This is a genomic window from Streptomyces sp. NPDC057428 (genome assembly GCF_042803195.1).
Taxonomy (GTDB): Bacteria; Actinomycetota; Actinomycetes; order Streptomycetales; family Streptomycetaceae; genus Streptomyces.
Window position 1 is genome coordinate 115344 of record NZ_JBHVCT010000005.1, and the last position, 44167, is coordinate 159510.

Annotated in this window: 39 protein-coding genes and 1 pseudogene (1 of these 40 running past the window's edge); 24 read left to right on the forward strand and 16 right to left on the reverse strand. The window is 69.3% G+C overall.

Annotated features, from left to right (window positions below):
- From ACFU5K_RS03615 to ACFU5K_RS03635, 5 genes and pseudogenes are all read left to right on the forward strand, one after another.
- Window positions 1-723, forward strand: the 3' portion of a protein-coding gene (locus ACFU5K_RS03615; RefSeq protein WP_384056265.1) for an ABC transporter permease. It extends 159 nt beyond the left edge of the window; 723 of the gene's 882 nt are visible here — the last part of the coding sequence; its start codon lies off the left edge, out of view; the stop codon is at window positions 721-723.
- Between the two features lie 18 nt (window positions 724-741).
- Window positions 742-1716 carry an ATP-binding cassette domain-containing protein gene (locus ACFU5K_RS03620; protein ID WP_384056363.1) on the forward strand — a complete coding sequence of 325 codons (975 nt, stop codon included), beginning with the start codon at window positions 742-744 and terminating at the stop codon, window positions 1714-1716.
- A gap of 143 nt (window positions 1717-1859) precedes the next feature.
- Window positions 1860-2183, forward strand: a pseudogene (locus ACFU5K_RS03625) (cupin domain-containing protein); the annotation flags it as partial.
- Between the two features lie 67 nt (window positions 2184-2250).
- Complete coding sequence (locus tag ACFU5K_RS03630) at window positions 2251-2994, forward strand: 3-oxoacyl-ACP reductase family protein (RefSeq protein WP_384056268.1); 744 nt, start codon at window positions 2251-2253, stop codon at window positions 2992-2994.
- A 129-nt stretch (window positions 2995-3123) separates the two neighbouring features.
- Complete coding sequence (locus tag ACFU5K_RS03635) at window positions 3124-3816, forward strand: DUF1707 domain-containing protein (protein WP_384056366.1); 693 nt, start codon at window positions 3124-3126, stop codon at window positions 3814-3816.
- A 115-nt stretch (window positions 3817-3931) separates the two neighbouring features.
- Here the strand turns inward: ACFU5K_RS03635 and ACFU5K_RS03640 are convergent, their stop codons facing one another.
- Complete coding sequence (locus tag ACFU5K_RS03640; RefSeq protein ID WP_384056271.1) at window positions 3932-5194, reverse strand: SGNH/GDSL hydrolase family protein; 1263 nt, start codon at window positions 5192-5194, stop codon at window positions 3932-3934.
- Between the two features lie 177 nt (window positions 5195-5371).
- Between ACFU5K_RS03640 and ACFU5K_RS03645 the strand changes: the two genes are divergently transcribed.
- Window positions 5372-6799, forward strand: a complete 1428-nt coding sequence (locus ACFU5K_RS03645) for a DUF445 domain-containing protein (RefSeq protein ID WP_384056274.1) — start codon at window positions 5372-5374, stop codon at window positions 6797-6799.
- A gap of 150 nt (window positions 6800-6949) precedes the next feature.
- On the opposite strand, the gene ACFU5K_RS03650 is transcribed toward ACFU5K_RS03645, so the two are convergent.
- Window positions 6950-7252, reverse strand: coding sequence for a hypothetical protein (locus ACFU5K_RS03650; protein ID WP_384056276.1), 303 nt, complete (start codon window positions 7250-7252; stop codon window positions 6950-6952).
- Window positions 7253-7417: 165 nt separating this feature from the next.
- Window positions 7418-8866: an argininosuccinate synthase gene (argG, locus tag ACFU5K_RS03655; RefSeq protein WP_384056279.1), complete on the reverse strand. Its 1449-nt coding sequence runs from the start codon at window positions 8864-8866 to the stop codon at window positions 7418-7420.
- A 148-nt stretch (window positions 8867-9014) separates the two neighbouring features.
- Here argG and ACFU5K_RS03660 point away from each other — a divergent pair, with 148 nt between their 5' ends.
- From ACFU5K_RS03660 to ACFU5K_RS03670, 3 genes are read left to right on the forward strand one after another with little or no spacing between them, the layout of a single operon-like run.
- Complete coding sequence (locus tag ACFU5K_RS03660) at window positions 9015-10478, forward strand: MFS transporter (RefSeq protein ID WP_384056282.1); 1464 nt, start codon at window positions 9015-9017, stop codon at window positions 10476-10478.
- Window positions 10475-11047, forward strand: coding sequence for a TetR family transcriptional regulator (locus tag ACFU5K_RS03665; protein WP_384056284.1), 573 nt, complete (start codon window positions 10475-10477; stop codon window positions 11045-11047). The genes ACFU5K_RS03660 and ACFU5K_RS03665 overlap by 4 nt, the downstream gene beginning before the upstream one ends.
- Before the next feature lie 46 nt (window positions 11048-11093).
- Window positions 11094-11624 (forward strand): hypothetical protein, encoded by a 531-nt coding sequence (locus tag ACFU5K_RS03670; protein ID WP_384056287.1) that lies wholly within the window; start codon window positions 11094-11096, stop codon window positions 11622-11624.
- A 68-nt stretch (window positions 11625-11692) separates the two neighbouring features.
- Here ACFU5K_RS03670 and ACFU5K_RS03675 read toward each other — a convergent pair whose 3' ends face one another.
- Together ACFU5K_RS03675 and ACFU5K_RS03680 are read right to left on the reverse strand one after the other, a co-directional pair.
- The gene (locus ACFU5K_RS03675; RefSeq protein WP_384056289.1) at window positions 11693-12472 is read right to left on the reverse strand and encodes a DeoR/GlpR family DNA-binding transcription regulator; all 780 of its coding nucleotides are present in this window, start codon (window positions 12470-12472) and stop codon (window positions 11693-11695) included.
- A gap of 26 nt (window positions 12473-12498) precedes the next feature.
- Window positions 12499-13341 carry a ketose-bisphosphate aldolase gene (locus tag ACFU5K_RS03680; RefSeq protein ID WP_384056292.1) on the reverse strand — a complete coding sequence of 281 codons (843 nt, stop codon included), beginning with the start codon at window positions 13339-13341 and terminating at the stop codon, window positions 12499-12501.
- Window positions 13342-13769: 428 nt separating this feature from the next.
- On the opposite strand from ACFU5K_RS03680, the gene ACFU5K_RS03685 reads away from it, so the two are divergent.
- On the forward strand, window positions 13770-14765 hold the full coding sequence (locus ACFU5K_RS03685; protein WP_384056295.1) for a Ku protein: 996 nt from the start codon (window positions 13770-13772) through the stop codon (window positions 14763-14765).
- A gap of 40 nt (window positions 14766-14805) precedes the next feature.
- Here ACFU5K_RS03685 and ligD read toward each other — a convergent pair whose 3' ends face one another.
- On the reverse strand, window positions 14806-15777 hold the full coding sequence (ligD, locus tag ACFU5K_RS03690; protein WP_384056298.1) for a non-homologous end-joining DNA ligase: 972 nt from the start codon (window positions 15775-15777) through the stop codon (window positions 14806-14808).
- Between the two features lie 419 nt (window positions 15778-16196).
- On the opposite strand from ligD, the gene ACFU5K_RS03695 reads away from it, so the two are divergent.
- Window positions 16197-17009: a hypothetical protein gene (locus tag ACFU5K_RS03695; RefSeq protein ID WP_384056301.1), complete on the forward strand. Its 813-nt coding sequence runs from the start codon at window positions 16197-16199 to the stop codon at window positions 17007-17009.
- 89 nt (window positions 17010-17098) lie between these two features.
- On the opposite strand, the gene ACFU5K_RS03700 is transcribed toward ACFU5K_RS03695, so the two are convergent.
- From ACFU5K_RS03700 to ACFU5K_RS03710, 3 genes are all read right to left on the reverse strand, one after another.
- On the reverse strand, window positions 17099-18265 hold the full coding sequence (locus ACFU5K_RS03700; protein ID WP_384056304.1) for a MarR family transcriptional regulator: 1167 nt from the start codon (window positions 18263-18265) through the stop codon (window positions 17099-17101).
- A gap of 448 nt (window positions 18266-18713) precedes the next feature.
- Window positions 18714-20921, reverse strand: coding sequence for a HelD family protein (locus ACFU5K_RS03705; protein WP_384056369.1), 2208 nt, complete (start codon window positions 20919-20921; stop codon window positions 18714-18716).
- Window positions 20922-21182: 261 nt separating this feature from the next.
- Window positions 21183-21767: a DinB family protein gene (locus tag ACFU5K_RS03710; protein ID WP_384056306.1), complete on the reverse strand. Its 585-nt coding sequence runs from the start codon at window positions 21765-21767 to the stop codon at window positions 21183-21185.
- Between the two features lie 118 nt (window positions 21768-21885).
- On the opposite strand from ACFU5K_RS03710, the gene ACFU5K_RS03715 reads away from it, so the two are divergent.
- A complete protein-coding gene (locus tag ACFU5K_RS03715; RefSeq protein ID WP_384056309.1) occupies window positions 21886-22866 on the forward strand; it encodes an SDR family oxidoreductase in 981 nt (326 codons plus the stop codon).
- Window positions 22867-22884: 18 nt separating this feature from the next.
- Here ACFU5K_RS03715 and ACFU5K_RS03720 read toward each other — a convergent pair whose 3' ends face one another.
- Window positions 22885-23403, reverse strand: coding sequence for an ATP-binding protein (locus ACFU5K_RS03720; RefSeq protein WP_384056312.1), 519 nt, complete (start codon window positions 23401-23403; stop codon window positions 22885-22887).
- Between the two features lie 156 nt (window positions 23404-23559).
- On the opposite strand from ACFU5K_RS03720, the gene ACFU5K_RS03725 reads away from it, so the two are divergent.
- Both ACFU5K_RS03725 and ACFU5K_RS03730 read left to right on the forward strand, forming a co-directional pair.
- Window positions 23560-24423: a helix-turn-helix domain-containing protein gene (locus ACFU5K_RS03725; RefSeq protein ID WP_384056315.1), complete on the forward strand. Its 864-nt coding sequence runs from the start codon at window positions 23560-23562 to the stop codon at window positions 24421-24423.
- Entirely contained in the window at window positions 24420-24611 is a 192-nt protein-coding gene (locus ACFU5K_RS03730; protein WP_384056317.1) for a DUF397 domain-containing protein, read from the forward strand. Before ACFU5K_RS03725 ends, ACFU5K_RS03730 begins: the two co-directional genes overlap by 4 nt.
- A 115-nt stretch (window positions 24612-24726) precedes the next feature.
- Here ACFU5K_RS03730 and ACFU5K_RS03735 read toward each other — a convergent pair whose 3' ends face one another.
- Window positions 24727-25536: a hypothetical protein gene (locus tag ACFU5K_RS03735; RefSeq protein WP_384056320.1), complete on the reverse strand. Its 810-nt coding sequence runs from the start codon at window positions 25534-25536 to the stop codon at window positions 24727-24729.
- Between the two features lie 216 nt (window positions 25537-25752).
- Between ACFU5K_RS03735 and ACFU5K_RS03740 the strand changes: the two genes are divergently transcribed.
- The 5 genes from ACFU5K_RS03740 to ACFU5K_RS03760 all read left to right on the forward strand — a co-directional run bounded on the left by ACFU5K_RS03740 (window position 25753) and on the right by ACFU5K_RS03760 (window position 32099).
- Window positions 25753-26436 carry a hypothetical protein gene (locus ACFU5K_RS03740; RefSeq protein ID WP_384056323.1) on the forward strand — a complete coding sequence of 228 codons (684 nt, stop codon included), beginning with the start codon at window positions 25753-25755 and terminating at the stop codon, window positions 26434-26436.
- A 93-nt stretch (window positions 26437-26529) separates the two neighbouring features.
- Window positions 26530-27954, forward strand: a complete 1425-nt coding sequence (locus ACFU5K_RS03745) for a transcriptional regulator (RefSeq protein ID WP_384056326.1) — start codon at window positions 26530-26532, stop codon at window positions 27952-27954.
- A gap of 2 nt (window positions 27955-27956) precedes the next feature.
- Window positions 27957-29783, forward strand: coding sequence for a DEAD/DEAH box helicase (locus tag ACFU5K_RS03750; RefSeq protein WP_384056329.1), 1827 nt, complete (start codon window positions 27957-27959; stop codon window positions 29781-29783).
- 151 nt (window positions 29784-29934) lie between these two features.
- Window positions 29935-30537: a protein NO VEIN domain-containing protein gene (locus ACFU5K_RS03755; protein WP_384056372.1), complete on the forward strand. Its 603-nt coding sequence runs from the start codon at window positions 29935-29937 to the stop codon at window positions 30535-30537.
- A 353-nt stretch (window positions 30538-30890) separates the two neighbouring features.
- On the forward strand, window positions 30891-32099 hold the full coding sequence (locus ACFU5K_RS03760) for a DNA cytosine methyltransferase (RefSeq protein WP_384056332.1): 1209 nt from the start codon (window positions 30891-30893) through the stop codon (window positions 32097-32099).
- A 21-nt stretch (window positions 32100-32120) separates the two neighbouring features.
- Here ACFU5K_RS03760 and ACFU5K_RS03765 read toward each other — a convergent pair whose 3' ends face one another.
- The 3 genes from ACFU5K_RS03765 to ACFU5K_RS03775 are packed head-to-tail and all read right to left on the reverse strand — an operon-like array spanning window position 32121 to window position 37127.
- Window positions 32121-32579 (reverse strand): very short patch repair endonuclease, encoded by a 459-nt coding sequence (locus tag ACFU5K_RS03765; RefSeq protein WP_384056335.1) that lies wholly within the window; start codon window positions 32577-32579, stop codon window positions 32121-32123.
- A gap of 29 nt (window positions 32580-32608) precedes the next feature.
- Window positions 32609-35539: a Z1 domain-containing protein gene (locus ACFU5K_RS03770; RefSeq protein WP_384056338.1), complete on the reverse strand. Its 2931-nt coding sequence runs from the start codon at window positions 35537-35539 to the stop codon at window positions 32609-32611.
- 58 nt (window positions 35540-35597) lie between these two features.
- Window positions 35598-37127 carry an ATP-binding protein gene (locus tag ACFU5K_RS03775; RefSeq protein ID WP_384056341.1) on the reverse strand — a complete coding sequence of 510 codons (1530 nt, stop codon included), beginning with the start codon at window positions 37125-37127 and terminating at the stop codon, window positions 35598-35600.
- 969 nt (window positions 37128-38096) lie between these two features.
- Between ACFU5K_RS03775 and ACFU5K_RS03780 the strand changes: the two genes are divergently transcribed.
- Both ACFU5K_RS03780 and ACFU5K_RS03785 read left to right on the forward strand, forming a co-directional pair.
- Window positions 38097-39410 (forward strand): PP2C family protein-serine/threonine phosphatase, encoded by a 1314-nt coding sequence (locus tag ACFU5K_RS03780; protein WP_384056344.1) that lies wholly within the window; start codon window positions 38097-38099, stop codon window positions 39408-39410.
- The gene (locus ACFU5K_RS03785; protein ID WP_384056374.1) at window positions 39377-39670 is read left to right on the forward strand and encodes an ATP-binding protein; all 294 of its coding nucleotides are present in this window, start codon (window positions 39377-39379) and stop codon (window positions 39668-39670) included. The genes ACFU5K_RS03780 and ACFU5K_RS03785 overlap by 34 nt, the downstream gene beginning before the upstream one ends.
- A gap of 49 nt (window positions 39671-39719) precedes the next feature.
- Here ACFU5K_RS03785 and ACFU5K_RS03790 read toward each other — a convergent pair whose 3' ends face one another.
- Window positions 39720-40727: an SEC-C domain-containing protein gene (locus tag ACFU5K_RS03790; RefSeq protein WP_384056347.1), complete on the reverse strand. Its 1008-nt coding sequence runs from the start codon at window positions 40725-40727 to the stop codon at window positions 39720-39722.
- Between the two features lie 127 nt (window positions 40728-40854).
- Window positions 40855-42252, reverse strand: a complete 1398-nt coding sequence (locus ACFU5K_RS03795) for an MFS transporter (RefSeq protein ID WP_384056349.1) — start codon at window positions 42250-42252, stop codon at window positions 40855-40857.
- 123 nt (window positions 42253-42375) lie between these two features.
- On the opposite strand from ACFU5K_RS03795, the gene ACFU5K_RS03800 reads away from it, so the two are divergent.
- The 3 genes from ACFU5K_RS03800 (at window position 42376) to ACFU5K_RS03810 (ending at window position 44138) form a co-directional block, all read left to right on the forward strand.
- A complete protein-coding gene (locus ACFU5K_RS03800) occupies window positions 42376-42909 on the forward strand; it encodes a winged helix-turn-helix transcriptional regulator (RefSeq protein ID WP_384056352.1) in 534 nt (177 codons plus the stop codon).
- Window positions 42910-42952: 43 nt separating this feature from the next.
- A complete protein-coding gene (locus ACFU5K_RS03805; RefSeq protein ID WP_384056355.1) occupies window positions 42953-43285 on the forward strand; it encodes a DUF6412 domain-containing protein in 333 nt (110 codons plus the stop codon).
- Window positions 43286-43367: 82 nt separating this feature from the next.
- On the forward strand, window positions 43368-44138 hold the full coding sequence (locus tag ACFU5K_RS03810; RefSeq protein WP_384056357.1) for a YidC/Oxa1 family membrane protein insertase: 771 nt from the start codon (window positions 43368-43370) through the stop codon (window positions 44136-44138).
- Window positions 44139-44167 lie beyond the last annotated feature (29 nt).

The following is a 44167-nucleotide window of genomic DNA, read 5'->3' on the forward strand; positions in this document are numbered from 1 at the left end:
ATGACGACGGTCGGGAACTTCCTGATGACCGGGTTCGACTTCGTCACGATCATGCTGATGTTCTCGCACGTGGACGCGCTGGGCGGCTACACGCTGCCGGAGATCGCCTTGCTGTACGGGGTGTCGGCGACCGCGTTCGGGCTGTGCGATCTCCTGCTGGGTTCCGTGGACCGGCTGGGGCAGCGGGTGCGCGACGGGACGCTCGACACGCTGCTGGTGCGGCCGGTTCCGGTGCTGGCGCAGGTGGCGGCGGACCGGTTCGCGCTGCGCAGGCTGGGCCGGATCTCGCAGGCGCTGCTGGTGCTGGGGTACGCCCTGGTGACGCTGGACATCGTGTGGACTCCGCTGAAGGTGGTCCTGCTGCCGGTGATGGTGCTCAGCGGGGCGGCGATCTTCGGGGCCGTGTTCGTGGCGGGTGCGGCGTTCCAGTTCCACGCCCAGGACGCCTCGGAGGTGCAGAACGCCTTCACGTACGGCGGGACGACGCTGCTGCAGTATCCGCCGTCGGTCTTCGCGCGGGACCTGGTGCGCGGGGTGACGTTCATCGTGCCGCTGGCGTTCGTGAGCTGGCTGCCCGCGCTGTACGTGCTGGGCCGGGACTACCCGCTGGACCTGCCCCGGTGGGTGGCCTTCCTGCCGCCGGTGGTCGCGGGCGGCTCCTGGGTGCTCGCGGGTCTGGTGTGGCGAGTGGGGCTGCGGTCGTACCGCAGCACGGGAAGCTGAGGAGTGGACGTGGACGACATGGACTTCATCGAACTCGACGGTGTCGAGAAGGTCTTCGACGTACGGCGGAAGACGGGCTTCCTGCGCCGTGAACGGCGTGAGGTGCGGGCGGTGGACGGGATCAGCTTCCGGGTGCCGCGCGGTGAGATGGTCGGCTACATCGGCCCGAACGGGGCGGGCAAGTCGACGACGATCAAGATGCTGACGGGCATCCTGACGCCGAGTGGCGGCAGGCTGCGGGTCGCGGGGATCGACCCTTCCAAGGAACGTACGAAGCTGGCGCACCGCATCGGTGTGGTGTTCGGGCAGCGCACGACCCTCTGGTGGGACCTGCCGCTGCGCGACTCGTACCGGCTGATGCACCGGATGTACCGGATCCCGGACCGCCGTTTCCGGGAGAACCTGGACCGCTGTGTCGAACTCCTCGACCTGGGCGAGCTGCTGGAGGTGCCGGTGCGGCAGCTGTCGTTGGGGCAGCGCATGCGGGGCGACATCGCGGCGGCGCTGCTGCACGATCCGGAGGTGCTGTACCTCGACGAGCCGACGATCGGGCTCGACGTGGTGTCGAAGGCCAAGGTGCGTGGCTTCCTGCGGGACCTGAACGCGGAGCGCGCCACGACCGTGCTCCTGACGACGCATGATCTGACCGACATCGAACAGCTCTGCAAGCGGGTGATGGTGATCGACCACGGCCGCCTGGTGTACGACGGTGCGCTCGCCGGGCTGCACGAGGTCGGTGAGAGCGAGCGGACGCTGGTCGTGGACCTGGAACGTGAACTCCCCCCGATCGAGCTGGCCTCGGAGCCCTCGGTGCGGGTGGTGAAGGTGGAGGGTCCCCGGCAGTGGCTCGCGTTCCCGGCCGCCGCGTCGGCGGCGCCGCTGGTGGCGCGTATCGCGGCGGACTATCCGCTGGTCGACCTGTCGGTACGCGAGCCGGACATCGAGTCCGTCATCGCGAAGATGTACGTGTCGGACTCTGCTCCTGGGCGGTGAGTGAGTTGGCCGGTTCTCGGCAGAGGCCGGCAATAGATGTCGCGTATTGACCTGGTTCAAGCGGCCTGCCTCATCTTCGAATGTGTCCGGATCTCGATCCTCCCCAAACCATTCACTTGACGAGTCAATCAAAAGTGGATTGAATGTTCAACGCCTCAAGCGGTTACGAGAGCGGCGCACTGCATGTACGTGCCGACGAGGGGCCGGTCAAGTGGGTGGCCGGTGATGAGTACACGATCAAGGTAAGCACCAAAGACACTGATGGATCGCTGGGCTTTGTGGTTGCCACGGTCCCTCCGGGGAACGGGCCCATCGCCCATCTTCACGAGCGCAGCGACGAGTCCTTCTACATCCTGAAGGGCGAGTTGGAATTCCTGAACGGCGACAAAACCTTCATGGCATCGGAAGGTGATTTCGTCTTCGTGCCGCGAGGGATTCGACACCGGTTCAGGAACGTCGGTACCGAGGACGTGAAGATGGAATTCTTCTTCGGACTCGCCTCGGCGTTGCCATTCGTGAGGGAGCTGACAGAAAGTGACTCTGCATCTCAAGGGGAAAGTTGCCCTGGTGACGGGTGGGTCTCGCGGAATCGGAGAATCAATCGTCAAGAGACTTGCTGCGGATGGCGCGCGCGTGGCGTTCACCTACGTGAGTTCCGAGCGTCGCGCGCAGGGTGTCGTAGAGGCAGTGAAGTCCGCGGGAGGTACAGCGATTGCGTTGAAAGCGGACAGCGGGAAGCCTGAGGAGGTCCTGGCTTCCATCGGCGCTGCCGTCGAAGAGTTCGGAAGCCTTGACGTTCTTGTCAACAACGCGTTCTCCGGCATCATCGGGTCGTTTGACACGTATTCGCTGGAAGATTTCGACACCATGGTCGGGGTGAACCTTCGCGGGCTTTTCGTGGCCACTCAGGGTGCCGTGGCGCATCTCGGCCAGGGGGGTAAGATCATCAACATCGGGAGCATCATGGCGGATCGGCAGCCGCCTGGTGCCCTGGGAGTCGCGGTTTACAACATGTGCAAGTCCGCCGTAGCCGGATTCACCAGAGGTCTGGCGCGCGAACCGGGCGCACGGGGAATCACGGTCAACACCGTGCAGCCCGGCTCCATCCTGACGGATGCCGTAAGCCAGGACGCTGCGGAACACTGGCTGCCACTCACCCCGGTCGGACGCAACGGGGTGCCGGACGATGTCGCCGGTCTCGTGGCCTTTCTGGCGAGTGAGCAGGCCGACTTCGTGAGCGGTGCGACCTTGAACGTCGACGGCGGATTCGCTTCCTGATTCGACCGCACACCGGGAGGCAGCGCGTCCGACGGGGCGCGTCGACCCGCCTTGAATGGCGGAACAGCCGGTAGGCCCGCCCGGTCGTTGCTCTATAGGGTGCGCGGTATGACAAGCGAAAACTCCGACATGCGTGCCTCCGACGCGGAACGTGAGCGGGTCGCGGAGACCCTCCGGGAGGCCGTGGCCGAGGGCCGGCTGGAGATGGACGAGTTCGAGCAGCGGCTCGACGCCACCTACCGGGCGCGCACCCACGGGGAGTTGGAGCCGCTCGTCCGGGATCTTCCGGTGCCGGGTGCCCCCGTCCGGCCGGTGACCGGGCCGGTCGCCGCGCGGACGGGGCAGGGCACCGACTGGCCTGCGCGGATCGGCGGGCGTGCGACGTCCTCGGGGGCCTTCGCCTTCTGGGGCGGCTTCAGCCGCAAGGGCCGGTGGACGGTGGGCCGGCTGTTCACCTCGTTCGCGATGTGGGGCGGCGGCGAGATCGATCTGCGGGAGGCCCACTTCGCGGAGCGCGATGTCGTGATCCGCTGTTTCACCGTCATGGGAGGTATCCAGGTGACGGTCCCGCCGGACCTCGACGTCCAGGTGAGCGGCCTCGGCATCATGGGCGGTTTCGGTGAGCACTCCAAGATCGAGGAGGAGGACCCGGCCCCGGACTCCCCGCGGGTGAGGATCACCGGGTTCGCGCTGATGGGCGGCGTGGGTGTGGAGCGCAAGCGGAGCAAGGCGGAGAAGCGGCGGTTGCAGGAGCTGGAGCAGGAGCGGCTGATGCGCCTTCGGAAGCCGGACACGGGGGACGGGCGCAAGGAGCTGGGCTGAGCCCCGCCGTCCGTGCCGGGGCCCGTCCGCTGGACCCGGGGCCCGTGTCCCGCCATCTTGCCGCAGCCCGTTCGCAGGATCCGGCAGGGCGTGCCGCGCCGGGCCTCCCGCCCCGTCAGAGCATGTCGCTCTTCGGCGTCCCGTCGACCTCGTCGAGGTCGACGGCGTGGGCCAGCGCGCGGTAGCCGGCGTCGTCGAAGTGCAGATGGTCGCCGGAGTCGTAGGCGGGCAGGATCCGGTTCGGGGCGTACGGGTCGCGTACCGCCCGGTCGAAGTCGACGAAGGCGTCGAAGATGCCGCCGGACCGGATCTCCTCGTTGACCGCCAGGCGTACGGCGTTGCGCTCGGGTGTCCAGCTGGCGTAACCCTGGAAGGGGGTCAGCGTCACCCCGACGACCCGCAGTCCCCGGTCGCGCGCCCGCTCGGCGAGTGCGCGGAGCCCGGCGGTGATGCGGCGGGCGTCCACTTCCTGGGGAGCCTGCTGCACGTCGTTGATTCCCAGCGCGATGACGACGGTCTTCGCTCCGGCGACGGAGAGCGCGTCGCGCTCGAAGCGTCGCGTCGCGCTCTGCCCGCCCAGCTTCTTCACGCCATGGGAGCTGAGCGGGCTGTCACGCAGGACGCGGTTGCCGGCGATGCCCTGGTTGGCCACGCCGTAGCGGTGCCGCAGCCGGTCGGAGAGCACGTCCGGCCAGCGGCTGTTGGCATCGGTGGTGGAGCCGCTGCCCGCGGTGAGCGAGTCGCCGATCACGACGATCGCGCCGGGTGAGGCGTTGTTGTGGACGTCGACGGCCGTCAGGTAGCGCCACCGGGTCGTGCTCCAGGTGCCGTGCCCGTCGGCCAGGTACGACGTCTGGTGTGTGTTGGGGTGCTGGGTGACGGGCCCGGCCGCGTACGGGGTGCGCAGCGTGACGACGAGATCGGCGTCGGGGGCGACGGGGACGACGACCGGGTCGCTGACGACCTGTCCGCCCTTGGCGACGGTGACGGTGGGCCGGCCGCGGAAGGTCACCCGTCGGGTGTTGACGGTCGCCTGGTCGACGACGAGCGGGGAGGCGCCGAAGAGGTTGGACAGGGTGATGCGTGCCGCGTCGCCGCCGATGCTGGTGTGCACGGTGTTCCGGATGGTGCGGCCGGGGTAGCCGTGGGTGGAGTTCGGCTCGGCGCTGACGGGTGCTCCGGTCCAGGTGGCGACCCAGGTGCCGGTGGTGTTCGCCGGGGCGGCCTGGTTGCGGGACGCCGCGTGCGACTCGGATCCGGTGAACGGTGCCGTCCGCTGCGCCGCCACGAGCGACGTACCGAACGCCACGGCTGCGGCGAGGGCGGCGGTGCCTGCCACGAGGGCGATGAGCAGGGTGTACCCCTGGCGCCTGGGCATCTGCGGTGCTTCTCCTTGCGGTGTGCTGCCCGGCGCAGAGTCCTGCGTTCGGGATGGTGTTCGAGTTGTTCTCATGTTGCGGCGACCCCCGGGGAACTCGTCATGCGGCCCGGGAGTAGGTGGGGTAGGGACAATGCGTACGGCACGGCGTGACGCGTACGCGGACGGGTGGAGCGCATGGAACAGGACGCGGGGCAGGGAACGGGATCCGGGCCGGGCGGCCACGGCCCCGGGCGGCCGGGGAGCGCGCCGCCGGGCATCGAGGCCGGGCGGCGGGGGGCGGATCCTGGTGGTGCGCCGCCCGCGGCGCCCGGTGTCCGGCCGTCCGGGCTGCCGTTGGGCGGGTTCGCGTACACGGCCGCCGACGAGGAGAAACAGCGCGGCGTGCGCCGCATGAAGACCACCGCCACGGGACTGCTCCTCCTGGTCGCGCTCGTGTACGTCCTCGCCACGTGGGCGGAGAACTCGGGAGTGGGGGGCTGGCCGGGCTACGTCGCAGCGGCTGCCGAGGCTGGAATGGTGGGTGCGCTTGCGGACTGGTTCGCCGTCACGGCGCTCTTCCGGCGCCCGCTCGGCCTGCCCATCCCCCACACTGCCATCATTCCTACCAAGAAGGATCAGTTGGGGGAGTCACTCGGTTCCTTCGTGGGCGAGAATTTTCTCTCCGGAGACGTCGTTCGTGACCGAATTCACGCTCTGGGGGTCGGTGCGCGCCTCGGGACGTGGCTCGCCGAGCCCGCTCACGCCGACCGGGTCACGGCCGAGCTCGCCACGGCGCTGCGGGGCGCGCTGACGGTGCTTCGGGACTCCGACGTGCAGGCGGTCGTCGGGGAGGCGATCACCCGGCGGGCGGAGGCCGCGGAAGTCGGCCCGGGCATGGGCAAGATGCTGGAGAGGATCGTCGCGGACGGCGGGCACCGCAAGGTCGTCGACCTCGTCTGCGTACGGGCGCACGACTGGCTGGTGCTGCACGGCGACTCCGTGATGGACGCGGTGCAGGGCGGGGCGCCCGGCTGGACCCCGCGCTTCGTCGACAAGCGGGTGGGGGAGCGGGTCTACAAGGAGCTGCTGCGCTTCGTCACGGAGATGCGGGACATGCCCAGGCATCCGGCGCGCGGCTCGATCGACAGGTTCCTGACGGACTTCGCCGCCGACCTCCAGACGGACAGCGACACCCGCGCCCGGGTCGACCGTCTGAAGTCGGAGATCCTGGGGCGCGGTGAGGTGCAGGACGTCATCGCGTCCGCCTGGTCGTCCGTGCGCTCGATGATCCTCGCGGCCGCCGAGGACGAGCGCAGTGAACTGCGGCTGCGGGCCAGGGCCTCGCTGATGTCCCTCGGCGCGCGACTGTCCACGGACGAGAGGCTGCAGGCCAAGCTGGGGGGGTGGCTGGAGGACGCGGCGGCGTACGTCGTCACGACGTACCGCACCGAGATCACCTCGCTCATCAGCGACACCGTCGCCGGCTGGGACGCCCACCAGACGTCGAAGAAGATCGAGGCGAACATCGGCCGCGACCTGCAGTTCATCCGGATCAACGGCACCGTGGTCGGCGCGCTGGCCGGGCTGGCGATCTATTCCGTGTCACAGGCGCTGGGGGGCTGACCGGGGGCGTGCCCGTCCTGTCGTACGGACACGCCCCCGGGTCACGCGGGGAGTTGCTGTTCAGTACGCACCCGGCGGCGTCCGTGTTCAATCCCCTGGCACGGATTTTCTGTGCGCCCGGGTGATTTCTTCGCGGTGCCGTGTGCTGTCTCAGGCGTTGCGCCGGGTGACCGCCCAGGACGCGGCGGCGATGCCGCCCGCCACGGTGAACACGGCGGGCCAGGCGCCGACCTTCTTGGCCAGCGGGTGCGAGCCGGCGAACGCGGCGACGTAGGCGACGGTCAGGGCGGTGGCCGCGCGGGGCCCGGCCTGCCTGTTCCAGCCGTACGCCGCCACCGAGCCGGCGGCGGCCAGGGCGACGCCGCCCAGCTGGCGCTTCCGGGTCCATCGGGCGATTCCGTACCCGCCGACGAGACCGCTCGCCGCCACTGCCGCTGTCGGGACCTTCGCCATTGCCGCCACCTTCGATCTCGCGGGTGCCGGCCTGCTGCCGGCATGTGCCGAGGACCCGAGAATAGTTCTCGGGTCCTCGGTGCACTGCGGCCGGGCCGGTCTGCGGGCGGGTGATCGCGCCGGTGTCCGGCCGGCCGGTGGGTGCCCGGTGCCCGGGCCGCCCGGTCAGTCGGTGCCGAACTCCATCGCGGCGCGGTCGAGCAGCTCGTCGTCGCCCGAGACCTCGCCGCGCGAGGCGATCGCCTGGGCGCCGCCCTCCGGCATGGCTCCGATGAGTCCGGTCGCCGCGGCCTGGGCCGCGCCGATCAGCGCCGGCTGCGAGGTGCCCACGAGGCCGAGGCTCGCGAACTGCTCCAGCCGGGCGCGCGAGTCGGCGATGTCGAGGTTGCGCATGGTGAGCTGGCCGATCCGGTCCACGGGGCCGAACGCCGAGTCCTCGGTGCGCTCCATCGACAGCTTGTCCGGGTGGTAGCTGAAGGCCGGTCCCGTGGTGTCGAGGATCGAGTAGTCCTCACCGCGCCGCAGCCGCAGGGTCACCTCGCCGGTGACGGCGGAGCCGACCCAGCGCTGAAGGGATTCACGGACCATGAGGGCCTGCGGGTCCAGCCAGCGGCCCTCGTACATCAGCCGGCCGAGGCGCCGTCCCTCGTTGTGGTAGTGGGCGAGGGTGTCCTCGTTGTGGATGGCGTTGACGAGGCGCTCGTAGGCGGCGTGCAGGAGTGCCAGGCCCGGGGCCTCGTAGACGCCGCGGCTCTTCGCCTCGATGATGCGGTTCTCGATCTGGTCCGACATGCCCAGGCCGTGGCGGCCGCCGATGGCGTTCGCCTCCATCACCAGGTCGACGGCGGTGGCGAAGGGCTTGCCGTTGATCGTCACCGGCCGGCCCTGGTCGAAGCCGATCGTGACGTCCTCGGGGGCGATCTCGACCGAGGGGTCCCAGAAGCGGACGCCCATGATCGGGTCGACGGTCTCGACCCCGGTGTCGAGGTGCTCCAGCGTCTTCGCCTCGTGGGTGGCGCCCCAGATGTTGGCGTCCGTGGAGTACGCCTTCTCCGTGCTGTCGCGGTAGGGCAGGCCGTGGGCGACGAGCCACTCGGACATCTCCTTGCGTCCGCCGAGCTCGGTGACGAAGTCGGCGTCGAGCCAGGGCTTGTAGATGCGCAGGTGGGGGTTGGCCAGCAGGCCGTAGCGGTAGAACCGCTCGATGTCGTTGCCCTTGAACGTGGAGCCGTCGCCCCAGATCTGTACGTCGTCCTCGAGCATCGCCCGGACCAGCAGGGTCCCGGTGACGGCCCTGCCCAGCGGCGTCGTGTTGAAGTAGGCGCGGCCGCCGGAGCGGATGTGGAACGCGCCGCAGGCGAGCGCTGCCAGGCCCTCCTCGACCAGTGCCGCCCGGCAGTCGACCAGGCGCGCGATCTCGGCGCCGTAGGCCTTCGCGCGGCCCGGCACCGACGCGATGTCGGGCTCGTCGTACTGGCCGATGTCGGCGGTGTAGGTGCACGGGACGGCACCCTTGTCGCGCATCCACGCGACGGCGACGGACGTGTCGAGGCCGCCCGAGAAAGCGATGCCGACGCGGTCACCGGTGGGCAGGGAGGTGAGAACCTTAGACATGGGAAGAGTATGCATGCTCGTGCATGTATATGCAAGTGCCGTAAGGGGTCGCCCGGGCCCGGTCCGGCCGGCTGTCGCCAGGGGGGTGCACAAGCGTTTACCCTGAGGGGTGAACGCTTGTGCACCCCCCTCTGCTTACGGAGATCCGATGACCGAACCCGCATCCGCGCCCGCCCCGGACCACCCCCGCTTCGCCGTCGGCATCCTGGCCTTCTGCGGCGTCGTGGTCGCCATCATGCAGACGATCGTCGTGCCGCTGCTCCCGCACATACCGGGGCTCACCGGCGCGACCCCGGCGGCCGCGAGCTGGCTCGTCACCGTGACCCTCCTGACCGGCGCGGTGTTCACCCCGGTGCTGGGCAGGATCGGCGACATGTACGGCAAGCGCCGCGTCCTCGTCGCGTCGCTGGTTGTCCTCGTCGTCGGTTCCGTGCTGTGCGCGGTCAGCTCCCACATCGGCCTGCTGATCGCCGGGCGCGCGCTCCAGGGCGCGGCCATCGCCGTCGTGCCCCTGGGCATCAGTATCCTGCGCGACGAACTCCCGCCTGAGCGGGTGCTGTCGGCCGTGGCGCTGATGAGTTCGACCCTGGGCATCGGTGCGGCCGTGGGGCTGCCCGTCGCAGCGGTTGTCATCGAGAACTTCGAATGGCACACGATGTTCTGGGTCTCCGGCGTGATCGGACTCATAGACATCGCCCTGGTGCTCCGCTTCGTACCGGAGTCCCCCTTGCGCTCCCGTGGCCGGTTCGACGTGCTCGGCGCGCTCGGACTGACCGCCGCCCTGGTCTGCCTGCTGCTGGCCGTCACCCAGGGAGGCGGCTGGGGCTGGACGTCGGTCCGGACCCTGGGCCTGCTCGCCGCCGCGGTCGTGATCGCCCTTGTCTGGGGGGTCCACGAGCTCCGGGTGCGCACTCCCATGGTCGACCTGCGGGTGTCGGCCCGGCCCGCCGTGCTCCTCACCAACGTGGCCGCGCTGCTGATCGGCTTCGCCTTCTACGCCAACTCGCTGGTCACCGCCCAGATGGTGCAGGAGCCGAAGGCCACCGGCTACGGCCTCGGCGCCTCGCTCGTCGTCAGCGGACTGTGCCTGCTGCCCGGCGGTGTGACGATGGTGGCGCTCTCGCCGGTATCGGCGCGCATCTCGGCGAAGCACGGCCCGAGGACGAGCCTGGCGCTGGCCGCCGGGATCATCGCCGTCGGCTATGTGGTGCGGTACTTCACCAGTCACAGCCTCGGGCTGATCATCGCGGGCGCCACGGTCGTGGCGGCCGGTACGGCGATCGCGTACTCCGCGCTCCCGGCGCTTGTCATGCGCGGTGTCCCCGTGAGCGAGACGGGCGCGGCCAACGGCCTGAACACCCTCATGCGGTCGATCGGCCAGGCCTTCTGCAGTGCCACGGTTGCGGCGGTGCTGGCCAACCTGACGTTTCTGGCAGGAGGCCGCGAGGCCCCGACTCTCGGGGCCTACCAGATGGTCTTCCTCATCGCGGGCGGCGCCGCACTGCTGGCGCTCGGCGTGACACTGTGCCTGCCCGGCGGCAGCGGTAAGGTTGGAGGTAAACGCAGGAGCAGCGGCCGTACGCGGACGATGCCTATCCAGGAGGGCGCATGACCGCCCGAGTCACCGCACCGACCGCGCCGGACGCGGCCGCCACGGGCAAGGACGCGATCCTGCTCGCCGCGCGCCGCGCGTTCACCCAGCGGCCGTACGCCGAGGTGACCCTCCGGGGCATCGCCGCCGATGCGGGGGTGAGCGCGTCCCTCCTGGTGAAGCACTTCGGCCGCAAGGAGGAACTCTTCAACACGGTCGCCGACTTCGGTCCCGCCGCCGAGGAGCTCTTCGACGCCCCGCTCGACGGGCTCGGCCGCCACATGGTGCTGATGCTCGTCCGTCGGCGCAGGGAGCAGAAGGGGGACCCGCTCCTGCGGGTCGTCTTCTCCCTCGGCAACCACGACGAGCGCTCCCTGCTCCGTGTGCGTTTCCACGAGCAGGTGACCGAACGCCTGACGGCGCGGCTCCCAGGCCGTGAGCGGGCCCTGCGCGCCGAACTGATCGCCGGCCACCTCATCGGTCTGGGTGCCACCCTCAGCCTGCACCGGGAGGGCGCGGGCGCGCGGGCGACGCCGGAGCACCTCGCGGACCTCTACGCCCCCGCGCTGCAGAGCCTGGTGGAGGGCTGACCGGCCCGGAGCGATAGGGTCCTGACCAATCGACGAGGGGGGCCTCATGCCGATCCGTACCGGCCTGCGTTCCGCGACAGCGGCTGTGATCCTGGGAGTGAGCCTGGTGGGCTGCGGCGCGGCCACCACCACCGACGGGCCGGGTGGCGACGTCCCGTACGTGGATCCGTCCGCCGCGGTCGCGGCGAAGGCGGCCGCCGACGAAGCGTCACCGAAGCCCGTCCCGACCGGGGCGGCACAGGCCGTCGAGACGGGTCCCGCCGGGCCCGCACTGGTGCGGGACGCGTTCGCCGGACTCCAGGCGACCCTGATGGACGGCTGCACGCCCGGTGACGGCAACTGTGCCTACTTCCTGGGCCGGGTCAACGAGGAGCTGGGGGGACTGGACGAGTCGATGAAGGCCGACAAGCAGGGCCCCGAGCACTTCAGGGAGCCCATCGCCTGGATCGGCACGCTGCGCACGACGCTGCACGGCGACTTCTCCACAGCCAACCTGGAGAAGCACCGCGGCCTGCTGCTCGGCACAAGGGGCCGGGTCAACACCTGGATGCAGGGCCACCCGGAGGACTACCGCTGAAGCCCGGGAGAGCCCGCGCCGGACCCTCGCGTGAGGCCCGACGGCCCGGCCGACGGGACACCCGCGGGTCACACCCGCAGGACCTCGATGCCCAGGCCGGTGAACTCCTCGACGACGTCCGCCGGTGCGTCGCGGTCCGTGACCAGGACCGACACCGCGCCGGTTTCGCACACCTGGGCGAAGGCCCGGCGTCCGAGTTTCGACGAGTCGGCCACCACGATCACCGTGCCGGCGCACTCGGCGAGTGCCCGGTTGGCCCCGGCCTCGGACTCGTCGTGGGTGGCCGCGCCGAAGCGCGGGTGCATGGCGTCCACGCCGAGGATCGTGTAGTCGAGTGCGAGGGTGCGCAGGACGGAGTCGACCAGGGGGCCGACGAGTTCGTACGAGTTCGGCCGGGCCACCCCGCCGGTGACGACGATCTTGACCTGGGGACGGACCGCGAGCTCGTTGGCGATGTTGATCGCGTTGGTCACCACGGTCAACGCCGTGCCGCCGCCCGCGGGTTCGGGCCGTACGGCCAGCTCCCTGGCCACCTCGGAGGTCGTCGTACCGCCGTTGATGCCCACGGTGGAGCCGGACGGGACGAGTTCGGCGGCGGCCTTCGCGATGCGCTGCTTCTCGTCGGCCCTGCGGGCGGCCTTGTAGCGCAGCGGCAGGTCGTAGGCGACGGTGCTCACCACCGCGCCGCCCCGGGTGCGGGTCAGCAGGTTCTGCCGGGCCAGTTCGTCCAGGTCGCGGCGGACGGTGGCGGGGGAGCAGTCGAGCTGTTCGGCGGCTTCGAGTACGTCGAGGTGGCCCTGGTCGCCGAGGATCTCCAGCAGCCGGGTCCATCGTGTGTGCGCCGCCACCTGGTCCTCCTTGCTCGGAGCGAACCCTATCGCCCGGGGCGTGCCAGGAGCGCAAGCAGGCGGGCCACCTCCGCGGCGACGGCGTCGCGGGCCGGGCCGAGGTAGGCGCGGGGGTCGGCGGCGTCCGCGTGGGTGTCCAGATAGCCGCGGACGGCGCGCGTGAACAGCTTGTTCAGGTGGGTGGAGATGTTCACCTTCGTCATGCCCGCGACGATCGCCTCGGCGAGGCCCTCGTCACCGACACCCGAGGAGCCGTGCAGGACGAGCGGGACGCCCACCGCGTCGCGCAGTCGGGTGATGAGCGCGAAGTCGAGGGCGGCGTCGCGGGTCAGCATCGCGTGGGAACTGCCGACGGCCACGGCCAGGGCGTCGACACCCGTGGCCTCGACGAATGCGCGGGCCTCGTCCGGATCCGTGCGCACACCGGGGGCGTGTGCCCCGTCCTTGCCGCCGATCTCGCCCAGTTCCGCTTCCACCCACACCCCCTGGCCGTGGCAGTAGTCGGTGATCTCCCGGGTCGCGGCCACGTTGTCGTCGTAGGGCAGCTTCGACGCGTCGAACATGACCGAGGTGAAGCCGAGCCGGACGGCCTCGCGCACCAGCCCGGCCGACTCGGCGTGGTCGAGGTGCACGGCCACCGGCACGTCTGCGGCCCGCGCGACGGCGAGCGAGGCGAGCCCGATCGCTTCGAGGGTGCCGTGATAGCGGGCGGTGTTCTCGCTGACCTGCAGGATCACCGGCAGCCCGGCCGTCTCCGCCCCGCGCGCGATGGCCTGCGCGTGTTCGATCTGCACCACGTTGAACGCCCCGATGCCGGCCGCACCGGTGCGGGCGCCGTGGGTGATGTCACCGGTGGATGTGAGCGGCATGGGCTTCCTTCGCGAGGGCGGATGCGTGAAACCAGGCGAGAAATGCTCGAAGTTGCTCATTTATAGCGCGTATCAAGCAGATATGAAACAGGGGTTGTTTCTGAGTGCCCTGTTTCGTGGCGCCATCGCGGATGTGCGGCGGGAGGCCCACGAGGAGGCGTGCCAGGCGTAGTTGAACGACGCGGCCGGCCCCGCCGCCGGGTGACCCCGCTCCGCGGCGGGCCGGTGGTCCGCCCAGCTCTCCGGTCCGGTGGCCGGCGCGCTCCGCCGCCGACCGGTGATCCACATGCGGTCCGGGACCGGGGGCGCGAGTATCGGTTTACGGGCGGTGGCCCGGCTGCGCCCAGGCCCTCTCGGGCCGGTTCTCCCTTCCGGGCGCTCCGGTCCGCCTCCCGGCCAAGCCACCAGGGGGGTCTGGAGGTAACCGGATGCCGCGGCCCCTGTGGACCGGAGCGATCAGCTTCGGCCTGGTCACCATCCCGATCAAGGTGGTGTCCGCCACCGAGAACCACTCGATCTCCTTCCACCAGTACCACCGGGAGGACATGGGGCGGATCCGTACTCGCAAGGTGTGCGAGCTCGACGGCGAGGTCCTCACGCAGGAGGAGATCGGCAAGGGCTACGAGATCGCCAAGGACCGGACCGTGCCCGTCACGGACGAGGAACTCGACCGGATGCCGCTGCCGACGGCGAAGGCCATCGACATCGTGGCGTTCGTCGACGCCGACAGCATCGACCCCGTGCGGATCGGCGACAGCTACTACCTCGCGGTCGACGGCCAGGTCGCGGCGAAGCCGTACACCCTGCTGCGCAAGGCGCTGGAGCGCAGCGACAAGGTCGCCGTGGCGAAGTTCGCCTGGCACAACCGCGAGCGGCTGGGGCTCCTGCGGGTACGGGATGACGCCATCGTCCTGCATTCCATGCGGTGGCCGGACGAGATCCGCAGCCCCGAATCCCTGGCCCCCCGGGAGACGGAGCTGGACGAGGACGAGATCGAACGGGCCGTGCAGCTCACCGACAGCATGGCCCTGGACGGCATCTCCGGCTTCCGCGACCGCTACCGGGAGGCCCTGGAAGAGCTGATCGCGGCCAAGTCGGAGGGCAAGCCCCTTCCGGCCGAGCCAGGCGGCGAGGGCGAGGAGGAGCCGGGGAAGGTCATGGACCTCATGGCCGCGCTCAACGCCTCGGTGAAGGCGGCGAAGGAGACGCGGGGCGAGGACGCCACCGTGCACGAGATGACGCCCGGCAAACCCCGGGCCCGGAAGAAGGCCGCGTCGGGGTCCCCGAAGGCGGCCGCCGGGAAGACGTCCGCCCGCAAGACCACTGCCAAGAAGACCACTGCCAAGAAGACCGCTTCCGGGAGGGCCACGGCCAAGAAGCAGCCGGCCAGGAAGACGGCCGCGAGGAAGCGGACGGCCTCCTGACCCGTTCCCGCGGACCTGCCTGCTGAGGGAATCCGCCGGGTTACGGCCCTCCTCGGCCGACGTCGTCCGGCGCGAGGTCCGGACGCAGCCGGTGCCAGGAGGGATGGCGCAGCCGCCCCGCCTTGGTACGGGTCGAGTAGCCCACCTCGCCGACCAGCCGGGGCAGCACCCACCGGGCGCCGGCGACCCGCGGATTCTCGTCGAAGGGGCACGTGTCGACGGCGGCCACGTCGAGCAGTCCCGCGAGCCGGGTCCGCTCGGCGTCGCTCCACCCCGTGCCGACGCTGCCGGCGTACCGGAGCCCGTCCGCGTGCCGCTCGCCGACCAGCAGCGCGCCGGGCAGACCGCCGAGCCGGCCTCGTCCCGGCACCCAGCCGCCGACGATCACGTCGACCGTGCGGACGTGCCGGATCTTGATCCAGGTGCGGGCGCGGACCCCGGGCTCGTACACCGACGTGAGGCGCTTGGCGATGACGCCTTCGAGTCCGGCCTTCCGCGTCATGGCCAGTGCGCTCTCGCCGTGCCCGACGACGACCGCGGGCGTCGACCAGTGGGGCCCGTCGAGCCTCAGAGCCTCCAGCGTCGCCCGCCGCTCGGCGTAGGGCCGGGCCGTCAGGCTCGTCCCGTCCAGGAACACCACGTCGAACAGCACCAGGTGCGCGGGGACCAGCTGGGCCATGCGGGCGGCCTTCTGCGGGGACCCCGAGAGCCCCATCCGCGACTGCAGCCGCTCGAAGTCGCCGCGCCCCTGACTGTCCAGGGCGACGATCTCGCCGTCCAGCACCGCCGGTACGCCGCCGAGCGCGGCCCCGAGCGCGGCCAGATCCGGATAGGCCGGGGTGATGTCGGCGCCCGACCTGGCCAGCAGCCGGAGCGTTCCGTCCCCCTCCGCGTAGGCCATGGCGCGCTGGCCGTCCTGCTTGACCTCGTACGCCCACTGGTCGTCGGAGGCTGCGGACGGCAGACGGCCCGGGGTGGCGAGCATCGGGGCGATACGGGGCAAGGAGGGCATTGCAGCACCTTCTCAGCCCCACCCGGGCGGGGCCGGTGATCAGGGCCGGTGAGCCGACATCCTGTGCCCGAAGCGGTCGGGTGGCGATGAGCCTCGCCGATCGCCACTTGAGCCATGAAGGAGGGCCGTCCGGCGCTGCGCCCCGAGGCCGCACGGCCCTCCAATGGGTGCCGCATGCCCCGGCGGTGATTACCGTCGGCCCGGCCTGCGCACCGGAGCCGGCGCAACGCCCTGGCGGCGATGCGACGGGCATATGCGACACGGGGAGTGACGGGCACGCTGGATCATCCGTTGCGTGATGGGTGTTCATACCCCTATGTGGTGAGTGCGCACTCACTGACGGTCATGTCCGGTGGGCGCGCCGCGCTGAGGCACCTGCGCCCGCAGAGTGCCCTGCGCCTACCTGAAAGGAAATGAGTGTGAGCACTCACTTCGGTGCGACCCGAGGCCGTGCCCTCGCGGTCGCAGCCCTGGCCGCGATCGTCTCCTCGGTGATTACCGGGCCTACGGCCGCAGCCGCGGACGGGGACGACGGACGCGAGGGAAACGACGGGAGCCACGCGCGCTACTCGGACTACTGGGGCGTGATCGCCCGTAACACCATCGGCTCTCCCGTCGCCGAGCTGCGGAACGGCCCGTTCGGCTCGTTCGGCGTCACGGGTCCCTCGGCCGCGCCGCCCTACGGGCGGGGCAGTCTCGGCATCGAGGTGGCGGACAACGCCACCACGCTCAGCCCGCCCAGCGAGAAGGTCGACTTCGGCAACGAGGTCGACTTCTTCGGGGACCCGGTGCAGGGCCTGCGGCAGGTCGGGTTCCACGTCTTCCAGACCGGGGAGAACGTGGACTACGGGGGCCCCGGGAACATGCCGAACATCAGGTTCGAGATCGATCCGAACCTGGCCACGGCTCCGGGCGACAACTACTCCTCGCTGGTGTGGGTACCGGATGCCTCGCCGGTGACGAACCGCTGGAGCGGCTTCATCGACGCCACCTCGTCCGGCTACTGGTACCTCACGGGCAACGAGGCCCCTGCCTGCAACCAGGCTGCTCAGTGCTCCCTCCAGCAGATGCAGGCAGCGCTCAACGACGGCGGCGCCGGAGCGACCATCCTCACGGCCGCGGTGGGCAAGGGCCGTGACAACATGTGGATCGGCGCGGTCGACGGCCTCCGCATCAACCGGAACGTCTATGACTTCGAGGTCGGGGGCGTCAGGACATATCGAGCCCGCTGACGCGGCCGGTCGAGCCCTGGACCGGCCGCCGGCCTCCAGGGCTCGGGTCGCACACCGCGTCGCCCTGCGACGCGGTAGAACGCCTCTGCTCAGGGGGACTTGAGCAGGACGCGAAGGTCGGCGGCGAAGGCGCGCACGTCCCGCTCGCTCGGCAGGCCGAGCGCAGGCTCGGGCGCCGCTCCTCCTGCTGCTGCTCCTCCCTGAGCGGAGGTGCGACAGGGGCGGCAGAGGCCGTCGGGGAGTGCTTCCGGGCGGCCCGGTGCGGCGCACTTGGCGCATTCGACCAGCACGGGGCGCACAGGCGCGCCGGGTGCGGCCGGATCCGGGGCGGCGGACACGTGCGGCGGGATCTTGTCGGTGAGGCGGCGGCGTACGAAGCCCACGGGCGAGTCCACCTGGGGCGGGAGCCCTGCGGTGAGGGCCTGAGTGAGGTAGTCGGTGTTCACACCGCGCGCGAGCCACCCGGCAGCCAGGCCCTCCAGGACCGCGCAGTCGGCGGCGGACAGGGGCAGCCGTGAGTCGATGCGACCGAGGTTCGCCAGCGCGAGGTAGGCCGTGGAATGCCCACCGGAGGCGGGAGTCCGCTGCTGCGGCGGCGCGGGAGGGACAGGCACGGCGGCGGGGGAGGCCAGGCCTGGCGCCGGAAGGTCAGGCGTGAGTGATGAGGCGCGCGAGGACGGCGTGCTCGGCGGGGCGCAGGCGGTCGTCACGGCTGCCTCCTGCGGAGGATCCGAGAAGCCGGAAGCCCTGGTGGGGGCGGGCCCGGCGGGGACGGCAGTGGCATCGGGAGCGTCCGGACCGGAGGGGGCATCGGCTCGCGGGACGTCTTCGCCTTCGACGGGCTCGCCGAGCGGCTCGCTGACGAGGCCTCCGACGAAGTCCCGGACTCCGGTGACGACGGTCTTGATGACGCCCGGAAGGCTCTCGACAGCGGTGGCCCACCACTCGTTGGTGCGTGCGGTGCGCGACCAGAACGTCCTGAACACCCAGCGGAACTGGCCCATCACGCTCACCAGGCACCGCACGCGGCGCAGATGACCCGCGGCGGCCACGTACCTCAAGGCGGAGCCCACGGCCTGCTGGCCGTAGAGCGGCAGCTGCTTGGCGAGGCTCTTGACGTCCATCGCGGCGCCGTCGGGGAGCCGGTCGATGAAACCGGCGACGTAGCGCTCACGGTCGGGCAGCAGCGCGAAGTCGGCTGTGCGGCTGGGAGGTTGTCCGGGTGCCGCGCGCTTGCCGTAGCCGGGCTTGGCCATCGGGTACGGCTTCGAGGATGCAGGGGGACGCAGGGCGGAGCTACTGTGCTGGGTAACCACGGGATCGCTTTCGGAGATCTTGCGGTGAGACCCCGGCCTGGTGCGACCAACACCGTGTCGGGGTCGTTTGGTTCTCGCACCGTAGGCAGTCGCGACGCTCCGCCGCAAGTTGCTCACGATTAGTCATACTTGCTGGCCGTGACGGGTCAGGGAGGTCGGGGAGGTTTTCCTGAACCTTCTTTTCCCCCCGGATAAAGAAGGCGCTCGAATCCCGGATCCCGCATCCCGACGCCCGGGTCCCGAAGCTCAAGCTCCGGGCGAACCAGGCGTTCCGAGTCCCCCGAACGTGGTTCCCCGAACGTGTGAAGTGGACGCCCGGAGCTCGGGACCCGGGATACGGGTGCCGAGACACGAGCGCCGGGGCTGGACATGAGAGCCGACCGCCCTGTCAGCGCAGCGAGCCGGGCAGCTCCTCCCGGTGGACGATGCCGAGGCGCTGCGTCGCGCGGGTCAGCGCCACGTACAGATCGCTGGTCCCGAAACGTCCCGGCTCCACGACCAGGACGTTGTCGAACTCCAGGCCCTTCGCCTCGCGGGGGCCGAGCAGCACCACGGGGTGGGTGAGGTCGGGTTCCGCGCCGGCCGTGACGCCGTCGAGCGGCGCCGCGATCTCCTCGTGCAGCGCACGCGGCGCGATCACCGCGAGCCGCCCCTCCTCGGGCGTCAGTTCGGCGACGGCACGCGCCACCGCACCGGCCAGATCGGCTCCGGACTCGCGCGTCCACGGCTGCTCACCCGTCGAACGCACCGATCCCGGCGGTTCGAACGAGGGGTCCTCGGCCCGGACGACCTTGGCCGCCAGGTCCATGACCTCCGCGGGCGTACGGTAGTTGACCCGCAGCCGCACATGGTCGAAGCGGTCGCCGACGTACGGTTCCAGGATCTTCTCCCAGGACCCGACACCCGCCTCCTCGGACGTCTGCGCGGGGTCGCCGACGAGCGTCAGCGAGCGGGTGGGAGAGCGGCGCATCAGCAGCCGCCACGCCATCGGTGACAGCTCCTGCGCCTCGTCCACGATGATGTGACCGAAGGCCCAGGTCCGGTCGGCGGCTGCGCGTTCGGCCGCGCTCCGGTGATCGGCCTCCTCCTGCCGCTCGGCCATCCGCTCGGCGTCGATGATGTCGTGGGCGGCCAGGCGCTCGGACTCCTCGTCCTCGAACTCGAAGGACTCCGATCCCCGGGACAGCTCCAGGACGCCCTGTGCGTAGGCCACGCGCTCCTGGCGCTCCGCCTCCTGGGCGGCCCGCGCGGCGCTGTCGTCGGACCCGAGCAGTTCGGCCGCCTCGTCGAGGAGCGGCACGTCGGCCGGCGTCCACTCGCCGCCGGGAGAACGCCGGATGGCGTCGGCCTCCCCTTCCGCCACGTACACGGGCTCGGCGAGATAGTCGGCGAGGAACTCCTCGGGGGTGAGCATCGGCCAGAGCTCGGCGACGGCGGCATGCACCTGCTCACTCGCGGCGACGGCCTTGCCGAGCTGGGCGATGTCGTCCGCGCCGAGGAAGTTGGGACCGCCGTACGGGTCCGCTCCGATGCGCTCCGTGAGCTGGGCGGTGAGGGCGTCGATGATCTGGAACGCGAAGTACGGGCGGGCGAGGTTGTGCGGCAGCAGGGTGTCGCGGGCGACCTGCCGGGCCTCGTAGGCGATCTCCCAGTCCAGGACGAGGTCACCGTCGTCGTGCGGTACGACGATCGGGGCGCCGGGCTCGGGCAGCACCTGCCGGTCGCGTACGGCCAGGGCCAGCGCCTCCGCCATCCCGGCCCCTCCCTTGACGGCCGCCGCCCGCGGGGTGTCCGTGCCCCGGGCGTGTACGCCGGGGAAGAGTTCGGCCTGCGTGGCGAGCATGACGCCGGTCTCACCGAGTGCGGGCAGCACTTCACCGATGTAGCGCAGGAACGCCGGGTTCGGGCCCACGACCAGCACCGCGCGCTTGGCCAGGAGTTCACGGTGCTCGTACAGCAGGAAGGCGGCACGGTGCAGGGCGACCGCCGTCTTGCCGGTACCGGGACCGCCCTCGACGACGAGGACTCCCCGGTGCGGGGCACGGATGATGCGGTCCTGCTCGGCCTGGATGGTCCGCACGATGTCGCCCATGCGGCCCGTACGGGCGGAGCTGAGCGCGGCGAGCAGCACGGCGTCACCGGTCGGGTCCTCGAAGCCGCTGCGCTCGTCGTCCCCGAGGTCGAGGATCTCGTCGTGCAGCTCGGTCACCGTGCGGCCCTCGCTGGTGATGTGCCGGCGCCGGCGCAGCCCCATCGGCGTATGTCCGGTGGCGAGATAGAAAGGCCGGGCGACGGGCGCGCGCCAATCGATCAGAAGGGGGGTGTGCTCGGTGTCGTCCTCGCGAATTCCGATACGGCCGATATGGTGCGCGGCTCCGTCGAGAAGATCGATGCGCCCGAAGCACAGGGAACCGTCCACCGCGTTGAGGGCGGCCAGAAGGCCTGAGCGCTCGGAGACGAGCACGTCCCGCTCCAGGCGGGCCTGCAGGCCGTTCCCGACCGGGGTCAGCGCCTCCTCGACGCCCTGCGCGGTGTCCCCGCGAAGCGCGTCGACACGGTCGTAGAGCCGGTCGACGAATTCCTGCTCCTTCTGCAATTCGACGTTTTCGCGAGTTGACAAAACCGCTCCCTGCCGGATAAGGTGATTCTCGTGGCCCCCGGTGTGGGGCCTTTTCTGTGGGCGCACAGAAACATCCAATATACGTGAGGAAATCCCCGTCCGGCAATTGCGGAGCGGGGATTTCGTGCGTACCGGGGAAAGCGGGACCGGCGGGGACCGCCCACGAGTGTCCGCCGAGCGGGCGGGCGGGCCCGTCTGGCTGACGCGCTCGAACATCGAGCTACGTGGGACAGCCTTCTATGCCTTGCCTGATGCGGCCGATCTGGCGGCCTGCTCGATCTTCGCGCAGTAAGCGGTACGGGCGTCCTCGTCGATCTGTGTCTCGTGTTCGGGGCGCATCCCGGTTCGGCCGTCGACGCCTTCGCGCAGGATGTCGGCGTGCCCGGCATGCCGGTTGGTATCGCCGAGGACGTGGACCAGGATGGCAAACAGGTTCGTGTCGCGATAGGGCTCCGGCCACCACGGGACGTGGCCGGGTGCGTCGAGGGCAAGCTCGTCGATCGTCGCGTCCGAGTGTGCCCACGTGCGCCGGTAGGACTCGACGATCTGATCGCGCGCCTCGTCCTCAGCCGCCCACAGATCGCTGCCGTCGTGGTCCTGCCACCGGGGCAGCGGTTCCGGGGACGGCCGGTCGAAGACCTCGCCGAAATACCTGGCCTCGACACTGGCCACGTGTTTGACCAGGCCGAGGAGGTTGGTCCCGGTCACCGTCAAAGGTCGGCGGGCGTCGTATTCGGACAAGCCGTCGAGTTTCCAGAGCAGCGCCTCGCGGTCCCGCCGCAGTCTCCCGTGCAGGTTACTCTTCGCGAATTCATCGATCATGCGGCATGAGCCTGCCATGGGCCTACCTACTCGTGGTGGGAGCTCGCGGAACTTGCCACGTGAGGAAACCTCTAAAAGGTGACACGGTCTGTCGGGTTTTCCATGAACGATGGATGGCATGACGAACGAGAACACCACCCGGAACACTCCGAACATTCCGCAGGCCGCTGCCCCGGCGGGTCCACTCGCGGGGCGGGTCGCGCTCGTGGCGGGTGCTACGCGCGGGGCGGGACGGGCCCAGGCCGTGGAGCTGGGCAGGGCCGGTGCGACCGTGTACGTAACCGGCCGTACCACCCGGGCCCGGGCCAGCGAGGTCGGCCGGACCACCGAGACCATCGAGGAGACCGCCGAGCTGGTCACAGCAGCGGGCGGCGTCGGGATCGCGGTTCCTACCGACCATCTCGACGAAGCCCAGGTACGTGCCCTCGTCGAGCGGATCGACCGGGAGCACGGGCGGCTCGACATCCTCGTCAACGATCTGTGGGGCGGTGAGCACCTTCTGGCCACCTCGGTGTTCGGGAAGAAGAGCTGGGAGACACCGCTCGCTGACGGCCTGCGCATCCTGGAACTCGGTGCGCGATCGCACGTGATCACGGCGGCGCTGATGCTTCCGCTGCTGATCCGCTCCGACGCGCCGCTGCACGTGGAGGTCACCGATGGCACCGCGCACTCCAATCGCCGCTACCGGGAGAACATGTACTACGACCTGGCGAAGAACGCCCCGATCCGCCTCGCGTTCGGGCTGGGACAGGAGTTGGCCGAGTACGGGGGCGCGGCGGTCGCGGTCTCGCCGGGCTTCCTGCGCTCGGAGCAGATGCTTTCCCACTTCGGTGTGAGTGAGGAGAACTGGCGTGACGCGATTGCGCAGGAGCCCGCGTTCGCGATCGCGGAGTCCCCGCGATACCTGGCCCGGACGCTCGTGGCGCTGGCCACCGACCCCGACCGCGCGAAGCGGTGGAACGGCAAGTCCACGTCCAGCGGGGAACTCGCCAGGGTGTACGGGGTGACGGACGTGGACGGCAGCCGGCCGGACGCCTGGGCGTACTTCGAGGAGGTCTTCTACGGCGGCAAGGAAGGATCCGCCGAGGACTACCGCTGAGGCTCAGCCTCCCAGGGCTCAGCCTCCCAAGGCCTCGGCTTCCGCTCCTGAGCCGGAGGGCTCTCCGTGCCGGGGCGTACCTGGTCTCGTGGGGAGTGCGCATTCCGCCCAGACCGTCTTGCCAGGACCGAGGCGGTCGCGGACACCCCAGCGGGCGGCGAGGGCGTCGACGAGGACCAGGCCACGGCCGTGGTCCTCGTCGAGGGCCGGCGGGACGTGGGCCGGCCGGAGGTCATGGGCAGGCCGGGAGGGATGGGTGTCGGACACCTCGACCCGGATGACGCCCCTGCCGTCGTCGTGTGCGAGGAACAGGGCGAAGTCCCTGCCGGGGACGAGACCGTGCAGCACGGCGTTTGCAGCGAGCTCAGCGACGATGATCGTGACCGTGTCGTGGTGCTCCGAACCGCGCGGATACCCCCACTCGACGAGCTGAAGTGCGGCGAGCAGGCGCGCGAGGCGTGCCCCGCGCCGGGTGGCGGAGAAGCGCTGGGCGAACACACGTGGGGTGACGGGCGCTTGGGTGTGAGGGGCTGGCATGCGACCAGCCTGCGGAGATGTGAGCCCCGGCGGCAGGCACGGCACCGATACAGATCGGCTTGTACTGGTTCACGCGCTGGACTGGGCGAGTCACGTTGCGTAACCATGGGTCCGGTCGAGCATGGCTCAGTGCGGCACGGGGAGATGCGGGCGCGAATGGTGACGGACAACGGCGGTGTCAGGGGCGGGGGCGGCGCGGGCTGCGGCGAGCCCGAGTTGTCCGACAGCCTCAGAACGTTCGGGGCGGTGCTCAAGGCCCTGCGCGACGAAGCCCGCCTGACACAGGAGCAGTTCGCGCCTCTGGTGCAGTACTCGGCGGCGTACATCGCCAAGATCGAGCAGGGCAAGCGCTACCCGCCGCGGGACTTGCTGGACCGCTCGGAGGAGGTGCTGGGGGCCACGGCGGCACGGGTGCTGACGGCGGCGGCGAAGAGCCTGACGCGGAAGGTGGGGCTGGCTTCGTGGTTCTTGCAGTGGGCGTCCATCGAAGAGGACACGACATCGCTCTATGCCTACGAGTGCCGCGTCATCCCCGGCCTGCTGCAGCCTGAGCCCTACATCCAGGCCCTCTTCGAGCGCCACCTGCCCCCACTCACCCAGGAGCAGTGCGAACGTCAGGTATCGGCTCGACTGGCGCGCCAGCAGCTCCTCATCGAGCGCCCGAACACCACGTTCAGTTTCATCATCGAACAAGCGCTACTGGAGCGGCGCTTGGGTGGTGTGGGCGTGACGAACAGCCTTCTCGATCACCTGCTCCTCGTGGGACGGTACCGCAACGTTGAACTCCAGGTGATGCCACTGGTCCAGGAGGACCACGCGGGCTTCGAAGGCGAGATGTACCTTGCAGAAACAGCCGATCACCGATGGGCTGGCTACGTCGAAGGACACGGCACTAGCATGCTCATCAGCGATCCGGAAGCCGCAAGTTACATGCTGCAGCGCTATGGCAAGATGCGCTCGCAGGCGCTGAGCCATCAGGCCACGACAAGCCTGTTGCAGCGGATGCGAGGAGGGCGATGAGCACCGTGGAACCGGCCTGGTTCAAAAGTAGCTACAGCGGAGGCGGCGGCGACAACTGCGTCGAGATCGCAGTGCGTCCCGAGGCCGTACTGATCCGGGACTCGAAGGACACGCAGAGGCACGGGCTGACGATCTCTTTGCGTGCTTGGTCAGCTTTCACGGCGCTCGCTGCCGGCTCGCGCGTCTGAAGGCAGACAGGTGCGCAGGTTCACCCGGTGGTCTATGAGCTCCGTTGATACGAGTGCAGCCGGGCTCGGCGCCTCGGCAGTCAACGCAGACTTCGATCCCGGCTCCCCTTCCCGGTTAGCCCTCGGCGTGCATCGCCGCAGCGAGCATGAACGTGACATCGTCGTGCCGGCCGGCATCGTTTAGTGCTGCCGCGATGTTCAAGACGGCCTGTCTGTCCGGCCGTTCTGCGGCATTGATGAGTATTGCCTCAACGGCATCGTGCAGCCCGGCCGCGCGACAGGAGCCGACGGCCACAACGATTTCCGCGGCCGAATAGGACGCGCCCGCCTGCCATAGCAGGAAGCCAGCGTCCCGCTTCTGGCCATCGGCAAGGTACCGGGCCACCACGCCAGTCTCGGACCAGGTGAGCTCTGCCGCATCTGCGGGGTGCCGGTCCCCCTCCCTGCGGGGGACCGGCACCCCGGGGCCCTCCCGGGGGATCGGAAATCCGTGCCGGGCACGTTGGCGAAGACGCCGCGCCCGCACCAGGTCGGATTCCTTGACACTGCGCGAAGCCGGCTGCTCGGGTTCCGACTGGGTGCTTGCGGTTGCGGCCGGATAACCCACGGAGCAGCAGGCGCAGTGCTTCATCTTGGCGTGCATGCGGAGATCAAGAAGGGACGCCAGGGTGTGCGGCAGTTGGAGCCTGCCCGAGGTCTCCCTTTCCACGGCAGCGTAGAAGCCGCGGAGAAGCGATTCCTCGGGGATGCGGCCAGCGTTCAGGTGGTTGGAGAGGGTGGTCGGCTCCTGGTGAGCGTCCCTGGCGATGTCGGCCTGCGTCCGAGTGCTGCACTCCCGGATCTCGCGCAGCGCTGTCACTAACGCCCTGTGCGCGGCAGTGATGCCGGGCGGCAGCTCTTTCCATGTCCTCGGCTTCGGCGTCACGCACTGCTTCCGTTCGTCGTCAGGGCGGCGTTGATCACCAATTGTGTACGACAGGGACAGATTTCAGCAGCGTATGCATGTTTTCCATAAGCCCTCGAAAGCTTGCAGAACCTGGCGTGATGGGTCGTCAAGCAGCCAGAGTGGCGGAGTCAGCGAGGGGTGCCAGAGGACTGGCGTCCGGGACTGCCGTGTATCTGACATAGCTGGGGGCTGTGGATGACTTTGCCGTCGTGGGAGAACAAGAAGCTCGGCACGATGAAGAGGGCCGCGCTGTGGCTGCTTACTGTTGTGCAGGAGGGTGGCACCTTCACCAAGGAGGAGGTCCAGGCCGCCTTCCCTGGCATCAGCCAGGCCGATCGCAGGGTGCGTGACCTGCGCGACCACGGGTGGAAGATCGATACCCACCGGGAGGACGCGAGCCTGAGCCAGCACCAGCTGCGTTTCGTCGCGGCGGGGCAGCCCGTCTGGGAGCCGGGCAAGGCCACCAAGAGCGGCTCGGTCATCACGGAGACTCAGCGGCGGACGACTCTGACCCGTGACGGCAACCGCTGCCGGTCGTGCGGGATCACGCCTGGGCAGACCTACTCCGGAACTTTCGAGACCGCGCAGATCGACATTGCCCGTCGGAAGGTGAAGCTGCCCGACGGCACTGCGCCGGTGCAGCTCATCGCAGAATGCAATCGCTGCCGCGTGGGCGGCCGCACCCTGGAAGCAGATCTCGCCGACGTGCTCGAGCGCGTCCAGAAGCTCGGCGGGCTGCAGTTGCAGACTCTCAAGGACTGGGTCTCGGCTGACGAGCGAGAGTTCAGCGTCGTGGAGCGGGTGTGGGCGGACTTCCGCACGCTGCCGGCGGAGGCGCGTGACAAGGTCCGCGAGTCCCTTGGTCTGCCCCCCGCCTGAAGTTCCATCCATACAGCCATGGTGGGGCTGCTGCCGGCAGCAGCCCCACCATGGGCCCAGTCAGACCCTTCGCCAGCCAGAGGAGAACGAGCTGTGATCAAGAACGACGGAGACTTCGGCTTGCCGCCGTACGCCGCCAAGAACCGCGATGTCGTGGAGCAGCGTCTCAGCGACGTATCTGCAGGCACCGGACTTCAGGAGACCCTCACGATCGAGTGGCGTACGAAGCCGCAGGTAGTACAGGTCATCGACATGCCGGTGAACTCGCTTTACTACAACCCGGGGACTCACCGGATCAGGGCACAGCGCAGCTACGACCCCCAGCTTGACCGCCGGCTTGATGAGGACCCCTGGAGTGAAGACAGCCAGAAGTACCTTCAGCACCTGCTCCAAGCGGAACCTTCTGATCCGTCCAAGAGAGACAAGGATTTCGACGCGCTGAAGCAGAGCCTTGCTGACTTCAAGCAGAACGAGCCGGGGCTCATTACCCGCGAGGGCATCCTGGTCAACGGCAACACCAGGGCGGCAGCCCTGCGCGAGCTGGGTGTCGAGAACATCCGAGTGGCTGTACTGCCGGACTCCTGCACCTGGGCAGACATCAACAGGGTCGAACTCTCCCTTCAGCTCCGCCATGACACCCGGCGGCCCTATTCGTACATCAACAGGCTCCTTACGATCGATGAGCAGGTGGAGTCGGGCCGCCCGCTCAAGGAGGTCGCTAGGGACTTCCGTATCAGGGAATCAACAGCAGAACAGGACCTCTGGGTGCTTGCCTGCCTCCGGGATCTGAGCGACAGGTCTTCGGCCGGCGACGTGCAGTTGCGGCTACTGGACTTCGAGGACGCGCAGGAGAGGCTGCGGGAGGTACACCGCGCCTACGCCAAGGAATCAAAGGCTGATGCGCAGAAGGCCGAGCTGCTCAAGGAGAACCGTCTAGCCGCCATCGTGATGAACTTCTCCAAGACTGACGTCCGTCTCATTGAAGCCGACTTCCGGGGACGCTACTTGGAGCATCGGCTGCCAGACGAACTGAAGGCGCCTCCTGCTGCGGGCCCCGCGCGAATGATCCCCGGTATCAACCGTGCGGTTAAGGCAGAGGTGCCCCAGGTGGCAGCGGCTCGTTCCTTCACTGACTCGGTGCTCCGAGCGAAGGCGGTAGTCCGGGCCAAGGAGAAGGTGCCTTCCGCCCAACTGGACGCGGCCACCTCTGTCTTCGAAGCGGCGCACAAGGCTGTCGAGGATGCACTTGAGCCTGCCGGCAAGGACGCTCGTGTCCGCAAGCGCAAGCAGGCCGCCCCCGACCGCCTCAACGATGCCTGCCAGGACATCGAACAGTGCATTACTGACATGGTGCTGGCGAGTGCTTCCCGCAGCTTGGACGAGGAGGTACTGGACGAGGCGGTCCTGAAGTTGAAGGCCACCCTGAAGAAGCTGGCCCAGGCCACCACGCAAACCATCGAAGTGCCTGGCGAGGGCGTCGAGTGGCTGCGTGACGCGGTGCGGCAGGGACAGGCGTGACCATGACGACTGCAGAATCGTCCTTGCATATCGGCTTTGACGTCACGCGGACCAAAGCCGTGCTGCGTGCGAGCGAGCAGTGCCGCAGCGACCTGAACCGGCTTGCAGCCAGATTCCCCGGCGGACTGCGCGATCGTCTTGCCCTTGAGCTGACTCTCGATGATTTCCTGGTAGGCATCGACGTCCTCGCTGACTGGCCGCACCCCGAGTCCGTTGTCTGGGCCGATGAGTTGAGTGCCCTGGTCGGAGAGGTACTGGATGATGCCTATCAAGCTGAGCAGCAACTTCAGACACCTCGCTCGGACACGGAGTGGGGTGCCGGCGGCGCTGTGGAGTCGGCGCTGGGGCCGACGTGGCGTGCCGACCTCACGGAGTTTCAGCGCCGGGACATCGGTCAGCTCTTGTCGCTGCAGCACGGGGCCAATTTCAGCGTTCCTGGGGCTGGAAAGACCCGGGTCGGGCTGGCGGTATACGCAGCGATGCGTGAACGTGGCGTAGTCCGCCGGCTGTTGGTTGTCAGCCCGAAGTCGGCCTACGAGGCGTGGCTGACTGAGGGCGAGCTGTGCTTCAAGGAGCCCCCGCGGACCGCTGTCATGGGGAAGACCCCCGAAGGAAGTGCCGAGATCCTGGTCGTCAATTACGAGCGTCTCGACAGGTCGCTGGCCTCGCTGGCAACCTGGCTGCGGGGTGCGCCTTCCATGATCATTCTCGATGAGGCGCATCGGATGAAGCTCGGGGCTCAGGGAAAGTACGGAAGTGCCTGCATGGCGCTTGGGCCGCTGACCCGGCGACGTCTCATCCTCACGGGAACTCCGGCTCCGAACGGGGCCCGTGATCTGGAGAACCTGCTGTCGTTTGTCTGGCCGGGGCATGGCCGGAGAGTGGTCACACAAGCTGTCGCAGGTGGTGATCTAGCCCACGCAAGCTCGGTACTGAGGCCGTTGTTCACGCGGACGACCAAGAAGGAGCTGGGGCTGCCCCCCTTCGAGACGCGTATCCGGCGCCTGAAGATGCCGGAGCTGCATCGTGAGGTGTACGACGCCTTGGTGGGGCGATTCACGACGAGGGCGGAGGCGTCGCGTGATGACTTCGACGCCCTGGGCAAGGCGATGCTTCGCCTTCTCATGGCAGCCACCAGTCCGGCATTGCTCATTGAGGGCGGAAGCCGGTATGAGCCGCTGACTTACCAGGTCCCCCCGCTGGAAGTGCCCCAGGGCGAATCGCTGTATGCCCTCATGGGGAACCTTCCGGCGCACGAACTTTCTCCCAAGTACAAGGAGGCCCTGAATATCGTTGCGAAGAATGCCGCGATGGGGCGGAAGACCCTGGTCTGGACGACCTTCGTGCGCAGTATCACGACGATGGAGAGCCTGTTCGAGGCATATCAGCCCGCCGTGGTGCACGGTGGCACTCCCGACCGGGAGGAGCAGATCAGGCGCTTCCGCGAGGATCCTGACTGCCACGTCCTCCTTTCCAACCCCGCCACTCTCGGGGAGGGGATCAGCCTCCACCATGTCTGCCACGACGCTGTGTACGTGGATCGTGACTTCATGGCTGGCCGGTTCCTCCAGAGTCTGGACCGCATTCACCGGCTCGGACTGGCGCCTGATACTGAGACACGCGTCACTGTGCTCGCGGTCGAGGGCACGATTGATGAAGTGGTGGCGATGAGGCTTGAGGAGAAGCTCGAATTCATGGGGCGGATCCTCGATGACCCCTCTGTGCAGCAGTTGGGCGACCTTGAGGATGAGCCGTCCGGAGCGGCAGGCATGGATATGGCGGATGTTCGCGCGTTGCTGAATCACGTCGATGCAGTCGCTGGCCACTGAGTCAACGCGCCGCGCTGCGCTGCGCTGGCTCAGTGAGTTGCGGGTGGCTGAGGTTCCGCGGGTACGGGTGCTCTTTGCGAACCATCCGCGGTATGCGGATCTCACGCCAGCGCAGTACGCCGAAGGCCTTTCGTGGCTCAGGCGTATGGGCATGGTGACTGCGGCGGGGCGGCCTGTGGTCGACGGAAGCGATGGCGAGTCTCGGGATGACGTAACAGCCGGCGCAGTTCCTCGCGTGCTGTGGAACCAGGCTGCTGAAGATGCGAAGAGGATCGTCGGAGCGGCTGGCGAGCAGGCGCTGCTTCGGCTCTTGCGGCAGGGCGGAGTGCCGCACGTCAGGCACGTGGCTGTGGAGTCAGACGCTTACGGATACGACATAGAGGCTGCCTGGTCCGTGTCTGAGCGCGCGCACATCGAGGTCAAGGCCACCACAGACCCGACGCGTCTGGTGGTTCACCTGACGCGTCATGAATACGAGGTTATGACGGCCGATGCCGATTGGTGTCTGGCCGCAGTTCTAGTCGGCCGTGATGGGAACGCGGCGAGCGTCGCCACCGTGGACCGAGGGTGGCTCCACTCGGCTGTTCCCGCAGACCAGGGGAGGGGTGGCCGCTGGGAGTCTGCGCGCTTGACGGTTCCGGCTTCCGCCCTCACACCAGGCCTGGCTACCGAGGAGTGGGTGTTGCTGCCAGAAGAGCTGTTGCCGGGTTGTCCCGTCTGGGCGTTCCAGCTGTCACCGCTGGTGTCTCGCTGAGTCGGCACCTGACGGCCGCTGCCGGGCTGCCAGATGACTCCAGAACAGAAAAATGGATTGCTTGTTCGAATACACTGATGATCGGCCGGTCTCCTGTGTCTGCTGTGCCGCCGTGCGTTGATGCTTTGCCCAGGCGCGGTGCTGCGGGCCGGTGTCCCCTTGGGCCGACGCTCTGGCGTTCGGCCCGGGTAGGCTCTGCGCCTATCGCGTGTCAACTCTGAACCGAAGCGGTTGCTTGCGGGCCGGTGCTTGGCCCGCCTGTGGGTTCGGCTCGACGGGACCTGCTTTCCGCCAACCAACCGTACGAAGAGGAGCCTGAGCCGATGGGCCTCGAGCCCCACCAGGAGGACCCGATGGGTCCCAGCTATGACGTGTTGACCTCAATCGAGATCTGCGCGGGGGCCGGAGGGCAGGCTATCGGCCTTCATCAGGCCGGTTTCAAGCACCTGGCGCTTGTAGAAATCGACCCGCATGCTGCGGAGACTCTTCGGGGAAACATTGGCAGCCTGGAGGAGTGGAGCTGGGAAAGGAAGTACTGCGACGTCATTTCTGGCGACGTAAACGATTTCTCCCCGATTCCCCGCGATGAGCGTCGCAAATCTGACGTGAGAAAAGTTCAAGAATACCTCGGAAAGCCGCTCGCTCGAGGGGATCTCGACCTTCTTGCTGGTGGCGTTCCATGCCCTCCCTTCTCGCACGCTGGCAAGCAGTTGGGGAAGGATGATGAGCGTGATCTTTTCCCTCGGATTCTTGAGCTGGCTGATGAGCTTCACCCTAAAGCGGTGATGATTGAGAACGTTCGCGGAATTAAAGACGCGAAATTCGAAGAGTATCGCACTTACATTAAGGCGCGTCTTGAAGGCGGCCTGGCCAGGCATCCAGTGACGGGCATCGAAGAAGACTTCGCCGGGCTTGGCTACACGGTCTGCGAGTGGGAAGTGCTCGAGGCCAGTGACTTCGGCGTGCCTCAGCTGCGTCCGAGGGCTGTCCTTGTGGCCATCCGCAAGGACGTGCTGGGAAACACCAAATTTGTGTGGCCCACCGCTACGGAGAGTCCCAGGAGTGTCTTCATGGCACTTGAGGAGTCCATGAATCTCAGGTATGCGCCGTATCTGAAAATGGGTGGAGATGTGGCACGCCTGGCGGAACAGCGGCTTAGCCAGTGGAAGGAGAAGGCGCAAAAGGCCGAGAGCAAGAAAGACGCTGGTGTTGCGCCCACGCTGGTTGGTGGTTCGAAGAAGCACGGCGGTGCGGACCTCGGGCCGAGCCGGGCGAAGGCCGCCTGGGCGCTGCTGGGGGTCTCGGGGGTTGGTGTTGCCAACTCGCATGACGAGAGCGTGAAGAAGAAGAGCCAGGACAGGGACCTTTTCCGGGACACCGGGCCCATGCTCACGGTCGAGCAGGCCGCGATTATTCAGGGGTTCCCGAGCGACTGGAAGTTTTCTGGTGGCAAGACGGCACAGTACCGGCAGGTCGGCAACGCGTTCCCGCCGCCCGTCGCCGCCGCAGTGGGCAAGGCTATCGCCGAGGTGCTGCGGGCTGCCCAGGAGCGCGACCGCTGAAGGTCTGACCCGAAGGCCGTTCTACTTGTTCAGGCGGCGTCGGCGCTCGCGGACAGTGCCGACGATCGTGAGAGCGCACGCGCCTGAGTCCTGGTGCTCCCAGAAGCGCAGGACTAGCCAGCCCGCCTCGGCCAGGTGCTTGTCGGTATCGCGGTCCCGAGCCATATTCCGGGCCACTTTGTCTGACCAGTAGCCGGGGTTGGTCTTGGGAGCGACGTAGTGCTCGGGGCAGCCGTGCCAATAACAGCCGTCGATGAATACGGCCACCTTCGCCGGACGGAAGACCAGGTCTGCCGTCCGGCGAAGTTCCGGCAACGGTCTGGCAGCGACTCGGTACCGCAGGCCGTTTGCGTGTACGAGCCGCCGGATGAGCCGCTCCGGCCGCGTATCGCGGCTGCGAATTGCCTGCATGTTCCTCCTGCGTGCGGCAGAGGAGGCCCACGAACCGTCTGGCGGGGACCAGTCTGTGGGATCAGACAACGGGAGTCACTCCAGAGCGAGAATTATTGTCATGGCACATCAATAGTCGCTTCGCCGCGGCGGGACGAGTCGACCGCGCGGAAGCGAACGTACGGTACCGACTTCCCTGCGGCGCTGGCAGCCGGGATGAATGCCACTGCCAGCACCAGCTTGGCCGGATCGATACTGCGGTCAGTTACAAGACCTGCCGGATTGCCGAGATCAGGGTCGACTACGGGGTACAGCAGTACTGCTCCGCGGCGCGGCTGATAGAGCTGAGACGAGAACGGGTCGTCATCGCTCAGCGGGCGAAGGCCGGCGATACGCTCAGCGGACTGGCGGTGGGCCACACCTGAGATGCGGTTGAACACGCCGCGTGAGTTCCGCTGGCGCTGTACCAGGGTGACGGGCTGGCTGCCGAGGATGCTGGCTTCGACGCTTGTCGGTCCGGAGGTCTGGGGAAGGATCAACATCCAGTCGTCGGTAGCACAGCCAGCGTCGCTGGAGTCCTTGAGATAGGCCAGGTTAGGAGCGAAGAGGTCTGGCCGACCCCATGCAAGGCTGCTCATGATGCCGAGCAACTGGGCGTGGCTGAGGACCGACGTCTTGGCTGGGTAGCGGGTGTATCCGCCCCGGTCGTCGTCGGAGAGCGTGACGAACACGGAGATGTCCTGGCTCAATTTCTCAAGCGCAGGCAGCCAGACTTCCGCGTTGTGCCGCAGGTCCGCCGCACCGGTCGGGTACGCCGTCGGCTCCACCCACTGCCCCGGCGAGCGGATCTCCACCAGCTCCGCGTTGAACATCTTGTTCCGGGCAGCCGGCTTGAGCCAGGACAGGTGCTGGGAGACCAGCGGCGGGATCTGGGCTGGGGTGACCTGGGGCTTGCCGTCCACCAGAGTCGCGTAGCGGGTGAGCTGGGCGCGGAAGGTCTCCTCGTCGCGGCAGATCGCCTCGAAGGCTTCGTAGAGGTCGACGGTCTTCCCCTTGCCCATCGGTTCCTCGCGGCCGATGTACAGGCGGACCAGGTCCCGGTAGCCGGGGCGGAAGCCGAACCAGCGGCCCATCTGCATCATGGTGTCGGCCTGTTGGGTGGTACGGCGGTAGTACGTGACCGTGAGGCCCTCCACCGTGAAGCCGCGGGCGAGTTTTGTGCCGCCGACCAGGATCTTCCACACGTGCGGCGTGCGGTCGAAGTCGAGCTCGGGCTGCTCGTAGTCGCGGTCGGTGGCGCCGTTGACGATGATCACCGGTTCGCCGCCCGAGTTGATCAACTGGCGGGCGCGGGAGACGTAGGGCTTCAGTTCGTCGTACGAGGAGGGGGTGGGCAGGTCCTCGGTCGCATTCCTCCGGAAGTCCGCGTCCAGAAGTGTCGCGAGACGGCTGTGGCCTTCCTGCCCCGTGTAGGCGGACCGGTGCCACATCGAGTTGATGCGCAGGGCGAGCGCCGCGTGCTCCCGCTGCTGTACGGACTCGTGGACGAGCATCGTGTGGTGGCGGAACGGCTCTTCGGGCAGGCCGCGATCCGCTCGGTAGAGCTTCAGGGCTCCGGTGAGTACGAAGGCGTCCAGTGCCTCCTGAAGGCGGTCACCGGTGCTGTCGTAGATGCCACGTACGTGCGTTTCCTCGGCGGTGCCCTCGGAATCCAGGTCGTGGAAGTCCTGCACACCCATGTAACCGGTGGGGCGGGGCAGCGACACCAGGAAGTCGCGAGGGAAGATGTCCTCCTCGTCGCCGGGATCGACGAACACGTTGGCGAACGGCGTCGCGGTGTAGCCGACGTACTGGGCTCTGGGCAGGAGGCCGAGGAGCTGGGAGATCTGGCCGTTGATCGCCTTGCGGTCGACCTTGCCACCCTCCCACGTCTTGGGGTTCGTCGTGTTCACCGATGCCTGGTCCGACTCGTCGTCGATGATCAGTGCCGGGATCTCGGCGAGGATCGGTCCGATCTTCTTCAGATCCTTGATGAGCTTGTCCAGGACGAACTTGTTCTTTTTGACGACCATCACGCGCGCAGCGGCATGATGCAGGTTGTCCGGGTCGTACAGCGGCTGCGTGCGGACCTGCTTCTCGAACTCCAGGGCGCGGATGCCACTCTGGAGGCCCAGGTAGTCCGTGCCGCGTGTGGTGAATCGCTCGATGTCGAAGAAGCCGAGCGTCGAGGGTCGTGCGCCATGGCTGACGAACTTCGACGGCCAGTCCTCGTCGTCCTGGTAGTCGACACCGATCAGCGCGTCTGTGTCCGACGGGTCCACGCCGCGCAGGATGTTCTCCTGGCCGATCAGTTCCATGTCCAGGCGGCGCTGGGTCTGGTCACGCAGGAGGTTCAGGGTGCCGCCGAGGACGATGACCAGACGGTAGCCCGCGTCGATGGCCTTGGCCGTGACCCCCGTGAAGTTGGCGGTCTTGCCCGACTGGACGTAGCCGACGACCAGTCCCCGGGCCCCGTAGGCCTCCGTACGGGTGGGATCGGAGAGACGCTCGACCACCGCGTGGCTGGCCTCGTCCAGGCTCGAGACAGCCTCGTCCGACCAGCCCTTGCGGCGCAGCATCTGCTCGTAGGAGTTCCAGTAGAACGACCGGGCGGCGGCCGTGTCCCTGGAGTACCAGGACGTGAACTCCTTGCTGATGACAGTGGCCCCGGGCTCCTTGAACACCGGCACAGCCTCGTCCAGGGCCTTGCGCAGGTCCGCGCCGAAGCCGAGGCGGTCGTACGTGGCCGTCCGCCGGGCGTCCGTCCGCGGCGGCGCATCCGACCAGTCCGCCCGTTCCGTCAGGTCCCAGCCGGTCAGGGTGCGGTGCCACAGGACGATGAGTTCGTCGCCCGGGCCGGCCGCGACGATGCGGTCGCGGAAGTGGCCGAGGTCGGTGTCGGCGGGCTCCTCGGCCTCCGAGAGTACGAAGGCCAGCTTCGCGAATGCCTTCGGTCCGCGGCGCATGGCCCCCAGGACGTCGCCGTGCAGGTTGAACAGGTGGTCGGTCATGGAGAAACGGCTTTCTCGGAGACGTCGGAGGCGTGGCAGGAGTGGGAAGCGGCAGGGGTCAGCGGGTCATTTCGCAGCGGGCCGCTGTCACGAGGACGCTGTTCCACAGGGCGATCTTGTCGGCCCGCGTGGCCCGGACCCGTGACTTCCGGAAGATCTCCTCGACCATGAGATAAAGCATGCTCTTCACGACCGGAGCGTCGTTGAGGCCACCTCTGCGCCCGCCGTTGAAGGCCGATCGGTACGTCTTGTTCAGTCTGACCTCACGTGCGTCGCGGTCGAGTTCGAAGAACAGGTCCTGGCCCAGGGACGCCCAGCGGAAGGTGATCGGTTCCTCTCCCTCCAGCTCCGGCAGCTCGTCCCGCAGGGTCCGCCGTAGTTTCGGTTCGAGCCCCTTGCCGGCTGGAATGACAGCGTCGCGTGTCACCTCGGTGACCCGCTTGGCGGCATCCCGGTACGTCGTCAGCGCCTCCTGGACGTACTCGGCGAAAGTGTGCCCGGACGTGTCCGTCGCCTGTTCGAGCCCTCGGGCGAAGGCGGGGGTGACCGTCACGCCGTCCTTCTTGACCGTGAGGCTGAAGACGTCGTTCGCCTCCGCCGGCAGGTCGATGGCGATACGGGCCAGCGCCAGATGTCCCTCGGCGCTGCGGGTGCTGTTCCAGCCACCGGCCTGAACGAGCCTGTTGTTGCGGTAGATGTAGAAGCCCTGCCGCTCGGCGAGCGGTCCGATCCCGCGGAAACTGACCAGCGGGGATTTCGGCTGCCAGATGTGCGCGGTCAGCGCCACCTCGCCGACCCCTTCGACGGGAGCGGTGTACGTGCGCGGGTAACCGGCCCGGCCCGGGACGCGGTAGCCGAAGGGGTCGATCGGCTCGACGCCGCGGTGGTCCAGCTCCTCCTTGGTCGCCACGTCCTCGACCACGATGTCTACGTTGAACGCGCCGTCGGCCAGGAAGCGGTGCAGGTGAAGTCCCAGGTGGGTCTCCAGCTTCTCGATCGCGTCGTCGAGATAGCGGTCGGCCTGCCCGGCGGTGACCGTGTCGAAAGCCCGGACCTTGTCCCAGCGGACGATGGTGCCGTGCCATTCGATCAGTCCGTCGTACCGGTCGACCAGGTCCTGGCAGTAGCCGGGATCCACGATGTCGCAGGTGAAGTCGGCCTGGGCGCGCGCCGTCAGCCACCGGCGGCCGGTCGCGGCGCTGCGCTTGGTGCGGCTGATGACCGTGAGCGAATCGGCGTGGGAGAGGGACGCGGCCTTGAGGCCCGCGCCGAAGTGGCCGAGCGCGTCCTGCCCGTACTCCTGCCGGCCGCCCACCGTCATGGCGGTGTCGAGCGACTCGTCGTTCATGCCCTGCCCGTCGTCGACGACCAGGAGGCTGACCAGACGGTCTTCGTCGCGCAGGAAACTGATGACGACGTTGCGCGCACCCGCGTCGATGGAGTTGTCGACGAGGTCGGCGATCGCCGCTTCGAAGCCGTACCCCTGGTGCGACAGCGATGCGACGTAACGAGGCGCCGGCGGAAGGCGCTTGCTTCCGGTCGTCGGGATCTCGTACTGCCATTCCGAGGACGGTTGATAGGGCGGCATGAGGGCTTCCTCGCACAGACGGAGCGGGGCCTGCGTGGGGGTGGATGGCCCGGAGCTGAAAAGTTGAATGTGATCGTATTGCAAAGGTGAGACATAGGGGAATCCCCGGTGAATCCGGCCAACGGCTGATACCCGGCTACCGGGCCGTCCGCCGCGCAACCCGCCCCCACCCCCGTCCCGTACCCCCGCCAGGCCGAAACTGGCAGAGGGCAACCAGGGCGAAGCGGGCCGCGCGCCGGGAGGCGCAGCCGCCCGCGATCCGACCCGTCCTCCGGTAGCGGACGCCGGGGAGGGGGCTGATGCTGGTTCGGTACGGGTCGTCGAGTGCGGAGGTCCGTCCCGGGCTCCGCGAGGGGGCTAAGGAGCTTGCTTCATGACTGATGCGCCCCTGATGGTGGTGGACGGCGCCGGATTGGTCACCGGGTGGAGCCGGGCGGCCGAGCGGCGCTTCGGCCCCGCGACCGCCGACGCGCTCGGGCTGCACGTCATGGACGTACTGGCCAAGGACACCGTTCGCGCGGCCGGTGAGGGCGACGCTTCTTCCGGGCTGCGGCTGGAGCCCCTCGCCGGATCGGACTGGGCCTTCTGGGAGGCCGCACGGGGTGAGGACGGCGGCGCGGCCGGCGACGCGGTCGGGACGGCACTGCTGGACGTGGTGTTCGCCCAGGCACGGGGACGGTTCCACGTACTCGACCCCGACCTCGACGTCCTTCGGGTCAGCGACCCCGCAGCCGAGGCGGAGGACACCGTACGGCTGCGCGGGCGGCCGTTTCGCGCCGTGTGCGACTTCGAGGAACCGGACCGGGTCGAGGCTTTCGTGCGAGAGGTCATACGCACCGGCGTACCCGGTGTCGAGCAGCCGTTCCGGGCCCGGCCCGACGTGGTGGTGGGCGGATCGCGCACCCTCGCCCTGACGGCGTTCCGGCTCCAGGAAGGGCGCGGGAGGCGGCAGGGGGCCCGCCTGGCAGGGTGCTGGGGGCCGCCGTCGCCGTGGCCGACGTCAGCGACCGGGTGCGGCGCCGGGAGCGGGACGCGGCTCTCGTCGCGGTCCGCGACTCCGTGGGCCGCACGCTCGACGTCGAGGCCACCTGTCGCGACCTCGTCAACGCGCTGGTCCCCGGCTACGCGGATGTGGGCGTGGTCGAGGTCGTCGACGACGTCCTGCGCGGGGAGACGCCGCAGTCCGGGCCGCTCGATCCCGACGTGCTGCTCAGACGCGCCGCCTACAGGGGCTACAACGAGGCCGCCCACCCGATCGGCGACATCCGCGCGGTGCCGTACGGCACGCCCTACCAGCGGGCCGTCTCCGACCTGCGGGCCCGGGTCCTTCCCCTGGACGACCTCACCTGGGCCGACGCCGACCCCGCACGGGCGGGTTCCATCCGCCGCTTCCGGGCCCACACCCTCCTCGTGGCGCCGCTGACGGTGCACGGAGCGGTGCTGGGGCTGCTGACGCTCTACCGGTGCGGGGACTCCGAGCCGTTCACCGAGGAGGACCTGCCCGCGGCCCTCGCGATGGCGTCCCGTGCCGCCCTCGGCATCGACAACGCCCGCAGGTACGTGCACGAGTACACCATCGCCAGCGCCCTCCAGCGCAGGCTGCTGCCCCAGAGCCCGGCGCCCCAGCCCGCCGTCGAGAGCGACCACCTGCTGCTGTCCGGCGGGGGAGCCGGCAACTGGTTCGACACGATCGCCCTGTCCGGGGCACGCACGGCCCTCGTCATCGGGGAGGTGGGCGATCGCGGGATCTACGCGGCGACCACCATGGGGCAGTTGCGTACGGTCGTCCACGCCCTCGCGGCACTGGACCTGGAGCCCGACGAGCTCCTGGCGCGGCTGTACGACACCGCGGCACGGCTGGCCGAGGAACGCACCCACCTGCCGCAGAGCGACCCGCTCCACCGTGAACCGCTGGCCGCGACCTGCGCGTACGCCGTGTACGACCCGTTCACCGAGAAGTGCACCGTGGCGTCCGCAGGCCACCCCGCGCCACTCGTCGTCGAACCGGACGGTGCGGCCTTCGTGGTGGGCCTGCCCGTGGGGCCCCCGCTCGGGACCGCGGACCGGACCTGTGCGACGCCGTCACCCGCGCCTTGCCGGACAGCGTCGACCTCCGGGGCGCCGCGCTGCTCCTGGCCCGGACCCACGCCATGCCCGCGGAGCGGTACGCCGCCTGGGAACTGCCCTACGACAAGACCGCCCCCGCGACCGCGCGGCGCCTCGCGTCCAAGACGCTCACCGACTGGCACATCGAGGACGAGACCGGGGACGCGACCGAACTGATCGTCAGCGAACTCGTGACCAACGCCGTGCGGTACGGCAGCCCGCCGGTGGTCCTGCGGCTGATCCTCGACCGGGGACTGATCTGCGAGATCCGGGACGGCAGCACCACCGCGCCGTACATGAAGTACGCCGGAGCCGTGGACGAGGGAGGCCGCGGGCTCTTCATCATGTCCCACCTCGCCTCGCTGTGGGGCACCCGGTACGCCGCCGACGGCAAGACCGTCTGGTCCGAGCAGTCGCTTCGGGAGGGCGGCGCCTGACGGCGGACCTCCCGGGACGTGTCCGCCCTACCGGGCCTTGTCCTCGCGCTCAGCCGGCCCCGTGGCACTCCCGGTACGCGCGCTCCGAGCCGCACCAGCAGGCCGCGCTGCGCGCGGGGGGCCACGGGACGGCGCGGCCGCGGGCCGCCAGCGTCGTGGCGTACTGGGGGAGGAGGTCCGGGTCGGAGGGCGAGGCGGCCTCCGACGCGGCGAACGCCTCGTACGAGGGGACCGTGCCCGTCACGATGCCGAGGTTCGGCGTGCCCGCCGCGTGCAGGTCCCGCAACGCGGCCTCCAGACGCGCCAGATGGTCCTCGTGCGAGAGGTACTCCTGCGCCAGCTCCGGGTATGCCGCCAAGAGCTCGCGCAGTTCCGCCGCCGGCCAGCGCAGCACCGCGACGGGGAACGGCCGGGACAACGCCGTGCGGTAGGTGCCCAGTTCGGCGCGCAGCCGGTTGATCTCGGCCTGCAGCTCACTCGGGTCGGACGAGCCGAGGGCCCAGAGGCGCTTCGGGTCGTGCAGCTCGTCCAGCGGGACGGCCGCCGTGTGCAGTGTGTCGGCCAGTTCGTCCCAGGCGTCGTGGCCGACGCCCATCAGCCTGCGCACCCGGTGCCGTCCGATGAGCAGGGACTGTGTCGCGTAGGGGACATCCTCCCCGGGTGCGATCAGCAGGGTCAGCGCCGTCGAGAAGAAGTCGTGGGCGGACTCCAGCTCGTCGTGCGCTTCGAGGGTCTCCGCGGCGATCTCCCACGGTGCCGCGTCGAGCGGACCGGCCGCGCGGATGCCGTCGATGATCGCGCGGGCCTCCGCCTCGTGGCCGTACTCCCACAGGTTGGAGGCCTTGAGAGCTTTGACCAGGTGCGGCTTCTCGACGGCGATGTCGGGCGAACCGAGCAGTTCGTCGTAGAGGGTGGTCGCGCGGGCGCGGTCCCCGGCGAGCTCCAGATGGGCCGCTGCCTGGAGGAACAGCGGTTCGTGGTCCTCGGGGTACTGCGCCGCGGTGCGCAGCAGGCGCTCGGCTTCGGTGGTGTGTTCGGCAGGCGTGTCGGGGCGCATGGACCACACGGTACTGCGGGACGGGGGCGAGGTGAGAGGGAGTGTGCTGGAGCGGCGGTGAAGGGCGGAAGGCCGCCGGGGAAACGTTCAGGCGCTTCCCGGGGCCCGGGCCTGGGACCGGGGACGCTCAGCGCTCCCGCAGGAACAGGACGGCCGCCACGGCCACGACCGCCATGCCGGCCGACAGCAGGACCGCCCTGTCCGCGCCGCCCGGAGTGGCCGCCACCGCGATCGTCAAGGCCACACCGGCCGAGGAGCCGAGGTAGCGGGCCGTGTTGTTGGCCCCCGAGCCCATGGCCGCCCGGTCCGGGGGCACGGACTCGACGGCGAGGCGGGGCAGCGCTGCGTTCATCAGGCCACTGCCGACGCCCGCGACGACCAGGGCCGGGACGAGGCGCAGCCACACGGACCCGGAAGGGCTGCCCGGTGTGCCGGTCAGGACCCCGAGGATCGGCAGCACCGCCACCGCGTGCAGTGCGAAGCCGGCCGCCAGCTGGTGGCGGGCGGACACCCGGCCGGCCAGGCGCCGGGCCTGCAGTGCCACCGCGAACGCTGTGCCCGACCAGAGCAGGAGCAGCCAGGCCGAGTCGAGCGCGGTGAGGGAGAGCGAGTGCTGGAGCAGGGTGGGCAGGTAACTGAAGAGGCCGATCACGGCGAGCCCCGTGAACAGTCCGCCGGCCGCCGCTGCCAGGAAGGCGCGGCTGCGGAACAGCCCCAGGTCGATCAGCGGGGCGGCGGCCCGGCGCTCCACCGCTGCGAACGCGGCGGTCAGGGCCAGTGTCGCGAGCAGCAGCAGGCCGACGGGTGCGCGCAGCCAGCCGTCCCTGCCGAGGGTGAGCGCGGTCAGCAGCGCCGTCATCGCCAGTCCGAGTACGGCGGCGCCCAGCAGGTCGGGGCGGCCGGTGCGGGGGCTGCGGGACTCCGTGAGCTTGCGGAAGGCGAAGGCGCCGGTGACGAGGGCGCCGGCGCCCAGCGCGAGATAGGTCAGCCGCCAGTCGACGGCGCCGAGCGAGGCCGACAGCAGCGGGCCGAGCGCTATTCCGGCGCTGACGAACGCGCCCCAGACGCCCATCGCCCTGATCCTCGCGTGGCCGACCGGATACGCGCCGACCAGCAGGCCGAGGCTGGTGGCCAGGATCGCCGCGCTCGCGGCGCCCTGGCCCGCCCGGGCGAGGGTGAATCCGAGGGTGTCCGTGGTCAGGGCGCCGAGCCCGGCGGTGACGCCGAGGCCCAGGGTCCCGATGAGGAAGATCCGGCGGCGTCCGAAGTCGTCGGCGAGGCTGCCCGCGACGAGCAGGACGACGGCGAGACCCAGCGGGGTCCCGTTGAGCAGCCATGCCTGGGCGGAGGGCGGGGTGGAGAAGGCGGTGGTGAGGGTGGGGAGGGCGGCCGTCGGCGCGGTGAAGTTCATCAGCGCGACGGTCGTGGCCGCGCTGGTGACCGCGAGGGTAGCGCCAGGCCGGTGCGGCGGGCGGGCCGGCCGGGGGGCGGCGGCGGGGCCGGCCTGTGCGGACTGCTGGGTCATGACGTCCCTCCGGAAGGGCCCGCATGGTGACCACGTTCACGGCTAAGTTCGATGAATGAATCGACTGGAGGTGCGACGCTAGCACGCCAGGGTTCATTCAATGAATGCGGGTAATGTGCTCCCATGGCCCTCGGCAAGGACTACGCCGCACAGCAGTGCTCCATCGCCCGCGCGCTTGAAGTGGTCGGTGAGCGCTGGACACTGCTCGTCGTGCGCGACGCCTTCTACGGCTTACGCCGCTACAACGACTTCCTGAGCCACCTCGGCATCCCGCGTGCCGTCCTCGCCTCCCGCCTCCAGGCGCTCACCGAGGCCGGCGTCCTGGCGAAACGCCGCTACCAGGATTCGCCGCCCCGCGAGGAGTACGTCCTCACGGACCGGGGCAAGGCCCTCTGGCCCATCTTGCGCTCCCTCGGCCTCTGGGGCCGCGAGCACTTCGAGGGGACGCCGCCCATGCGTTACTTCCACCACGCCGCCTGCGGGACGCCGCTCGGCGCGTTGGGCCAGTGCCCGGCCTGCGGCGGCATCGGCGTACCGCCCGAGGACGTGGAGATGCGGCCCGGCGCCGGGCTGGACCCCGACCCCGACGACGCCGTCGACCGGGCCCTGCTCGCTCCCCGGCGGCTGCTCAAGCCGCTGGACACCGATCGTGTATAACGGCTGGAGGACACCGACGGCCGCGAAGTGAACGGGAGGGACGATGGGCGACGACATGAACCGTGTGCGCCGCGGGGTCGCCCGCCTGCTCCGTCCCGCCGCCTTCCTGGTCCTCTTCGTCGCCGAGGTCCTCCTCGCCGAGGGCGGCAGCCTCTCCGCCGCCGTCGCGCTCGCGGCCACCGCGGCCGCCGGCTCGGCACTCGTCGTCTGCTCCGTCATCAGCGCCCGCTGCGCCTGCCCCGTACCCCGCACGAGAGTGCGTACGGCCATGCGCGACCGCGAGAAGCGCACCGCGTTCCTGCCGCAACGGGACCCCGACGCCCGAGGGCGTCGCAGGCCCCGAGCGCCCGGGGCCGCCCTCCTGACGGCCGCGTAGAGACCCTTCCCCACCCTCTGCGCGGTTCGTCCTGCCGAGTTCCAGACATCCCGGCACGACGAGACCCCCGGAGGGCTCACCCATGTCCGCATTCATGTCCGCCTTCGCGAGCCTGGTCGGCGCGTTCGCCGACCTGCTCCAGCCGCTCTTCCACCACGCGTCGGCGGCCGCCGCGATCATCCTGTTCACCGCACTGGTGCGGCTCGCCGTCCACCCCCTGTCACGGGCGGCGGCGCGCGGCCAGAAGGCCCGCACCAAGCTCCAGCCGCAGATCGCCGAACTACGCAAGAAGCACGCGAAGAGCCCCGACAAGATGCAGAAGGCGCTCATGGAGCTCCACGCGCAGGAGAAGGTCTCCCCGCTCTCCGGCTGCCTGCCGAGCCTGCTCCAGATGCCCGCGTTCTTCCTGCTCTACCACCTCTTCTCCAGCCAGAAGATCGGCGGCGACCCCAATTCGCTGCTCGGCCACGAGCTCCTCGGTGCCCCGCTCGGCGAGCGCTGGCACGACGCCCTCGCGCACGGCGGGCCCTTCGGCGGGCAGGGACTGGTCTACGTCGCGCTTTTCGTGATCGTCGCCGCCGTCGCGACCTTCAACTACGGCCGGACCAAGCGCCAGATGGCCGCCAACCCGGTCACGCCGGCCACGGGCCCGGACGGACAGCCCGTACCCGGCATGGGCGCGATGACGAAGGTCATGCCGCTGATGTCGTTCCTGACGCTCTTCTCGGTGGCCTTCGTCCCGCTCGCCGCCGCGCTGTACATCGTCACCAGCACCACCTGGACCGCCATCGAGAGGGCCTACCTCTACCGCGTCGTCCCGGTACCCGAGGCCGCGCTCGCCCCCGCCGTCTGAGCGAGACCTCGACCAAGGGGAGATGGACC

Bases quoted from the DNA above. Each gene is read 5' to 3' on its own strand.
- ACFU5K_RS03645 (WP_384056274.1), top strand. From the start codon at position 5,372: ATGGAACAGGACGCGGGGCAGGGAACGGGATCCGGGCCGGGCGGCCAC.
- ACFU5K_RS03620 (WP_384056363.1), top strand. From the start codon at position 742: ATGGACTTCATCGAACTCGACGGTGTCGAGAAGGTCTTCGACGTACGG.
- ACFU5K_RS03750 (WP_384056329.1), top strand. From the start codon at position 27,957: ATGACGACTGCAGAATCGTCCTTGCATATCGGCTTTGACGTCACGCGG.
- ACFU5K_RS03790 (WP_384056347.1), bottom strand. From the start codon at position 40,727: ATGCGCCCCGACACGCCTGCCGAACACACCACCGAAGCCGAGCGCCTG.
- ACFU5K_RS03685 (WP_384056295.1), top strand. From the start codon at position 13,770: ATGCCGCGGCCCCTGTGGACCGGAGCGATCAGCTTCGGCCTGGTCACC.
- ACFU5K_RS03760 (WP_384056332.1), top strand. From the start codon at position 30,891: ATGGGTCCCAGCTATGACGTGTTGACCTCAATCGAGATCTGCGCGGGG.
- ACFU5K_RS03635 (WP_384056366.1), top strand. From the start codon at position 3,124: ATGCGTGCCTCCGACGCGGAACGTGAGCGGGTCGCGGAGACCCTCCGG.
- ACFU5K_RS03805 (WP_384056355.1), top strand. From the start codon at position 42,953: ATGGGCGACGACATGAACCGTGTGCGCCGCGGGGTCGCCCGCCTGCTC.
- ligD (WP_384056298.1), bottom strand. From the start codon at position 15,777: ATGCCCTCCTTGCCCCGTATCGCCCCGATGCTCGCCACCCCGGGCCGT.
- ACFU5K_RS03700 (WP_384056304.1), bottom strand. From the start codon at position 18,265: ATGGCCAAGCCCGGCTACGGCAAGCGCGCGGCACCCGGACAACCTCCC.
- ACFU5K_RS03670 (WP_384056287.1), top strand. From the start codon at position 11,094: ATGCCGATCCGTACCGGCCTGCGTTCCGCGACAGCGGCTGTGATCCTG.
- ACFU5K_RS03795 (WP_384056349.1), bottom strand. From the start codon at position 42,252: ATGACCCAGCAGTCCGCACAGGCCGGCCCCGCCGCCGCCCCCCGGCCG.
- ACFU5K_RS03715 (WP_384056309.1), top strand. From the start codon at position 21,886: ATGACGAACGAGAACACCACCCGGAACACTCCGAACATTCCGCAGGCC.
- ACFU5K_RS03770 (WP_384056338.1), bottom strand. From the start codon at position 35,539: ATGACCGACCACCTGTTCAACCTGCACGGCGACGTCCTGGGGGCCATG.
- ACFU5K_RS03755 (WP_384056372.1), top strand. From the start codon at position 29,935: ATGGTGACTGCGGCGGGGCGGCCTGTGGTCGACGGAAGCGATGGCGAG.
- ACFU5K_RS03665 (WP_384056284.1), top strand. From the start codon at position 10,475: ATGACCGCCCGAGTCACCGCACCGACCGCGCCGGACGCGGCCGCCACG.
- ACFU5K_RS03720 (WP_384056312.1), bottom strand. From the start codon at position 23,403: ATGCCAGCCCCTCACACCCAAGCGCCCGTCACCCCACGTGTGTTCGCC.
- ACFU5K_RS03800 (WP_384056352.1), top strand. From the start codon at position 42,376: ATGGCCCTCGGCAAGGACTACGCCGCACAGCAGTGCTCCATCGCCCGC.
- ACFU5K_RS03810 (WP_384056357.1), top strand. From the start codon at position 43,368: ATGTCCGCATTCATGTCCGCCTTCGCGAGCCTGGTCGGCGCGTTCGCC.
- ACFU5K_RS03725 (WP_384056315.1), top strand. From the start codon at position 23,560: ATGGTGACGGACAACGGCGGTGTCAGGGGCGGGGGCGGCGCGGGCTGC.
- argG (WP_384056279.1), bottom strand. From the start codon at position 8,866: ATGTCTAAGGTTCTCACCTCCCTGCCCACCGGTGACCGCGTCGGCATC.
- ACFU5K_RS03740 (WP_384056323.1), top strand. From the start codon at position 25,753: ATGACTTTGCCGTCGTGGGAGAACAAGAAGCTCGGCACGATGAAGAGG.
- ACFU5K_RS03660 (WP_384056282.1), top strand. From the start codon at position 9,015: ATGACCGAACCCGCATCCGCGCCCGCCCCGGACCACCCCCGCTTCGCC.
- ACFU5K_RS03730 (WP_384056317.1), top strand. From the start codon at position 24,420: ATGAGCACCGTGGAACCGGCCTGGTTCAAAAGTAGCTACAGCGGAGGC.
- ACFU5K_RS03650 (WP_384056276.1), bottom strand. From the start codon at position 7,252: ATGGCGAAGGTCCCGACAGCGGCAGTGGCGGCGAGCGGTCTCGTCGGC.
- ACFU5K_RS03710 (WP_384056306.1), bottom strand. From the start codon at position 21,767: ATGATCGATGAATTCGCGAAGAGTAACCTGCACGGGAGACTGCGGCGG.
- ACFU5K_RS03640 (WP_384056271.1), bottom strand. From the start codon at position 5,194: ATGCCCAGGCGCCAGGGGTACACCCTGCTCATCGCCCTCGTGGCAGGC.
- ACFU5K_RS03775 (WP_384056341.1), bottom strand. From the start codon at position 37,127: ATGCCGCCCTATCAACCGTCCTCGGAATGGCAGTACGAGATCCCGACG.
- ACFU5K_RS03680 (WP_384056292.1), bottom strand. From the start codon at position 13,341: ATGCCGCTCACATCCACCGGTGACATCACCCACGGCGCCCGCACCGGT.